The sequence below is a fragment of the Halomonas sp. KM007 genome (assembly GCF_050709225.1).
Classification (GTDB): domain Bacteria; phylum Pseudomonadota; class Gammaproteobacteria; order Pseudomonadales; family Halomonadaceae; genus Vreelandella; species Vreelandella hamiltonii.
This window is the reverse complement of record NZ_CP136131.1, coordinates 2,401,476-2,459,146: the sequence shown is the minus strand read 5'-3', so window position 1 is coordinate 2,459,146 and position 57,671 is coordinate 2,401,476. Positions and strand designations below refer to the sequence as shown.

Below are 57,671 nucleotides of genomic sequence, written 5' to 3'. Positions count from 1 at the left end.
TCCAGGGCGGCCACCAGGTCAATATGACACTGATCTCCCCCTTGCTGGTTCGGTAGCCAGTGCAGGTAGCGCATCGTCGACTGGAGGTTACGGTGGCCCAGTAGTCGCTGGAGCTGATGGACGGGCAGGCCTTGCTCCAGAACATGGGTGGCATAGGCATGGCGCAGACTATGGATGCCACCCACCCGCTCGACCCCGGCCAGACGCTTGGCCTGGGTAAAGGCCTTCTGTGGCGCACTGGCGTGCAGGGCTTGATCGGGAAACAGAGCGCTCGGGAACAGCCATGTGACTGGCCGATAGGCGCGCCAGTAATCGCGCAAGCGATCAAGCAGGGTCACGGGTAGTAACACCATACGATCCTTGCCGCCCTTGCCCTGCGTCACACGGAGTTGGTAACGCTGGCTGTCGATGTCACTAACTCGCAGGTGGCAGACCTCGGTCACACGCAATCCGCAGCCATAGCACAGTTCGAACATCATGCGATGCTTGGCGTTTTGGCAGGCGGCCAGGATCCGCCGAACCTCGTCGCGGGTCAGCAGTTCTGGAATCCGCTGCGGTTTTTTGGGGACGGTGAGCGGCACATCAAACGACGGCCACTGCAACACGTGCAAATACAGGAACCGCACGCCGTGCAGATAGACACGGCAACTGGCGGCAGACAAACCGCGCTCCTGAACCAGGTGATTGAAGAAGTGTTGCAGGTCGTCGGTACTCAACGTGTCTGGCGAACGGTGGAAATAACGTGCCAGATCAGTGACCACCATCAGGTAGGTATTGTGGGTACGTTGCGCAAAGCCACGCTGACGCATGGCCGCGATCATCTTCTGTCGCAGGGCAGTCATCGTCGTCACTCCTGTTGATTGACCCACGTGGGTCAATCAATAGTGTGGCCCGATGAGGCGAAAAACGTGATTCGTCAACAGCTACCGCGAAGCGGTTTAGTTCAACAGTGATTATACGCCCTGCCATGAAACCTCAATGAACGTGACATCACAATGACTGAGGTTTCATAGCCACCAAATTGAATCTACCTCATTGATTCTACAGCGTGCAAAGAGAATTTTGGCGATGTAGCCAAAATTCGCGGGCTTGCGCGTTTTGCTCGCCTCAATAACCCCCGGTGTCAGGATGAGTGTCGTACCCTCTGATACCCCCGGCTTATTCACGAGGCCGGCCTGAAAACGAAGATGGCGGATGGTATTCTCTTGAGAAATCAGAACGTTCCGTCAAGAACCTGAACCAAGAGAGCCATCCGCTATGGGTGAAAGCCTATCCACCTGGACGCCCTCCTGCAACGGCTCTGTCCGTGTCGAGCTCGACGGCCAGCGCACCACCAGCGACAGCGGCGCGCTGCTGCGTGAAGCCCTCGACAACAGCGGCGTGATCGAGGCGCTGGAAGACAACCTGGTCGACCTCCGCAATCCGCTACGCGTCCGCCACTCACTGGCCAGTCAGCTGCGTACCCTGGTGCTGCATGCCTTCTTCCTGGTCACCAACCTCGGCAAGTTCGACTGGCCGCCTGAGAAGGTCCTGGCACTCTATCGCAAGCGCGGCAGCGCCGAAGCGCACATGGGCGAGGTGAAGTCGGCGCTCGACGTGCACCTCTCGTCGACCGATCGTGGCGCCTCCACCGTTCAGGATGTGATGGCGCGCAACGAGGTGAGCCTGCTGCTGAGCCTCTACGCCTACCAGGTCCTGCATGGCCTGCGCTGCCTGCTGGAGCGGCAAACTCGGCAAGGCTGGAGCCTGAGCCGGATGCGCGAGCAGGTGCTGAAGGTAGCCGCCACGCTGAGGCTGCACGCTCGGCGAATCACCGTTCACCTCGGCGCCGCTGCCGACAAGTGGTGGCCGACACTGCTGAAGGGGCTGCCGAAGCTGGCCTCGCTGAGCTGACGCTCCTGCGAGACCACCACAGCATCAGAAAGCGAGCGACCGGAGCGGCGGTCGGCGATCACGGCTGCTTGGACGGCCGCAATTGATTCTAAATAGCTATAAGAAAGCGGGAAAAGGTCGGCATTCTGGCATTACTCACCGGCCACTCGCGCTGAAGAAGCCGATCCTGATAAGCGATGCCACCAGTCAGTACCTCCAGACCGCTCGATCAGCACCCTCGTGAATGAGGCGGGGTAAGATGTGCCTGCACGGCAGCTTGCATATACCGTTGCGAGGAGTGCCTCGGTGGTTACGGAACTGATCACGCGATTAATTTTGAATAGGCACTTAAGCACGAACTTCCCCGCACTTCCGCATGCTAGACTACCCATCGTTTGCACAGCGCCACCCTTGGAGGACAGCATGCCAGCTACTCATCGCCGTAAACTGCCCATCGGGATTCAGACCTTTTCCGATATTCGCGAAGGCGGCTACTACTATGTCGATAAAACACCGTTCATTGAGAAGCTGGCCAACCAAAATAAATACTACTTCCTCTCTCGCCCGCGCCGGTTTGGCAAAAGCCTATTGCTGGATACGTTAGGCTGCCTGTTTGAAGGCCGCCAAGCACTGTTTGAAGGCCTATATATTTACGATAAGTGGGACTGGCAGCAGCGTTACCCCGTGGTGCGTTTAAGCTTTGGGAGCGGGGTGATGCAAACACGTCAGGAATTGGACGTACGTATCCGCGACCAGTTGCGCACCGAACGTGAGCGGCTTGGACTAACGCTAACCTATGATACCGATATTGCCGGTGAGTTAGCGCACCTACTTCGTCAAGCTCACACGCACGCCGGTCAACGCGTTGTCGTGCTGATTGACGAATACGACAAACCGATTTTGGATAACCTGCTTAACCCTGCATTAGCCCGCGAACTGCGTGAAGGGCTTAAAAATCTCTATAGTGTGCTGAAAGATGCCGACCCCCATTTGCATTTCGTGCTGCTCACCGGCGTCTCCAAGTTCAGCAAGGTCAGCCTGTTTTCAGGGTTAAATAACCTCAACGACATTACGCTAGATACACCATATGCGGATATTTGCGGCTATACCGACCACGATATTGATACCGTATTTGCCCCCGAGCTTTCCGGGCTTGACCGCGACGAGATCCGCCGATGGTACAACGGCTACCGCTGGGGTGGGCAGGATGTGCCCAGCGTATACAACCCCTTTGACGTACTGCTATTACTACAAAAACGTATTTTCAGCCCCTACTGGTTTGAGAGCGCGACTCCTACGTTCCTGGTCGATGTACTGACGCAACGCGGAGTGTTTACACCCGCACTCAGCCAACTACAGACGGAAGCAGAGCTACTGGGGCGCTTCGATGTTGACCATATCGCCACAGAAGCGCTGCTATTCCAAACGGGTTACCTAACGGTACACGCCACCGAAGAACCCATGACAGGCTACCGCCTTTACACACTGGGTTACCCAAACCGCGAAGTAGAAATCAGCCTTAACCAAGCGCTTTTGCCACTACTAGGCCTTCAAGAACCACCCCGGGAACGACTAACGCTGTTCCGCCTGCTACAGGCTCATGATCTCGCGGGCCTAGGCATCCACCTCAAAGCACTCTATGCCGGTTTGCCCCACGACTGGTACCGAAACAATCCTATTGCCCAGTACGAAGGCCACTATGCCAGCGTGTTCTACAGCCATTTCGCTGCGCTAGGTGTAAAGGTGACGGTGGAAGACGCCAGCCACCACGGCAAAGTCGATATGAGCGTCGATTTTAACGGCCATATCTACCTGTTTGAATTCAAAGTGGTTGAACAGCTACCCGAAGGTAAAGCGCTAGAGCAGATTAAAGCCAAAGGCTACGCCGACAAACACCGCGCCAGCGGAAAGCCGATCCACTTGGTGGGCGTTGAGTTTTCAAGCGTTCAACGGCAGATAGTTGCGTTTGACGTGGAGACGCTTTAAGTTAGGTTTAGCCAGCAATGAAAGAGTGGTACAACATGTGTATTTAGACAGGAGTACGCATGGCTAATCACCCGCACGATACCGGCTACAAGGAGCTATTTAGCTACCCTGAGTTTGTTCAACAGTTGATGGAAGGGTTTGCACCTCCAGAAATCGCCCAACTGATGAATTTCTCGACGCTGCAAAATCACAGCGGCAACTACATCACGCCCCTGTTCGAGGAGAAATTCGAAGACGTGGTGTGGTCGGTGGAGATCACCTGGGAGGGTATCACCCAAGAAGTGTATCTCTACATCCTATTGGAGTTTCAGTCGTCGGTTGATCGCACGATGCCCATCCGGTTGATGCACTACGTGGCCTGCTTTTACGACCACCTGCTCAAGAATGGCACCACCACACCGAGCAAAGGGCTACCACCCATTCTGCCTATTGTGCTGTACAACGGCTCTGAGCGCTGGACGGCACGCCAGGATATCTACGACATGGTGTACCCGGAACCACCAGCTTTTCTTCAAGTCTATCAACCACACCTACGGTACTACCTTGTGGATGAAGGGCGCTATACTGATGAAGAGCTGGGATTACGCCCAACACCGCTGAGCGGCGTGTTCAGTATTGAAAAGGCATCTGCCGACAGGAAAGGGCTGCAGCAAGCCGTTGATCGCATTGTTGCCATCATACAAGCCTCCCCTGATAAAGAGCGGATCGATAACATTATCACCCGCTGGCTCAAACGATATCTTCAGCGGCTAGGAGCCAAGGCAAACCTGGACCAGCTCACAAGCCTGATGGAGGACAAAGACATGTTGGCTGAAAATCTTGAAAACTGGGCGCAGCAAGAGCGCCAAGCGGGCATTGAAAAAGGCACAAAGCTAGGCATCGAACAGGGCAAAAAGCTAGGCATCGAACAGGGCACAAAGCTAGGTATCGAAAAAACTGCGCGCAACCTACTGAAGCTTGGGGTGCTGAGTAACGAGCAGATTGCCGAGGCAACAGGGTTGGATCTAGAAGACATTGCCAAACTGCAAACAGAGCTAAAACATTAACGGTCTTAACGAATCAGGCCCGCTCCCAGGCTTGCGAAGATAAAGAGATGTTGGCTGAAAACATTAAAAACTGGATGCAGGAAGAGCGCCAAGCGGGTCGTCAAGAAGGCCTGCAAGAGGCGGAGCACCGTGCTCTGGAAAGTAAACGCAATGCTGCCCGCAAACTCATTGCACTCACCGAAATGAGCGACCAGCTCATCGCCGATATTGAAGAACTGCCTGTAGAAGAGGTTGAAAAGCTACGCACCGACATTAAGCACTAACTCATACTGCCAAAGCTCGCTTTCCAGGCAACACCCTAGATCCATGTGATGGGCGTCAAGCGTTCTACGATATCTTCAGCGGCTAGGAGCCAAGGCAAACCTGGACCAGCTCACAAGCTTGATGGAGGACAAAGACATGTTGGCAGAAAATCTTGAAAACTGGGCGCAGCAAGAACGGCAAGCGGGAATTGAAAAAGGCACAAAGCTAGGGAGCGTTAACAATTAGGCCAGCCATATGACGGCGGATACAAGGTTGAGTAGCGACTGGTAGTTTCTCGCCAGTCGCTCATAGCGTGTTGCCAGCCGCCTGAACTGCTTGATTTTCTGGAAGAACCTTTCTGCCAGGTTGCGATCCTTGTAACAGTGCCAATCTATCTCGGGGCATTCCAAGCGATTCTTTCTCGGCGGAATCACCGGCTCGGCGCCCACCGCTCGAATGATGTCCCTCAAAGCGGTGGAATCATACCCCTTGTCGCCAAGCACCGCCGCTGGAGAAAAGCCCGCCAGTAACGCTGGGGCGGCTCCGTACTCAGACGCTTGGCCCGGTGTGAGGATTAGCCGTACCGGGTTGCCGAGGGCATCGACCGCCGCGTGGATCTTGGTGCTCAATCCCCCACGCGATTTCCCCATGGCTTCGGTGCTCTGAGCCGTTTTTTTGCCGCCCCATGCTGATGAACTTTGACGATACTGCCATCTATCATCAGCTGCTCCATGTCGGGATCATCGGCTAATGTGTCGATAACCTGCTGCCAGACCCCCTTCTTAGACCACCGGTTATAGCGCATGTAGACAGTGTGCCAGCGACCGAAGGCGTCGGGCAGATCACGCCAGGGAGCGCCTGTCCGGGCGATCCACAGGACGGCTTCCACGAACAAGCGATTGTCCTTGGCCGTCACCCCGCGATCTGAAGCTTTGCCGGGGAGCATGTGCTCGATGCGCTCCCATTGGTCATCACGTAGCATTAGCCGAGGCATAGATCACCGAAAAATGCTGATATTCTAAATCAGCCCGATCTCCATCAGCAATTGTTAACGCACCCTAGGCATCGAAAAAACTGCGCGCAACCTACTGAAGCTTGGGGTGCTGAGTAACGATCAGATTGCCGAGGCAACCGGGTTGGCCCTAGAAGACATTGCCAAGCTGCACGCAGAGATACAGCGGTGACTGCTCCCCGCCCTAAGCGCTGGTGCGCCACGGGCGAGGCTTCCAACTTCTTAGGCAGCAACCGGCGCGTGGCCGGATTTACGCAAGCCTCCATTGGCAGGAGCCGACAGTCCTTCGGCTCGTAGCTTGATAATACCCTGCTGACGGATATTGATCGCGGCGTTGATGTCTCGGTCGATGCCTTGGGTACCGCAGTGGGGACAATCCCAAGTGCGAACCGTTAGCGGCATCTGTTCGACCGTGTGGCCGCAGCAGGAACAGGTTTTAGTGCTGGCGAACCACTGGTCGATTTTGACCAGATGCTTGCCTTGGGCTTCTGCCTTGTACGCCAGCTTTTGGATCAGGCTATACCAACTAGCATCGGCAATATGTTTGGCCAACTTGCGGTTTTTCAGCAGGTTTTTGACTTTCAAGGTCTCGACCACCACCGCTTGGTTTTCGTCAATGAGTTGTCGGGACAGGTTGTGCTGGAAATCAGCACGGGCATTGGCCAAGCGTTCGTGCGCCTTAGCCAGTTTGATGCGCGCTTTCGCACGGCCCTTGCTGCCTTTCTGGCAGCGGGAAAGGGCTTTCTGCTTGCGCCGCAAGTTGGCACGCGCCCGCTTCAAGAAGCGAGGATTGGCGACCTTGCGACCAGTGGAGTCAATAGCCAAATGCGTCAAGCCCATATCGACCCCCAGCACGGTGTCGACGGTTTGCAGCGGTGCGGGTGCCTCAACGCCGTCCTCGACCAGCACCGAAGCGTAGTATTTGCCGGTGGTGGTACGGGTTAAGGTGATGCTTTTCAGTGTGCCGGTTATGTCACGGTGAAGCCGTGCTTTAATCGGTTTCATCTTCGGCACTTTGATCCAGTTATCACCCGCGCTGACGCTCATGCAGTGGTAACTGGACTGCTTCCCGTGCTTGCGCTTGAAACGGGGATAGCGGGCTTTTAACTGGGGGTTAAAGAAGTTCTGAAAGGCGCGATCCAAGTTAATGCACGCTTGCTGCAGCGCAATCGAGTCAAAATCCTTGAGCCAGTGATACTTACGGGACTTCTTCGCCACCGCTAGCAGCGGCTTGAGATCTTTTTTGGCTTTCAGCTTCAAGCCGTGGCGTTTGTACTGCGTGCTGATGATATGCAATGCCTTGTTGTACACAAACCGCACCGCGCCGAACTGAGCGTTTAAAAACGCTGCCTGTTCAGGGGTCGGGTAGAGGCGTACTTTGGTGGCTTTCAACATCGCACAGTGCCGCTCAAAACTGTATTTTTATACATAATAAACAGTAAGGGGCGAAGATCAACCCCCCAGCAGCGCTAGCACGCTGCCCGCTTATATCCCCGCCCGATTGGGCGAGGGTTTACGCGGGGTTTTGGTGACTGCTCCCCGCCCTAAGCGCTGACGCGCCACGGGCGAGGCTTCCCACTTCTCAGGCAGCTGCCGACGATGTGCCGGACTTACGCAAGCCTCCATGGGCAGAGACGGACAGCCCTTCCGCCTTCAGCTCGATAATGCCTTGATGCTTGATGTTCAGCGCCGCGTTGATGTCCCGGTCGTGCTGTGTGTGGCAGGCGGGGCACTCCCACGACCGGACGTTCAACGGCATGGCGTCCATCTTGTGCTGGCAGACATGGCAGGTCTTGGAGCTGGCAAACCACGGGTCAATCTTGACCAGATGCTTGCCCTGCTCCCTGGCCTTGTAGTCCAGCTTGGTCATCAAGGCATGCCAGGACGCATCGCCGATGTGCTTGGCGAGGCAGGTGTTTTTCATCATGTTGCGGACCTTCAGCGTCTCGACGATCACCGCTTGATTATCGTCAACGATCTGTCGAGAGAGCTTGTGCTGGAAGTCGTTGCGGGCATTGGCGACCCGCTCATACGCCTTGGCGACGAGTAACCGTGCCTTGGCCGGCGGGCGCTGCCCTTCTTCGTGCGTGACAATGCCTGCTGTTTGCGCTTGAGGTTCTTCTGCGCCTGCTTGAGGAAGCGCGGATTGGCGACCTTGCGGCCATTTGAGTCGATAGCAAGATGGGATAGCCCCATGTCCAGTCCGACGACGCGAGAGGTATCAACGTCCATGGTCGGCACGGGGGTCGCCTGGTCGGTATCAAAGAGCAGCGAGGCGTAGTGCTTGCCGGTGACGGTACGGGTCAGGGTGATGCTTTTCAGCCTGCCCTCGACCTGGCGATGCATCCTGGCCTTGATCGGCCCCAGTTTGGGCACCTTGATCCAGTTGTCGCCGGCCTTGGCGCCGACGCAGTGGTAGCTGGATTGTTTGCCCCGCTTGCTCTTGAAGCGCGGATAGCCGGCCTTCTTCACGGGGTCGAAGAAGCGCTGGAAAGCATGGTCGAGGTTCAAGCACGCCTGCTGGAGGGCGATGGAATCGGCATCTTTCAGCCACCCATATTTGCGCGACTTCTTGGCCACCGGCAGCAGCTTTTTGATGTCGTGCTTGGCGCTCAGCGACTGGCCGTGACGCTTGTGGCGATGGGAAATGATGCGAAGGCCGGTGTTATAGACGAAGCGCACCGCGCCGAACTGGCGGTTCAGGAACTCCGCCTGCTCGGTCGTGGGGTAGAGTCGTAACTTCGTAGCCTTCAGCATGGCGCGCCATTGATGCATGGATATATGTACAGCTTATGCCGCCGGGCCCCATACCGCAAACCCAGCAGCGCTATCGCGCTGCCCGCTTGTATCCCCGCCCGAGTGGGCGAGGGTTTACGCGGATTTTTGCTAAACCCTCGCCTGCCCTTGAATTACCGCATTAAAGCCTGCTGGGGTAATCGGTTGGTGTTCGGCATCGACCACCGTGCCCCCTAAGCGCGCCAGCTTTTTAGAGAGCGATACCAACTTCGCTAGCTGGAGCTTGCTAGGCGTTAGCGTGCGGCTGTTTTTAACAATTTTAATGCTCACCCCTTTGACTGGCGGTTGGCTCGCTGGTGATTCGGTTAAGGGGGGAAGCTGACCAGCGCCTACGGCATTTTCGATGACGATCGGCGTGCGCGAGGAATCCTCTGTCACGGCAAAGGTTTTGCTGCGCTGTTCGTATACCGCACCCAGGGATGACAGCGTTACGCCCAAGCGATCATTCAGCGCAGGTGAGGGCGCTTCAAACAGCACTTGCACCTCCCAAGCGGCGCTCTGTTGATTGAGTAACACCGGTGCTGACTGGGGAGAGAGTGAACCATTGGAAACGACAGCTGCCCCCTGGGCAACAGGCACGCCCCCCGCCCTTCCACGTACCAGAAATAGATATAGTGCTACACACCCACAAGTAAAACTTAGCCAAAGCGCACCAATCGCCACCACCAATACCAGTGTTTGCGTATCCATCGCCTTCATCTCATTCTATTTGCAAAGCAAAGCAAAGCAAAGCTTTATTTTTATGCGTGAAACATTAGCCCAGGACAGAAAATTTGCAAGCTAATTATCTGTTACGCTATGTCACTCTTTGTTGAGCATCCCCATTGTATGCTCGCGCTGCTGCTTGATAGCGCTGTCTAAAATATCCAACAGCGCCTGATAATCTTCTGGCATGGAAGCATCCAGCCCGTGTTGCTCTACCCGTGCTATCGTTGCCTGGGTTTCACGAATCAGCGCTTCTAACGCGAGCGCTACTTGTTCATGCTCCTCGGGCTGCATACTCACTTAATGGCCTTGCTGCAGGCGTTGTACCCGCGCATACAGCTGCTTGGCGTTTTCAACCGCGGTGGCTTCATACGCATCCAGGGTGAGCAGCATATCTTTACGCGGGTCGTTCATTGCCGCTTCCAGCTCGTTACGGTAGCGTTTTAGCAGATGCTCCAGGTTCATACGAATCATGGTGAGTTCCAACTGGAACTCCGCCTTCAGCTTGGCGTAGCGCTCTTTTTTCTCAGGTGCTGCGCCGCTGGCTTCCACAACGGCGCTGATCGTCAGCTTGATCTGCTTTTCAACCGCCTTGAGCTTGGGGACGAGGTCGTTGATGACCTCACGGGCTGAGATGGTGGTGCTGGTTTGAGTCATTTACATGCCATGTCTTAATAAGTTTAAAATTTTTATCTTATTAAACCAAGCGCTATTTTACAATCAGCGCATTCTAAGGTGCTGGTTAACCTACAAGGATAAAGGGTAACGATGAAACATTAAATTAAGAACAAGCTTTGAAAAGTGAACGCATTGCCAAATCTTAATTAGCCATCATCTTGAGATACTCGCTTTCTTTAACAATAGCGGCGCCCCAAGGTTAGCCTGCGACCTATGCATCCTTATTTACTTTCAAATATTACCCGCTCATCTGGCGTACCACCTTCTTCGCCTAACCAATACCTTTCACCAGGAGGGGTAGGGCCGTTACCATTCTCAGGCAAAAGAAAGCTTTTCAATTTTTTTGCATTAGCTTTATCATCTGTTTCATTAAGGCGATCAATCAAGCTTTCGTGCGTTTTTTTAACCAAAAGCACACTTTCAATCAATGACAAAAAGGCATTCTGATATAGCTTTAGCGCTTTAGAATACTGATTAGCGCCATACCCTTCTTTAAGAGCAAGCGCGTCAAAGCTAGGCGCCGTTCCTTTGGCGATTTTAACTGCAGCGACTAAAGGATCAAGTACCGCACTTCTATACCCTTGGCGGGATATTTGCTTCTCTTTACCATACACATCACGCATCACATTTGGAAAATACAATCTGCCTTGGTCAACCAATATCGAAAGCCTTATAGCAAGGTCACTCGACACCTCAACAGCCTCTTTATACTCTAATCTATTAAAGTTGTCGTGAATCCTGGTCATTATATCAATGACTTGGCACGCCCATTGCTCAACATTGGCATTCCAATGACCACGTTCATTATCAACCGATAACCGGTACGCTTTCGATTGCCACCGATGACTCAAAAACCAACCACAGGCTGCTGACACAATAGCCACGGCTGCTGCAATAAACGCTTCTATCATTTTTCACCTCAGCATACTTACGACATACTATTGCATTCTTATAATTAGCCAATCTAATTTTCTAGCTTATCACCCACAAATTTTAAACTTATTTAACAATTTACACTTTCTTGCCCAATAAAGCGCCTTCTTGCCATGGTTCCATCCGTGCCCGAGACCCTCGTATCGATAATACACGAAAATATTAGATCAAGCACTTAACTCCTTCCATTGCATAGCGAGCATGGAATTAACTCTTAGCTTTCTTAAGCCTTACTAATGTCGAAAGAAAAACCAAAAGGCTGGTTCACTATCTTCCTGGCTTCGCTAGTTGCTTTTGCCACGTTGCATTCTAAGTCCCCCTCCTTAACATAAGTAAACTTCCAGTCAACGACAACCGAGCCATCACTAATGCGAACAACCTTGATTCTTATATCCATATGTAAAAATCCACCTAAAAATTAAAAAACGGGGCCTTTCGGCCCCGTTATATATCGATCAATCAGCTTAAAAGCTAACCCATTAACCCAGCAGAGACAGCACGTTCTGCGGAACTTGGTTAGCCTGAGCGAGAACGGAAGTACCGGCCTGCTGCAGGATCTGTGCGCGGGTCATGTTGGCCACTTCCTTTGCATAGTCAGCATCTTCGATGCGCGAACGAGCAGCAGCGAGGTTAGTCTCGTTGGTCTGCAAGTTGGTGATGGCTGACTCAAAGCGGTTCTGGATGGCACCCAGATCGGAACGCAGTGTATCCACATCACTCAGGGCTTGATCAATAGCTGCTAACGGAGATGTGGTTTTCTCTGCCAGAATTTCTGCAGTATCAGAATTGAAGTTCACGGTCAGTGTACCGTCATTGGTACCTGCACCTGCAGTACCATCACCAATTGTAAAGGTGGTTGAATCTACTGCAATATAAGCACTTTCTCCAGCTGCGTCAGTGCCAGTTACGTACCACTGACCTTTATCATCTTGAGAAAGGCCTGTTGCTGTGAAGGCCGTACCCGCACCGCCATCTGTTAGCGTCAAGTTTCCGGCGGGAACATCATCCCCATCTCCGTCAACGAAATCACCAGTTGCAAGAGCAGTAAGCCCAGCAGCTTCGACGCCATTAACATTGAAGGTATCCATGTTTAATGTCGCCGAAGTAATTTCCTTCAGATTAACTTCAATTGCTTCGCCGTCATTGGCACCGACCTGAATAGAAAGCGCTTGATCAGAGGCAAGCACTTTAACACCGTTGAAGCTGGTTTCTTTAGAAATACGATCGATTTCTGAGAGACGCTGACCAATTTCTGCCTGGATAGAGTCCAGGTCAGCTTGAGAATTGGTATCATTAGCAGCTTGGACGCTCAGTTCACGAATACGCTGCAGGTTGTCGTTGACCTGATTCAGCGCGCCTTCGGCAGTCTGAGCGACGGAGATGCCGTCGTTGGCGTTACGCTGTGCCTGAGACAGACCGGTGATCTGGGAGGACATGCGGTTGGCGATGGCCTGACCGGCCGCATCATCCTTGGCACTGTTGATGCGCAGGCCGGAGGAGAGACGCTCCATGGAGGTCTGCAGCGCGTTCTGGCTCTTGCTCAGATTGGACTGGCCAATCATGGAGGTGATGTTGGTATTGATCACTGACATGGTGTGATTCTCCTTGCGTTAACACTGGCCTTGAAGGCCCGCTTTTCGGCCACTGTGTGCGCCGTTGTATTAGTTAACGGCCTAAGGAGGAGAACCTTTAGGGGTGAGTAGTAAAAAATTATGTAATGTTTGGTAACTTAGTGATGACTTTTGGCAACTAGCTGACATCGGTCGCGAGCTAAAGCTGCTTCCCACACTGGCTCTTGCCTCAGAATCGAGTAGGAAGGGGAGTCGCCTCCCCTGTCCTCTCACACCACCGGGCATACGGTTCCGTACCACGGCGGTTCATGAACAACGTTTGAGCCATCTTACCGTATCGAGTATCGAGATCAGGCCCAGATCGTAAAACCACTTTCTCGGCAGGGCCTCATTCATGTGCGAGGCTCCGGCGTTCCACCAGGGCCCTCGCCCATTGCCCGCCGATTTCCAGGCACGATTCGCGTCCAGACCTAGGCCTCGGAGTTTCCGACGCCGGGTCGTCGGGCGCTTCCATTGCCGCCAGATCAGACCGCGCAAGCGCCGTCGTATCCATTGATCCAGCGCTTCCAAGGGGCGTTTCACATCAACAAGGTTGAAGTAATGGGCCCATCCTCGCAGGACTGGACTCAACCCTTCGATTGTCCGCTGGAGGTTACACCCTCTGCCACGCTGCAGGGTCTCACGGACACGCTGCATCATGCGCGTCAGGCTACTCTTGGCTAGCGTCAGCTTCGACTGCTTGTGCCGCGTAAGACTGTAGCCTAGATAGCCGCGTTTCCATGGCCGATCCACTGCACTTTTGCGGCGGTTGACCGTCAGCCGAAGTGAGTTCTCGAGATACTCACTCAAGCTGTCCATAACACGCTCGCCTGCCCGCCAGCTTTTGACATACACCTGCACGTCATCGGCGTAGCGGCAGAAGCGGTGGCCTCGACGTTCCAGCTCCTTGTCCATGTCGTCCAGCAAGATGTTCGCCAGCAGCGGGCTGAGGGGCCCGCCTTGGGGCGTCCCCTGCCGTCTCGGCGTAGGCAAGCCGTTCTGGAACATGCCCGCCTCCAGGTAGCGGCGGATCAGACGCAGCACGCGCTTGTCGTTAACGCGCCGCGCGACCCGTGCCATCAGTAGATCGTGGTTCACTCGGTCGAAGAAGGCTTCCAGGTCAAGGTCGACTACCCAGCGGTGGCCGGCGGTGACGTGGGCCTTCATGGCCGAGACGGCCTGCTTAGCGCTGCGCCTGGGGCGGTAGCCGTAACTTGACTCGGAGAAGCTCGGGTCGAAGATCGGCATGAGCACTTGTGACAGCGCTTGCTGGATCAGTCGATCGGTGACCGTAGGAATGCCGAGCTGCCGTACGCCGCCTTTAGGCTTGGGGATCGTGGCGGCCCGGACCGGGCTGGGGTGATACTCACCGGCCAACAGCCGCTCTCGCAGCGTTGGCCAGTACTGCTTTAGGTGGCCCGCTAACTGATGCACCGTCATGCCATCGACACCCGGTGCGCCTTTGTTGGCAACCATCTTACGGTAAGCCCGCTGCATGTTCTCCGGGTCAATGACCCGTTCCATGAGCGAGGCTGACTCCGCTTTCGTCCACGATAGCGACGCCGGGATCGTCTCGACGCTCACCGGCTGGGACGCGGGGTACTGCCCCTGCCCCTCTGGGTGAGTGACGGTGTTAGCGCCATGGTCTGTCTTCATGATCGATCCTCGAGACGTTATCGCCTACTCGCGGTTCTTCATGTTCGGCCCTTGGTGCCGCGGTGAACCGGCACTTACTATGGCCTCGGCTGACGTCTGATGATCCCTCCCGTCGCCTCTCGACGCCGGTAGCCCTGTGGCAGACCACCAGACCTCCCAGGGTAAGACGCGCGACCTTCCCGCTTATGCCTGTCGGATTTACCTCATGGCGTTCCGTGCAAGTATTGGGCTTTGGTGATTGCTGCCACCTTACCCCGCCATGACGCCTCGTATCCGCTTCCTGTTCGTCAGGCCAGCGTTTTGCCTCGGGCTGCCTTCAGATTCTCCCTCGCGGGAGACACCCTTGCCGTCGGCTAGCACTTCCCCTTACCGGGCGTGCAGGGGACTTTCACCCCCAAGTCATCCTGAGGCACCACCCCCAGGAACAGCGCCTATCAAGGCGCTACGCGCCATGCCTGGCGCACAGCAACAAAGCCCCCTTACGATGGGGGCTTCGGGCAATTGGTAGCGGCTACCTCTTGCGCCCTAGCTGTGCATCTAGCGCATCAAACTGCTGAGTCAGATAAGTACTCATGCTGTTCATCTGCGCAATCATCGCGTCTAACTGGCCGAACTGGGTGCGGTAGCGGCTGATGGTGCGCTCGATGGTCACTTCCATGCGTTCAAAGCGTTCGTCTAGGCTTTTCACGCGGTTTTCGGCACCGCTAATGGCCAGCTTTACTACTCCGTTATCGCCAAGCATTCGCTCTACGGTGCTGTCGAGCTGGGCTGCCAAGCCATTCCCTGCTTCACCACCTACGAAAAAGTCGCTGAGTGCTTGGGGGTTATTGGCGACTAGATCGCTGATTGTATCGTCATCCATTTCCAGCGTGCCGTCTCGTTGCAGGGTAATGCCTAACTGGTTCAGGGTGCCCAGCTCGCCACCTTCCACACCACCGGTCAACACGCTACGCAAGCGACTTTCAATGGTGCGCACGGTGCTGTCGCCAACCAGTTCGCCTGCGGTTTCGCTGTCGCCGGTAAAGCTGGTGAGCTTGGCAATGGTGCCTTTCAGGTCGTTGAACGCTTTCACGAAGCCGTTAATGGCTTCGCGCTGCTTGAGGGTGTCTCGTTCGACAGTAATGGTGCTGGTGGCGGTTTCGCCATCGGCAATGCTGAGTTCGGCCAGGTTCAGCGTGACCCCTTGAATGGCACCTTCTATTTGGTTGTTGGCACTGCTAATGGAAATGCCGTTGACCGTGAGCGCGGCATCCTCACCGGCTCGCTTGGTGGCGGCATCTTCAGCAAAGGGCCCTGCCACGGTTACTGCCGGGTCTTGGCTGGCATCGACAAAGCTAAAGCTGGCAATAGAGGCATCCGCCCCAGTGTTTTTAGAACTGAGCGCCAGCCGGTAGCCTTGGCCATCGTTGATGATGGTGGCGTTAACGCCTGCATCCTTGTGGGCGTTAATGGCGTTACGAATGGCTTCCAGGCTGCTGTTGGGGGCCATGGCAATATCAACCGAATCTGCGCCGCCAAAATTGAGCCGTATGGCCGTAGCCCCCTGCAGGTCTAGCGCGGCATTTTTTTCACCCGTGATGCGGTTGGATGCCAGGGTGCCAGAAGTGGCCAACTGCGACACCTCTACTCGGTAGCTGCCGGGCAGCGCGCTGGCGGTGGTGGTGGCTTTAATGGCATCGCCCCGCACGTTGGCGGAAAGACTTTGGTAGAGTTTGGGGTCGTTGATTTTAGCCAGCGCATCCTGAAATCCGTTCAGCGACGTTTGCAGCTGGCCGAAAGCCGAAATTTTGGCCTGCTGCTGCTCTTTTTGGCGGGTAATGGGCACGAGCTTGCCGCGTTCCGCAGCCTGTAGCTGATCCAGCAAGCCGGTGAGATCCAGGCCAGAGCCAACGCCTAGAGAGGTTATTGTCGCCATGCAGATGTTCCTCGGTGCAAAAGGCTAAACCCATGCGCGATGAACGCGCTTGTGTCGTCGCTCCTGAAGGGGGGGTTAAGCAGAGCGATCAAATGTAAAGTCATTATCGGCGCATCAGCGGAAAACTTGAATGGGGTGAGTGTTTTTTTAAGCTTTGCCTGCACGTAATAAAGTATGCCAGTCACAAAAACGCCTGCTGTTTCCAGCAGGCGTAAGGTAAGGCGGGAGAGCGCTTAGCGGCGGCCCAGTTGGGCGTCCAACGCATCAAACTGCTGGGTAAGGTAATCGCTGGTCTGGTTCATTTGGGCAATCATGCTATCCAATTGGCCAAACTGGGTACGATAGCGAGAAATGGTCTGCTCGATGGATTGCTCCATGCGCAGATAACGCTCTCCCAATGACTCGACGCGGTTTTCAGCGCCTGAAATCGCGCCTGCCACCGTGCCATTACTACCTAACAGCTGCTCAATGGTTTGGTTCACTTGACCGGCCATGCCCGCGTCGCTGGCGTCGCCTGCAAAGAAGGTGGAAAGCGCCTCCTGGTTGTTGGCAATGGCATCATCTAACTTGTCGCTATCGACGGCCAAAGTGCCATCGCGCTGAAGGGTAACGCCGATATCGCTCAGCATGGAGAACTCGCCTTCCATGCCACCGCTTAACACACTGCGTAAGCGCGATTCGACTGTGCGCATGGCGCTATCGCCGGTCAATTCGCCAGCAACGCCCGTTTCGGCATTAAAGCCGAGTTCACCAATGGTTCCTTTCAGGTCGTTGTAGGCGTCTACGAAGCTGGTGATTGCCTCTCGAACGGCGCGGGTGTCTTGTTCTACGGCCACGGTGCTGGTGCCTTCTTCTTGCAGGTTGAGCGTGACCCCTTGAATGGCGCCCTCTACTTGGTTGGTAGGACTAGTGATGGCGATGCCATTCACATTCAGCGCGGCGTCTGTGCCGCTTTGATGTGTGCCTGTACTGTCGCCATTAACATCTACGCCACCATCTGCTTCAAGTGCAACGCCCCCAGTAATTGAGAAGCTGCTAATGGATGCATCAGCGCCTGTTTCACTTGAACTCAGCGACAACCGATAGTCGGTGCCATCGTATACAATCGTAGCGTTAACACCCGAATCTTCCTTTGCGTTGATGGCATCCCGTATACCTTCGAGGGTGCTATCTGCCGCAATGGTGACATCCTGAGTGTTGCCATTACCAAAAGTAAAGGTAAGCGTTTCCTCTGCAGTGGTGAGTACGTCATCCACAGCTGTAACGCCTTTAGAAGCCAGAGTGCCGCGGGTTGCTAGCGTTTCAACCGTTACGCTGTAGCTGCCAGGCTGCGCTTCGCCATCAGCGGCGGCCGTAATGGCGCTGCCACCAACGTTGGTTGACAGGCTTTCGTACAGGGCGCTGTCGTTGAGCGCCGCCGCCGCCGTTTGAAACTGAGACATGGCGCTTTGCAGCTGGCCGTAGGCGGAAATTTTGGTCTGCTGGGTTTCCAGTTGCCGCTCGATGGGCTGCAGCTTGCCCCGCTCGGCTTCTTGCAGTTGGTCTAGCAAGCCGTTGAGATCAAGCCCTGAACCGATACCCAATGATGAAATGGAAGCCATACGCTAATGTCCTTTAGTTTATACGCCTCGCTATGTGCTCCGACGCCAATGAATCGTTTAACAGTGTGCTGTATTACTAATAACCTTCGGCCATTTAACCCCAGTCTTTAGGGTTCATCCAATTTTTCATTATTTTCTTGCTGATTTCTTGCTGAGCGCATTGTGTTGGCAAAGGCGAATTTCAGCGGCTCACAAGTGAAATCTACGGGCTTTACGTTGCAGACATGTGGCAACCACCCTGCGCGCCCCTCATGGTTCAACATAGACCTTGGTCTAACGCCCCTGCTCATTTATAATGCACCGCAGCACATCCCCTTTTCCGTGCGATTGCAGGAGTCATCCATGCCCGCAGAAGCGTTATCTCAGGCCTCCAGCGCTGCCTTTCATCTGCAACGCAGCCTGCGTCACTGCCTTTCCCGTGCTGCCGAGCTGCTTTACGAAAGCGGCCACGTCCTTGAAACCATCACCTTGTCGCAACGCGGATTGTCCCGCCATGAGCTGAACACGCTGCGCCAGCAGCAAACTGGCTGGGCCATGTGCCAGCAGGTGTTGGAAGAGAGCGGTGCCGCCACCTACAACAGTTATGGCCGCTGGGTGTTGACGGGCATGGGCCGCGAATTGATGTTCGATATGTTTGGCCAAGGCGCCGCCGACTGCGCGTGAAGCCAAGCGAATGACGCGCCTGGACAAACAAGCGGCTTGAGCCAACTGAAACCCATAAAAAAACGCCCGCTGGGGGAAGCGGGCGCTTGGCGTGCTAACGGGGATGGTGGCCCCAGGCGCTTCAACAAGCTCAAGAATGCCCGTCGCGTCGCCACCCGCTACGACAAGACCGCCGAAAGCTTCCTGGGCTTCATCGACATCACGTCGATCCGCCTCTGGCTCCGCCATTTGTCAACATGACCTAGGTCTGCGATCAGAACACGTTCTTCACTCTGGTTTATGTCTTCACGAGAGCGCCATTCGCGGATCTGGCTGCGGATTGCACCGATCTTCTGGGCATTGCCTTCCGTGAAATACATGCGGGACACAGAACAATGTTGTGGCTGTATTCACGCCAGATGAAGCCGCGCTGTGGCTTGAGCGAATTCAGCACATCGACGGCACTGGCATACCCCCCGAGCCCGGAAAACAGAACGTCGGCTTTGGAGACCAGCCTCGCGAATGACATGATGGCCGACGAACTCAGATGATCGTTTACATGTACTTTCCAACCGGCTCTGGAAGCAGCTTCCGCAACCGCACCAGTCCCCGAAAATGCATCAATGAACATCCCGCTATCCGGCGACCCGATCCGGTCGATGATGGTGTCGACGACACGGGCCTTTGATCCGATATAACGGAATGACATGTACGGACGTTCTCCCTGCTCTTGTTTTTCTATATTCTGGTTGGCATCACTACGAGGAGTTTGTGTCATGGTTTCGGGGGCGTCGCTCCACGCTGCTGCCGAATTTGCGCCAATCGACGTTAATGAGTGTCTAAGATGAACGAAGACTCTGTTGCTGCGTTGCTCCGTATGAATTCAAGATCGGGTCACGGTCAACATGGCACAACGACACCCTCATGAGCAACATCTTGTAGAGGGCAGTGCCGATTGGGCTGCTCGTTGTGGCGTGGGTGGTTGAAGGGGACAACGCTGCAGGCCGACGCACAGTCCATGGGCGAATGACGAGTGCCTTGTTCGCAGGCTGCCGTCATCACAGTGAGGCGACGCAGAGCAGCGATGAGCCGTAAGCGATGGGGTGGACGCCGTCGAAGGTCTGAAGGCGGTACGGTCCGCATCGCGGAAGTTGATGCGTGAGACGACCGTGCCGGCTGGCTGTAGCAAAAGTTCGAGTTCTGTTCCATTTCAGCGAACGCCACTGGTGTCGATGTGCCCAGCTGCGACGTAGAAAAAGTCTCGCAAATCCAGATATTTGCAACAAATTCACCAAATCCGCGCAGTCATGAGGTCCGGAGAATATCGGCCATGAGAGACCTCTACCGGACCTCCTGGCACCGACGCCGCTGAACAGCCCCATACGCATAACCCTCGAAAACAACGGAAAAATCTGGCCACAGCCGGATCGGGAGAACGCTTTCGCGGGGGAAAGTGGCGGAGGGGACGGGCCTGAAAGACAACCTTCTCCGCAAAAAACAGAACGGCATACTGCTTCGCTTGGGGTCAATCAAAGACCAACAGCTCGGCTATCTCAGAGCCTCAGAGCCGACATCTTCGCCGCGAAGTTGTTTTTGGACCATCCCATTCCTGATGTGTAGCGATTTACGCGTTTGCGCCGCGGCATGAGGCTCAGGGCGCGACCATGATGCTGATGGCTGCTGCAAACCACCACCCCGCCCAGACAGCAGCGGCCGTCAGCATCAGGCCGCCGGCAACAGACCAGCCGAACGCCGCCGCTCCTCCCCGCAAGGCCAGGACGATCCGTACCCCGGCATTCACGCTGATCGCTGCTGCCAGCGGCACGACCGCCTCGGATGCGGGCAGCTGTCCGGCCACAACCAGCGAGGCCAACGCAACCGCAGCGGATCCCGTGCTCACCAGCCCAGCGAGTGCCGCCGACACCAAGATGGCCTCGCTTCCGAAATACTCGTTCAGGACAGCGGAGACGACAATGACTGTTGCCACCATAGCCGCAAAGCTCACGGCGCCCCGGACGCTGAATATCCGACTGGGAAGTTCGAGCCCATCGGGCTCTGCTCCGCCGCCGCGCGATCCGATGCGTGCAAGCACGGTCCCGTAGAGCAATGCCACTAGCGAAGGGATGATCAGGATCGGGGCTGCAAGTGTGAACATCGAAGGGCTGAGAAACAGCAGTACGATACCGGTCTGCGCGAGCGACGAAACTGAGGAGAACGTAACACCCGCAGCGGCGGGATAGGCCTCGAGCGGCCGATCCTGCACCTTCTTCAACATAGCCACCACGGTGGCGGTGCTCGACACGAACCCGGAGAGGAAACCGCTTAATGGCAGACCCAGCCGTGAACCGAAGACCCGTGTGCAGATGTGGCCGACAGCGCCGATCGCCATGACAAGAATGACGATCACGAACAGTTTCTGTGGATTGATCGCCCCGCCCGGACCCAATGCTTCGTTGGGCAGGATCGGCAGGATCAGGAGCGCCGAGACGCCGAGGATGAGACCGTCGCGGATCTCGAAATCGTTTAGCACCGAGCGGCTGAAGTCGCGCAGCACCGTGCGCGCAGCCAAGAGCGCCGCAACCAGGACGCCCGATGCCGCCGCAAGGAACGTGTGCTCGATTGACAGCGCACCCAGCACGACCACGATCAACAGGGCAAGGCTGGTGGTCAGGCCCGCTTGGCGATCCGGTTGGGACAGGTGCGTCGCCATGCGAAGGCCGCCGATGACGGCGACGGCGACGGCGAGCATTGGCCATCCACCGGCAATCTGACTCAGCGCGCCGGTCAGTGAGGCGAGCGCAAAGGTGCGCACGCCTGCCGGGACAAGCCCCCCGGTCACGCCTGCATTCCGCTCGCGCTCGATCCCGATCAGAAGTCCGATGCCCAAGGCCTCGAGCAGCAATAATGCCTCTGATGTCTCCAAGTTTACTCCCCCATCCGTTGCCGTGTGCGACAAAACCACTATTCGTACGCTAAACGGTTTGGGCTGCCGCCGCGGCTATGAAGCCCACCTACAACCTTGCGCAGTGCCGGTTGGCAATCGGCTTCCCGCAATCAAACAGGAATATCTAGGCCGTGTGGACGAAATCACGCGAGTTGGGGTATAGGAAGTTCAACCGCCCTTTTTGGCGAGTCTGGCAGGTAGGAAGCGGCCGCGCAAGCGCCGCTTTGGGCACAGATCGGGCACAGATCGGGGGTTCATGCGTGGGTTTTCGACATCGCGGGGCCACGCAGCGGGTAAGCGGCCATCCTGGCGCGTCGTTTCTTGAAATGGCCTGACCCCCTACGCTGATCCCGTCATTCACCGACGGAGCATCAGTCCCCATGTCGAAGCGACGCCACTCCCGCCACCCCGCCTCGCAATGGCAGGCCTGGGTCGACGAACAGGCCCAAAGCGGGCTCTCCCAGCAAGCCTTCTGTCGGCAGGTAGGGCTTCCCGTCAGTTCCTTCAAGCTCTGGAAGCGGCGACTGGCCGGCGACGCACCAATGCCTTATCACAGGGCTGCCGAGCCGGCGCTCTTCGCACCCGTGTCAGTGCCAGAGGAAGATGCCATTAGTGACGAGCCACGCGGCTGGGAGATCGAGCTCGACCTGGGGGATGGTGTCTGTCTGCGCTTTCGCCGGGGGGCATGATGCGCCCGCCGATCACGCTCTGGCTGTGCACCCAGCCCACCGACATGCGTTGCTCGTATGATGGGCTGGCCGCCCTGGTTCGCCGACAGCTGGGTCAGAATCCGCTGAGCGGGCACGGTTTCATCTTCATCAACCGGCGGCGCACCCAGCTCAAGTGCCTGTACTTCCAGGCCGGCGGCTACTGCGTGTGGAGCAAGCGCCTGGAGCGCGGACGTTTCGCCACCCTGTCGTCGTCCACCGCCGGCCAGGCGATCACGCTCAGCCCTGCCGAGTTCGAAGCCCTGATCGAGGGACTCGATCTGGTGGTCACGAAACGCCGCAAACGCTGGCATCCCAAGGTGTCAGCGGCCTGATGGCATGGTAAAATAACGGCCTGATTCACCAGGAAATATCGCCTCGTGTCGTCGCCGTCTCTGGAGCAGAAATACCAGCAATCTCTGGCCGAAAACTCGGTCCTCAGGGAAGAGAATGCGTCGCTCCAACGCCAGCTCGACTGGTTCAAGCGGCAGCTGTTCGGTCGCAAGTCGGAGCGCCTGCTGGCGATCGACCCGGCCGTGCAACAGAGCCTGCTCGGCAGTATGCAGGATCTGCCGGCTCCGCCGCCGCCCGAGCCTGATGAAGACGCCTCACCCGCCAAGACGCCGTCACGCAAGACGCGTCGTGATGCCGTCAACGACACCGGGCTGCGCTTCGATGCCTCGGTGCCGGTCAAGGTGATTGAGGTGGCACCGGACCTGCCCGAGGGCATGAGCCTGGACGACGTCGAGGTGATCGCCACGCGCAGCACCTTCCGCCTGGCGCAGCGCCGGGCCAGCTTCGAGGTGCTGGAGTATCGTTGCCCGGTGTTCAAGGTCAGCAAGGCGGCGCCGCCCCAGGCAACGTCAGCGCCGGCCACGCTGTTCGACGGCTCACTGGCCGACGTCAGCTTCATCGCCGGCCTGCTGGTCGACAAGTTCTGCTACCACCTGCCGCTCTATCGCCAGCATCAGCGCCTGCAGCAGGCCGGCATCCAGCTCAGTCGCACCACACTGACTCAGCAGGTGGCGCGAGCTGCGGCGTTGCTGTCGCCGATCCACCTGGCCCAGCTGGAGCACGTGCTGCAAAGCCAGGTGCTGGCCATGGACGAGACGCCGATCAAGGCGGGCCGCAAGACCAAGGGCAAGATGCAGGAGGCATGGTTCTGGCCGCTGTACGGTGACCACGACGAGATCAGCTTCACCTTTTCCCCGTCACGCGCCAAGGCCCACATCGACACGGTGCTGGGTGACCACTTCGAAGGCGTGCTGCTGACCGACGGCAACGCCTCTTATGCCCGCTATGCCGAGAAGCGCCCGGGGGTGACCCACGCCGAATGCTGGGCCCACGCACGGAGGCACTTCGAGAAGGCGCAGGGCAGTGATGACGCGGTTGAGGAAGGCCTGCTGCGGATCGCCGGGCTCTACAAGGCCGAGACCTGGATCCGTGAGAAGGGCCGCGAAGGACCGGAGAAACTCAAGGCGCGCACCGACTACAGCGAACCGCGGGTGCGAGCCTTCTGGCAATGGTGCGATCACCAGCTTCATCGGGACGATCTGGAGCCCCGCCACCCGCTGCGCAAGGCCGTCGAGTACGCGCTGAAGCGGCAGCGCAGTCTGGAGGTGTTCCTGTCCGATCCCGACGTGCCGATCGACACCAACCACCTGGAGCGTGGCCTGCGCTGCATTCCCATGGGAAGGCGCAACTGGTTGTTCTGCTGGAGCGAGGTCGGCGCCGAGCACGTCGGCATCGTGCAGAGCCTGCTGACCACCTGCCGGCTGCAGGGCGTCGACCCCTACACCTATCTGGTCGATGTCCTCCAGCGCGTGGCGCTTCATCCCGCCTCACGGGTCGACGAGCTGACACCGCGTCGCTGGAAGACCCTGTTCGCCGACGCGCCGCTGCGCTCCGACATCGAGCGCTGAATCGACACCCGCCGGCGCATCGGGCAAGGTGGCGCCTTTCCCGATGCACGAGATCCGGTTCCCCATGCGTATCGACGACATGAGCCTCGACCAGCTCCTGGCGCTCAACGACCTCATCTGCCGCCGTATCGACGACCTCCAGGCCCGACAGGAGATGGCGGTGTTGAGCCGCCTGACCCTGGGGCAGGCCGTCTCTTTTGAGAGTCGCGAGGGTCAGGTGTTCGGTCGCGTCATCAAGATCAACCGCAAGACGGTCGTCGTGCAGTCGGAAGATCACCGGCAGTGGAAGGTCGCGGTGGCCCTGATCCAGCCACTACGCGACGTATAAGGCAAGCGGAAACCGGCACGCCTTGGAATGACCGGTTACTGCTTAACGTAAGCCCAGCAGCGAAAGGATGAACAACACCACGACAACCAGACCCACGATATAGATAATGCTACGCATAACGGCACTCCTTGCTTTAGCGTTTCATGAAAATCAAAGGGTTGCTTCTCCCTTAACAGGCCCTTCTAGCGTAGCAGGCTTTTTTGATGTTTGCGTAATTTCGTGAACAGCCTGCCCAGCGATGCCGACCCACGGGTCAACGATGCGCTTAGCCGCCCGTTCGTCGACACCCCCAGCGGGCGCATGCTCTACTCTACGGGTACGAGCCATCTGCTCTCGGCGGCCCTCCCCCGGTGGCCAGTTCCAGCAGCAGTTGAATGGGCTGGTGGCGGGCCTGTTGGAGGAAGGCGAGGCCGCCGAACCGTAATCGGCTACGTTGGAGAGTTGCCCAATTTGCTGCGAATGAAATCACTGTGGCTGACGTGCAGGAGATCAGCCAGGCGGCGAATGCGGTGCTCTTCCAGCGGGTCCAGCGAGCCATCGGCCCAGGCCACCTGCCACATCATGGCCACTACCTCCAGGCGCTGCTCATAGTCGTAGTGCTGTTTGATCAAGCTGATGAACTGGTAGTGGTCCACGGCGTCGTCCACTTCTGCCTCGGCCAGGCGCATCAGTTCGGCCACTGCCTGCTCATCGAGGCGATAGCGCGTCATCAGCATGCGCTGCATGGCGGCGCGCTCGGCCTCGCTCTGTTCATAGTCGGCCCGCATCACTTCGCACAATAGCGCAGCACAGGCGAGTTCCAGGGTCAGGGCCTGGTCGTCGCGCTGCTCCGGGGCCGACAGCGTCCGCTGAAAGAAGCTTTGAATCGCGCCCAGCACGGCAATTACTCCTTGCGTTTGGCCAACTGCTCTTTGAGCTGTTTGGGCACCTGCTTGATGATAAGACGGTCCTGCGCGGCATCGTACTCGATGCTGGAACCCAGCAGGTGCGAGTCGAAGCTGATCGACACCCCACCCGCTCGGCCGGTAAACCGGCGGAACTGGTTGATGGTGCGCTTGTCCGGCGGAATCTCCGGAGAGAGGCCGTAATCGGCGTTGCGGATATGGTCGTAAAACGCCTGTGGCTGCTTCTCGTCCACCAGCTCGGAAAGCGCTTCCAGCGTCATGGGTTCGCCACGGCGCAGCTGCTCGTTGGCGTAATCCACCAGGGTGTCGGTTTTTTCACGGCTGGCGTCGTCGTCCAGGTCCTCTTTTTCGACGTAGTCGCTGAAGGCCTTGAGCAGGGTGCGGGTTTCCGCTGGGGCATCGATGCCCTCTTCCATGCCCAGCAGCGCCACCAGCCCATCGGAGAGCTTTTTGGCACCACGCTCCTTGAGGAACGAGACGTACTGCGTCGTGGCATCCGCCCGTTGCCACTGGGTGAGGTTCACCCGGGCCGCCAGCGTCAGCTGGCTGGCGTTCAACTGAGCGGCTGGCACGGCCTGATGAGCCTCATTGAAGCCGATCCCTTCCCGCTGATGAATCAGGCCGAAGAACAGGGTATCCGTATCCCCCTGACGAAGGTGCGCCGTCACCAGATAACCACTGACCGACAGCTGCTCCTGCAGCGTTTTCGCAAGGCGCTCGGCCAGGGCGTTGGCCAGTTCGGCAAAACCTTGTTCGCTGCCCGAAGAGTCGGCCGCCAGGTAGGCGCTCAGCCAGGCCACCAGCGGCCCGGCCTGCTCCCCCTGCTCGGCAAACCGCCCCCACCCCTTGGCCTTGGTGTTGTAGGTATCGTTGAGGGTGTTGACCAGGCTGGCCATGACGGGGTTGTCGGCCTCGGCGGGTGCCGGGGGTGGCGTCACGGTCAGGCGCTCGCCATCCAATGAGGGCTCCAGGCGGTGCACGGCACTTTGCAGTAGCGGCATAAGCAGGCGTTACCTTTGCAGAAAAACGTGAAACGTCAGGGCTTCAGCCGGTATCCGGTGCGGAAAATCCAGGCAATGGTGGCCAGGCTGACGGCTAAAAAGAACAGGATCATCGCAATACTGGCGCCCACACTGACATCACTGATGCCATAAAAGCTCCAGCGAAATCCGCTCACCAGGTACACCACGGGGTTGGCCAGGGTCACGGTTTGCCAGAACGGAGGCAGCATATCGATGGAGTAGAAGCTGCCGCCCAGAAACGTCAGCGGCGTAATCACCAGCAGCGGCACCAGCTGCAGTTTATCGAACCCGTCGGCCCAGATACCGATGATGAACCCCAGCAGGCTGAACGTGACGGCGGTGAGCACCAGGAAGGTGAGCATCCAGAAGGGATGGGCAATCTCCAGCGGCACGAACAAGCCCGAGGTGGCCAGGATGATCAGCCCCAGCAGTATCGATTTGGAGGCCGCCGCCCCCACGTAGCCGATGACGATTTCCAGATACGACACCGGGGCCGACAATATCTCGTAAATACTGCCGGAGAATTTGGGAAAGAAGATGCCGAAGGAGGCGTTGGAGACGCTCTGGGTGAGCAGCATCAGCATAATCAAACCAGGGACGATAAACGCGCCGTAGCTCACCCCGCCAATTTCGGTAATCCGCGACCCAATCGCCGCGCCAAACACCACAAAGTAGAGCGAGGTAGAGATCACCGGTGAGACAACGCTCTGTAGCAGCGTGCGGCGAGTGCGGGCCATTTCCGCCATGTAAATCGCACGAACGGGATAGAGGTTCATGAGCGCTCCTTCACCAGGTCCACGAAGATATCTTCCAGCGAGCTCTGCCGGGTGTGTAGATCTTTAAAGCTGATGCCCGCCTGCTCTAGCTGCGTTAACAGGGTAGAGATCCCTCGCCCCTCCTCTTCCTGACGGCCATCGTAGGTGTACACCAGCTCATAGCCATCGGCGGCCAAGCTGAGCGCTTCCTGCGCCAGTGCGGGCGGCAATTCCGCCAGCGGGCTGTGTAGCTGCAGGGTGAGCTGCTTGCTGCCCAGCTTTTTCATGAGCGCGGCTTTCTCTTCCACCAGCACGATCTCGCCGCGATTGATGACCCCGATGCGGTCGGCCATCTCTTCGGCTTCTTCGATGTAGTGGGTGGTGAGAATGATCGTCACACCATCGTCCCGCAGCCCGCGTACCACGTTCCACATATCCCGCCGCAGCTCGACATCGACGCCTGCGGTGGGCTCATCCAGAAAGAGAATACGCGGCTCGTGAGACAGCGCCTTGGCAATCAACACGCGGCGCTTCATGCCCCCCGAGAGGGTCATCAGCCGATTATGGCGCTTGTCCCAGAGGGCGAGTGACTTGAGCACTTTTTCGATATGGGCGGGGTTGGGGGATTTACCAAACAGGCCACGGCTGAAGCTCACCGTGTTCCACACCGTTTCAAACGCTTCATTGGTGAGTTCTTGCGGCACAAGGCCAATTCGCTCGCGGGCTTGGCGGTAATCGCGCACGCTGTCGAAGCCATCGACGATGACACGACCTTCGCTGGGATTGACCAGCCCGCATACCACGCTGATCAAGGTGGTCTTGCCGGCGCCGTTGGGGCCCAACAAGGCAAAGATTTCACCGCGCGCGATGGTCAGATCGACACGGCTAAGCGCTTGAAAGCCTCCTGAGTAGGTTTTGTTCAGGCCTTCGATGGCAATGATTGGGTCGTTCAAGGCGTGTTCCTCACACCGCGGCGGGAACGCCGCGGTGCTTTACGGGCGCTGGGCGCCCTTAGCTGCGGCTGGTGATTTCGAGCAGGTGATAGCCAAACTGAGTTTGAACCGGCCCATGCACGGTATTCAACTCACCGCTGAAGACGACTTTGTCGAACTCCGGCACCATCTGGCCGGGGCCAAAGCTGCCCAGCTCGCCGCCCTGACGGCCAGAAGGGCAGCTGGAGTGCTGCTTGGCCACGTCGGCAAAGTCACGGCCGTTTTCGATCTCTTGTTTCAGTGCGTTGCACTGCTCTTCACTGCTTACCAGAATATGACGTGCGCTAGCGCGGGCCATGGTCAACTCCTTAATATTCAACCTGATAACGGTTCAACCCAAAACGGCGGGTCAGTTTATCACGCCGCTGTCGTGTAATGCTTCACCTACGCGGGTCAACGCCTGCTCGTGGGCACTCAGCGCCAGCGGGCCACGGCTACAGGCGACGATGACCCAGTGTTGCGGGGGGGCGCCATCGCGGGTGGCGATGCCCGCATCGCAGCTTCGGCGGTGCTGGGTGCCGGTCTTGTGGGCAAAGGTCACCTCGCGGCCCATGCCACGCTTGAGCCGCTGTTCGCCAGAGCGGGTGCGCTGCATGACCTCCCGCAGGGTTTGCCGTTGCTCGCGGTCGAGGTTGTCCATGCCTCCGTGGTGCAGGCTGGCCAGCAGGTCGCCGTAGGCACGCAGTGTGCCGACGTTTTCACCACTGGCTTCGTAGGCATCGAAGGCGCTGTCGTAGTCTGGCTGCGCGAAACTGCTGGGCGATACCCCGAGCGTCCGGGCCAGCGCCGCGGGGCGCTGGCCAAGCCCATGCTGGCGAAGCGCCATGAAATCGAGCCCGCCCAGCTGGCGGGCCTGCGGGTGCAGCTGGCCGTACACGCCCTGGCGCACACCCACCAGCAGGCTGATGGGCCCCAATTGCTCGGGGTGCCCGCCGCTGGCCGCGACCATGGCCCGAGCACGGGCGTTGACGTCGGCAAGCCCCACGCGGTTGATCAGCATGTCCGTGGCCGTGTTATCGCTGACCGTCACCATCTGCTCCAGCAGGTAGCGGATGGAAATGGGCGTGCCAGGGTCGTGCCAGTTGACCGGCCCGGCGCCATCCACGAAGTCGCTGCGCGCGAGCGTGATCCGCTCATCCAGCGACAGCGTGCCCGCCTGACGCTGCGCCAATACTTCCGCGGCCACCGGGACTTTCACCAACGACGCAAGATACCAGGGGCCATCGGCACGCCATGAGTACGCTTCGCCGCTCGTCAGCTGTTGCACGTAGACGCCCAGCTCGCCACCGAATGCCTCTTCGATGGCTGCGATCCGGGCATCCAGGCTGCCCTGCCAAGGGCTCTGCTTGTCGACTTCGTAGTACCAGTTCGTCTCATAACCATGCGCCTGCCCGTGAGCCTCTGCCAGCACGACCGGCCCCATCGGCAGCAGCACGCCCAGCACCCTACTCAACCACCAGCGTTTGAAACGTCTCAAACCTTGCCTCCCCATCTACGGCTTGCCGTTGCACTGCCTATCCTCGTACAGGCTATTTATGTCGGACCACCCAGCGGGTCAGCCCTATCCACAAGGCGGCCCCCAGAATCAACAGCCCGCCCACGCCAAGCACCTGTGGATAAGAGAGGACATTTTCGGCCCCCAGCAAAAAGCGCAGCACCAGAAAAATCATCACGATGTGAAATATGAAGGCCTTGAGGGCATCGCTGCCCACCACGGTCAGTGGCAGCAGCACCTTGGCTGCCATGGCGCCGCCTGCCAATGCCAGGCCCAGTAGCACCAGCGCCCCTCCCACGCTGAACAGCATGAACTTCAGCCCTGGCGGGTGCTTGCCCGCATTGTTGGCAATCGCCAGCATGGCGGCATCGACATCTCCAGCGCTGATGGCCAGGCCGTAGAAACCGGCCACCATCAGCGCCCCTACCACGACCAATCCGCCGACCAAACGGCGGCGCAGCGCCGTGTCGAAGTAGCAGCGCAGCAGGGCCTCCCCCATCAACAACCCCGCCAGCACCAGCGGTGCCCGGCTCAGTTGGCCCCAGGTGTAGTGGTCTTCATGATCCACCAGCAGCGCCTTGAGAATATCGTTTCCGCCGAAGCTCAGCCCTTGAAGCCAGGCCGAGAGCGCGGTCAGCCCCACAATGGCTCCGAGCCGCGCCCACAGAGGCGTTCGTGCCCACAGGGGGAGCAACAGCGGCACCCATAACAGGGCAATGGCATAAAATCCGAGGATTTCGACCCAGATGGCAAAGCGGCCATACAGCAGAGTATCGACGATGTCGGCGGGGGAGTAGTAAGGCAGCATCTCGACGATGGTCAGGGCCTTGTACCAGAACCACACTTCCAAGGCGCGCACCCAAAGCTTGAGGCGCCTTTTGGGCCAATCCTCGCTTTGGGTATGGGCCAAAAAGGCCACCGCCAGGGCAATACCGAACACCAGAATGAACAGCGACGATGAAAACTTGGTGATGAAGTGAACGGGGACCATGCCCCAGTCCGGTACGTTGCGTATGCCGACCAAACCACTCACCGCATGGCTGACGATCATCAGCCCGATGGCGATACCTCGTGCCAGGTCGATGGCTTCGATACGCCCTTCGGCGCGAGGCAGCTGGGGAAGCTCTTTCCAATTCAACACGTTGGGCACGTCCTTGTGTTCGTGGTCAGGGTCAGGGTCATAGCGAAGGGGTTTTGTGAAGATGCGTCTCTTACCATAGCGCATTCATGCGCATTTCCCTTCCACGCTTCGCCTCTATGACACGATAACCCAAACGCAACAGCGCCCCGCAATTGGCGGGGCGCTGCGTGGCTCATCCTTGAGCCGAAGTAGAAGTTACTCCCTTAAGCGGCTGTGGGATTACCAAACAGCGCGTAAAGCATCGCCCAGTCGGGCGGTGATACAAGCGCGCACCGCGTAGCGGTGCCAGATTGACTTCGCCTCATTGCCCTGATATTTATACAGCATGGCAAAGCGCGCCTACAAAGAACGGTTCTACCCCACTTCCGAACAGGCTGAGCTGCTGGCGCAGTCGTTCGGGTGTGCCCGTTTTGTCTGGAATAATACCCTGGCCTATCGCACCGAGGCGTATCAGCAGCGCGGTGAATCGGTCTCGCACTCATCGGCGGAAAAGCGACTGGTGGGCTTAAAGGCGGAGTTTCCGTGGTTGCGGGATGTTTCCAGCGTGATCCTGCAGCAAACGCTCCGCGACCAGAAAGCCGCCTTCGACAACTTCTTCAACCCAAAGCTCAAGGCGCGCTACCCACGTTTCAAGCGCAAGGATTGCCGGCAGTCGATCCGGCTGACCAAGGCCGCGTTCCGCTATCGGGATGGTGAGATCACTATCGCAAAAGCGAAGACGCGGTTACCCATCCGATGGAGCCGGTCACTACCCTCTGCACCCTCTACCATCACGATTTCACGCGATCGTGCTGGACGCTACTTCATCAGTTGTCTGTGTGATTTCGTGCCAAAAGCGCTTCCGGTCACGCGCAAAACGGTCGGCATTGACCTCGGCTTGAGCGATTTGTTCATTACCAGTGACGGCGCAAAATCGGGCAATCCGCGTCACCTGAAACGCTACGAGGCGAAGCTGGCCTGCTTGCAGCGCCGGTTGGCGAAAAAACAGACAGGTTCAAACAACCGCAACAAACACCGTTGGAAAGTGGCACGGCTACATGCCAAGATCGCCGACTGTCGCCGTGACGCTACCCACAAAGCGACCCGCGCACTCATTAACGAAAACCAAGTCCTGTGCGTCGAGTCACTTAATATCATTGGTATGATCAAGAATAGACGGCTTTCTAAATCCATTAGCGATGCCGGGTGGGGTGAGTTCGTCCGGCAACTGGAATACAAGGCCGCCTGGGCGGGGCGCCAACTGGTGAAAGTGAGCCAGTGGTTCCCCAGCAGCAAGCGGTGTCATGGCTGTGGCTACAAGGTTGAGAAACTGCCGCTGTCGCAACGTCACTGGCACTGCGAAAGCTGCGGCTACCCCATTGACCGCGACATCAACGCGGCCAGGAATATACAAACCGCCGGGCTGGCGGGGTTAGCCTGTGGAGCGATCGGAGCGGGGGCAGCGGCCTAGCTGCTGTCTAGTGAAGGCGTGTGGAAGCAGGAAGGTTCTGGGGGTGATCTCAGAACCCTCGCCCAAAGCGCGAAGCGCGGCGGGCGGGGAGTGTCAGCAGCCAGAATCGTCTTCCTCTTCAGTCTCCCACTGATCCTGCTCTTCTTCTTCCTCTTCATAAGTGAATTCTTGCTCTTCCTCTTCGTACTCGGTGGTCACACCGTCGTTGGTGGCACCTTGCTCTTGATCAGCATCGAAAGAGTTGAATGAGCCTTGATCATCCTGCGTGGTTTCTTCCTGCGGCGCAGTGGGGTGCTCTTCATGCTCCTCCATTGCGAATGCCAGCGGGCTGGCTACCAGGCCAAATGATACACCCAGAATACCGAACGAGCACCGAGCCACCGGGCCACCGGGCCCATGACTGCACCATTTTCACTCAACAAGCGATGACTCATGCACCAATTTGGCGCCCTCCGGCGCCGCCTCGGTGTACTCGATCACCCCGTACCAGCCCAGGCCGGCATAGGTCTCGTAACCCGGGGTTCTGGCAAAGGCCACCAGGCGCGCCTTCTCCTGGCCATAGCCCCGCTCGCGGCCCTCGGTGGCCAACGGGTAGCGCTCGCTGAGAGCGGCCTGGCCCCGGGAGTCGGCGAGGATGCGCGCCTCGGCGTCGAGCAGCATCACCCGGCTGCGCGCCCGCTCCTCCTCGCTAAGCCCCACCCCCTGCACCACCGCCTCAGCCTGGGGCGCCCAGTCGAAGAAGATCCCCAGGGTGCCCAGCACCTCGCCGTCGTGGCGGCCCCCGCGGCGAATGGCGGTGGCATAGGTGGCCACGGGGGCATCGTCCAGCGCCGGCTCCCGGGCGATATCGGCGACGCTGTAGTCGTCGCCGTTGGTGGTGGCGAGGGCCTGGCGGAACCAGGCCTGGCCGGCGACGTCATGGCCCACGACTCCCGGGTAGCGGTCCGGGCGGCCGTTGGCGATCACCCGGCCCTGGCGGTCGGTGATCCACAAATCCAGGTAGACGGTATAGGAGCGCAGGATGGTGGCCAGGCGCGCGCTGGCATGGGCCCGGCGGTCCGCCATCGGCGTCTCCACGGCGTCCACCACGGCACTGTCGGTGGCCCACCAGCGCACGTCGCAGGAGCGCTCGAAGAGGTTGCGGTCGATGATCTCCACCGCATTCAACGCCAGGTCGGTGAAGCGCTGGCCGCGCAGCTCGGTGAGCATCTCGGTGCCCGCCTCCTCAAGGCGCCGGGCCTGGGCCTCCACCTCGCCGCGGAAGCCTCGGGCGATGCCGCTGATGCTGCCGGAGACCCGCCCCATCTCCTCGGCCACCACCCCGAAGGCGGCCCCCGCCGCTCCGGCTCGGGCCGCCTCGATACGGGCATTGAGGGCGAGAATCTCGGTCTCGCGCATGATCGACTCGATGGCGCCGACCTTGTCGCGGGTGGTCTCGGCGATGGCGTAGGCGAGTTCGAGGATACGGTTATCTTGCATGGCGGGCGTCCTTCTGCTGGGATGCGGGGACGAGGCCGGTACGGCGCTCATCCTAAATGAAGCAAGAAGCGGGCCAGACGAACGAAACCGCCGCCCCGGGTTCCAAGGGGGCAGTCACCGATAGGAGTTGTCATGAGCGATCCCCATGATCCGCGCCACAACCCGGCCTGGCAGGCCGCCCGCCAGTGGCAGGCCCGCGCTCGCCAGGCGCGCCCCCAGGGCCTGCTGGGCAGCCTGAAGATGCTGCTGGCCTGGCTGCTGTTCGGCGCCATGATGATCGTCGCCATGGTGCTGGGGCTCTTCTTTCTGCTGCTCGGCTGGGCGCTGATGCCGCTGCTGCGTTACCGGCTGAAGAAGCGCATGGAGAAGATGCGCGCCGACCAGGCCGAGGACATCGGCAGCGGTTTCCACTACCGGGAGACCCGCTACCGCGAGACCCGCGGCGCCGACGGCAGCTACCGCGAGCAGCAGGTGCTGGAAGGGGACTATGTGGTGAAGGGTGACGAGGCCAGGGGCGATGACCCGGCCCAGCGCGAGCCCCGCGATCACCCCGTCGGCGCGCAGCGAGACGTAGGAGTGGTGGCGAAAGCTCTCGCGCTGGTGGACGTTGGAGAGGTGCACCTCGATCACCCTCCCCTCGAAGGCGTTGAGGGCATCGAGGATCGCCACCGAGGTATGGGTGTAGGCCGCCGGATTGATGATCCTGGAGTGCTGAACTTAGCGAGCTTCAGCGACGCCAGGTTCAAGAGCACCTGGTCTGGCACGCAGCAGCCGGTGACTATCGGCCGCGCAATGTGAGGGATCCACGCCGCTGGCACCTTGCATGCGACCACGCCATCAATGTTCAGCTGATGCAGCTGGGCGCAGAGTTGAGCACGTTCCTGGAGCTATATGCCAACAAGACACTGGAAGACGGCCGCCGCGCCGTGGTCCGCAACGGCTACCTGCCGGAGCGCACCGTGCAAACCGGTATCGGCGACGTCGAGATCAAGGTGCCCCGCGTCCGTGACCGCAGTGGCGACGGGGTGACCTTCAGCAGCGCGCTGTTGCCGCCCTACCTGAAGCGGGCCCGCAGCATCGAGGAGCTGATCCCCTGGCTCTACCTGAAGGGAGTCTCTACCGGCGACTACCAGGAGGCCCTGTCGGCCCTGCTGGGTGACCAGGCCAAGGGACTCTCGGCCAACACCGTGTCGCGTCTCAAGAAGCAGTGGGAGGACGAGCATACCGACTGGCAGAAGCGCGACCTGGCAGACCAGCGTTACGTCTACTGGTGGGCGGACGGCGTGTACAGCAACGTGCGCATGGATGACCGTCTGTGTCTGCTGGTGATCATCGGCGTCACTGAGCAGGGCCGCAAGGAGTTGGTCGTCGTCGAGGATGGGCAGCGTGAGTCAGAGGCCAGCTGGAAAGAGCTGCTCACGGGGCTACGCGAGCGCGGGCTGACGACGGCCCCCAAGCTAGCGGTTGGCGACGGCGCCATGGGCTTCTGGGCGGCGTTGAGCAAGGTCTATCCAGAGACCGAGCACCAGCGCTGCTGGGTCCACAAGACTGCCAACGTATTGAATAAACTGCCGAAATCCGTGCAGCCCAAGGTCAAGGCCGACCTCCATGAGATCTGGATGGCCGAGACCCGCGATGAGGCGCACAAGGCTTTCGATCGCACGGTGAAACGCTTCGAGGCCAAGTACCCCAGAGCCATGGAGTGCCTGGCCAAGGATCGGGAGGAGCTGCTGGCGTTCTATGACTACCCGGCAGAACACTGGGTGCATATCCGCACCACCAACCCGATCGAGTCGACCTTCGCCACGGTCCGCCTGCGGAGCAAGCGCAGCCGGAACTGCGGCTCCAGAGCGACGACCCTGGCGATGGTCTTCAAGCTGCTTCAGAGCGCCCAGAAGCGCTGGAAGCGGATCAAGGGGTTCAACAAGCTGGAGCTGGTCGTGAACAACGTCCAGTTCAAGGACGGCGAACCCTTGACCGATCAGTCAGACAGGACTGCCGCCTGACCGGCCATACACAGAATTTGACAATAACTCATCATCGACGAGTTGCCACTGCGCTTGATAGCGGTCTGCAATCAAAAAGCGTGCTGCGGTACTGATATTTCGATCCGCTAAGCACTGCTCTGTCACTACCCGATTCGCCGCCTGCGCGATCAACCACAAGCGTAGCGCACGCCTTAACACGTATTCAGATGATTGCTCCGCCCCAGGCAGCGGGTAAGTAATTAACGTTATAAGAAACGTTTGCTCTTTAAGACTGCCTTTATATGTTTGTTTCGTTTTTGTAGCGTCTCCTGCATGAAGAAATGCAGGATACTGACGGTTGATCAAGGGATCTTGACGAATGGCTTTCGCCAGATCATCTAGCGAGGCAAGGGTGGGATTTTGCCGCCATCGAGTCAGAATGTCTTTTGATTCAGGATGGTGAAATTCATTAACCAGGTTGCCAATCGCGACGATGTGTTGATCCAGTCCCAACGTCCAGAAAGCAAGCTCCAGTGCGTCACTGAGATCTTGCTGGGCAGCCCATTGGCATATATCGCGGTAGGGGGGACCAAAGCGCGCTATTTGATTATCTGGGCTTGTTTCATCGTTTTTGACTACGGATCTGCACTCTACCATCGCGACTTATTCTTTATTACTTAAAATTTTACTATATAAGAAAAAGCAATCTAACATATAGCGATAGACGCTAAACTTAGCTGAAAGTTTTTTCTTGAAGTTTCAAAGCAAAAGAAAGCAAGCGTAACATAATAAAATTAAAAACAATCTCACCTATGACGGGGTAGACATTGTGGTTCCATATCACCATATCAGCCGTGCACAATTACTGGGATATCTGTACGTTCAGGATGATCACATCGCCTATAAAAGTTATCTTCTATTAACAAACAGAGGGCTTTTTCAGCAATTCATCCGGGAACAGGTACATGGGCATCAAACTTCATAAACAAGATCCGTGCAGAGAGCTAAACGGTACCCTCCAGCATCCCGAAAACTGAGCTGGCATTTAGGTATGGTATCGCTACCGCAACCATCCGACGTTGGAGTTATCGTGACTACGTCTACGAACGACTGATCACATGGCACAACCTGATGGCTAAGCTCACTCCTAAGCAGGAGGAGGCTCGGGTCGCCGCTCGAAAGTTCTTCGCCTTGGTTTCGATAACCTTCTCGTCGTGTCGCGAGAATTCCAGAACCCACGGTTGTCCCGCTACGGACTGCACCGGATGCTTAGCGATGTGAGGTGCCGACAACGGTAAGCCCTTCACCGTTCGCTTCACGTGAACGTATGAGCACAAACCCAGCGGCCGCCACCCGTTCGACTAAGTACAAAGACCCTGGCATTAAGCACCTTTTGATTAAGCAGGGAAGTCCGCAAACGAACTCTATAGTGGAGAGCTTCAACTGCCTTATCAACGACGTGCTGGCGTCTCGGCGCTATATACCTTCCGGAGCAGACACTCAAACGTTACTGTTGGTTGTACAATCATCATACTCCACAGAAGGCGCTGCACCATCTATCGCCCATCTCAGCGATGAAGAATGGCAGGCCAAGCGGCAAGAGTTATTTGCAAAACGAATGGTTAATCACAAGCAACCCAACATATACGAGCTTACAAGAAAAATATCGTCAAAAGCTGGCATTTTGATGCATTTATTCATCAACGCTCCAACAAGGCAGCCCAAGCATTTTGAAGACTCGCTTACAACAACATGCCTACTTATTTTATCGCTATGCGATAAATAATAACTCTTGCCGATAAATAAAAAGTCACCTAGGCTCTGAAGTGACGTTACCGAAAAGCTTTTTGACAAGGCGTAAATAATAACCCTCAACATTCTCAATGGTGACCCAATGAAACCTACATCCGATAGCCAACCTCTTCTTCACTTTAAAAAAGCGATGCTGTTACCGGCAGTACTGGGCGCAGCCTTATCGCTTGGTACCACGGCAAACGCACAGGAAGTGCTAAAAGCAGGCGGAACGCCAAGCGGGATTCCGTTTACGTTCCTAGATGTGCAAACCAATGAGATCACCGGCGCGATGGTCGATCTGGTCAATGCACTGGGCGAAGATATGGGCTATGAGGTCACTATTCAGGAATCGCAGTTCAACGCCTTGATACCCTCGCTGACAGCTGGGCATATCGACATCATTTCCGCCGCGATGCTGAAGACCGAAGAGCGCGCAAAACAGGTCGCGTTCAGCGATGATGTCTACCCCTATGGCGAAGGGGTCGTTACCCGTCAGGACTACGATGGCGAGATCAACACACTGGAAGACCTTTCAGGCGAAGTGATTGGCGCCCAGGTAGGCACCACCTACGTCGAACAGCTCAACAACATGGGCATTTTTCCAGAAATCCGCAATTACGACTCCCTGGCAGACATGATGCGTGACATCTCGTTAGGCCGCATTGTGGCGGGTGTCGGTGATGCCCCCATCATGAGCTACCACCTTAGCCAAGACCGCTTTCCAGAACTCCAGCTAGCAGAGGACTACGAGCAGCAAATGGTTGGCCATATCGGCTTTGCAGTTGACCAGGAAAACACCGAACTGCTGGAACAAGTGAATACCTCGCTTGCTCACCTGAAAGAGAATGGCACTCTCGATGACATCTTCGAAGAGTGGGGCTTGTAAACCATCCCCAGGTAACCCACCGGCAGCATTAACGAAACAGCCTGCTAATGATCACCCCAGCACCGCTTCACTGCCCCTTCGGGGGTAGTTGAAGAAGTGCATGCAAAATAAAGGCTTCCCATGGAGTTTTCGGACATCACCGCCTTTCTACCCATTCTATTAAAAGGTGCTCTGATTACGGTGCAGATCACCATTGGCGCCCTACTGCTAAGCACCCTGCTCGGCCTGCTCCTAGCCCTGATGAAGCTCTCACCCGTGCGGGCGCTGTCGCTCACCGCAGGCACCTTCATCAATGTGGTGCGCGGCCTACCGATTATCGTTCAACTGTTTTATATCTACTTCGTACTCCCCGAACTCGGCATACAACTTAGCGCCTTCCAGGCAAGTATTATCGGGCTCGGCGTCGCCTATAGCGCCTACCAAGCGGAAAATTTCCGCGCCGGTATCGAAGCGATTGAAGCGGGCCAGATTGAAGCCGCCAGATCCATAGGCATGAAAAGCAAGCTCATCATGCGCCGCGTCGTACTGCCCCAGGCGATACGCATTGCGCTGCCACCCTATGGCAACACGGCCGTCATGATTCTAAAAGACTCATCGCTAGCCTCCACCATCACCGTGGCCGAAATGACCCGGGCCGGGCAGCTCATTGCCGCCTCCACCTTTCAGAACACAACAGTCTACACCCTGGTGGCCCTGCTCTACCTCTGCCTGAGCCTACCGCTGATTTTTGGGGTTAACCGCCTAGAGCGCTATTTCGGAAAGTCGGCGAAAGGGGGCAATTCATGATCAACATCAACGCTATTCACAAATCCTTCGGCGACGTAGAAGTGCTCAAAGGGGTCAGCCTAACGGTCGCCAAGGGAGAAGTAGTGTGTCTGATTGGCCCCTCGGGCTCTGGCAAATCGACCGTGCTTCGCTGTATCAACGGCCTGGAGTCCTATGACCAGGGCAGCATTACGATCAACGACCGTCAGGTTGATGTGGCCAGCAAGGATATAAACGACCTGCGTACCCAAGTCGGCATGGTCTTCCAGCGCTTCAACCTGTTCCCCCACCGCACGGTGGTCGAAAACGTGATGGAAGGCCCGATCTTCGTCAAAAACGAACCCCGTGAAACCGCCCACGCCAACGCCATCGAGCTGCTGGAGAAAGTCGGGCTGGGCGACAAAGTCGACGCCTACCCACAGCAGCTATCCGGCGGCCAACAGCAGCGTGTCGCCATTGCCCGCGCCCTGGCCATGCAACCGGAAGCCATTCTGTTCGATGAACCCACCTCCGCCCTCGACCCCGAACTGGTGGGCGATGTGTTAACTGTCATGCGCGACCTGGCCAATGAAGGCATGACCATGGTGGTCGTCACCCATGAAATGGGCTTTGCCAAGGAAGTCGCCGACCGCGTCTGTTTTTTGTATGGCGGGCAGATTGTCGAATCCGGCGATGCCCACACGCTGCTTACCCAGCCTACCCACGAGCGCACCCAGGATTTTCTGCGCCGCGTGCTAAACCATTAACGGAGACCAAGGATGGCAAACTCATCTCATATGCCCCCCTCCCTGTGGGCTGACACAGCCCCCGCGGGCAGAGACTACCCAGCGCTGCAGGGCGCCCAGCGCAGCGATGTGGTGATCATCGGCGGCGGGTTTACCGGCCTTTCCGCCGCCCTGGCCCTCGCCAAGCGCGGCATCAGCACGGTTTTACTGGAAGCTGAAAGCATCGGCTGGGGCGCGTCGGGCCGTAACGGCGGCCAAGTCATCCCCGGCCTCAAATACGACCCGGATGAACTCATCACACGCTATGGCGAAGAGCGCGGAGAACGCATGATCGCGCTCTCAGCCCGCAATGCCGATGTAGTGTTTGACCTAATAAAGCAGCACAACATTGACTGCGACGCCCAGCAGCGCGGCTGGATTCAACCCGCCGTTACCCACGCCAGCCTGAAAGCGATTGAATCCCGCGCCCGCCAATGGCAATCCCGCGGCGTAGAGATCACCTGGTTAGATCAGCAGCAGTGCGCGGAGCGTCTCGGCACCTCAGAGTATCTTGGCGGCTGGATAGACCCCAGGGCCGGCGGGCTGAATCCACTCGCCTACGCCCGCGGGCTGGCACAGGCAGCGCACGGAAGTGGAGCAACGCTGCATGAACACACCCGCGTCACCTCGCTGACCCGCGCCGAAGGGCGCTGGCGTGTTACAGCAGAAGGCGGTACGGAAATTCAGGCGGAACGGGTACTACTCTGCACCAACGGCTACAGCGACGCCCTGCAGCCCAAGCTCGCCAACAGCCTGATCGCCGCCAATAGCTATCAGATCGCCACCCGCCCCCTCACGGCAGAGGAAGGCAGCCATATATTACCCGGTGGGGAAGTGGCGTCAGATGCCCGCAAGCTGCTGCTCTATTTTCGTCGCGACCGGGACGGCCGCCTTCTGATGGGCGGTCGAGGCTCCTTCAACGACCCGCGCAAGCCCAGCGACTTTCGCCACCTCGAAAACGCCATTATCAAACTCTACCCCCAGCTAAAGGACGTAGAGATCGCCTTTCGCTGGGCAGGCCGTATCGCCATCACTAAGGACTCGCTTCCCCACCTACACGAACCCCAGCCAGGGCTCACCGTGGCGCTGGGCTATAACGGCCGTGGCGTGGCCATGGGTAGCCATCTGGGTAAATTACTGGGAGAGCACCTCGGTGAACATTCCCTGGAGGAAGCGCTACCTTTTCCCCTGAGCCCCATCAAGCCGATTCCCCTGCACAGCCTACAAAGGCTGTATGTTGAAACGGTGGTCAATTATTATCGGGCCAGAGACTGGCTGGAGCGCTAAACCACCCAGACGCTTCCACACCAACACACAAGATGTTGATACGCTCCCCTTGCGGCCTCGTCCCCAAGGGGAACACGTAAGGAATTCTAAAAAAGCATGAAGCACGCCAACGCCAACGCCAACGAACCACGCTCGCCGCAGTTCAATCAATCGCTTGCGAAAGCGTTTGACCTGCTTGAGCTGTTTGATGCTCAGCACAGCGAGCTCAGCCTCTCGGAAATCGCCAAGTTTTCAGGGTTAAGCATGGGCTCGGTACAGCGCATCACCCACACCCTCGAACAGCTCGGCTATCTGGTCAAAGCGCCCGCCAGCCGCAAATATCGGCTCGGCATCCGCCTGATGACCCTCTCCGCCAACTATCTAGAAGCCGACTTACTGGTCGATTGCGCCAACCCCTACCTCTCTGAATTGAGCAACAGCTGCCTGGAAACCGTGTCGCTGACCGAACCCTGCGGCCTCGATATGATCTACATGGCCCGTTTTACCAGCCGCCACTACATTCCCATTCATATGCCGGTGGGCAGCAGCGTACCGATGTACTGCTCCGCCTCCGGTAGAGCGTATTTATCGGCGCTGGACGACACCCGGGTTCACGACTACTTAACCGCCTGCGAGCTAAAGGCCCATACGCCCAATACGATTACTAATATCGACACCCTCAGCGAGCTGATCCGCGAATGCCGTTCACGCGGGGTCGCCTGGAACGACGCCGAATACTTTCTCGGCGATATCAACATTGCCGCACCGATCCGAAATGCCGCCGGTTTACCGGTGGCCGCCGTACACATCACCACGCCCAGCAGCCGCTGGGACCTTGACCGCGCCCTGGAACAGCTCGCGCCTTTATTAATGGAGTGCGCCCGCGCCATTACCAAAGCCGCCCGCATGCGTAGCTAAGGAAACTCTGAGTACATCGCTACCATCAACAACTGCATAGGTTTCATTACCATCATAGATATAATCACCTTCTCAGCAGCCGGATACCATACCGAGAAGCGCAAGACTCGCCGCGAACTCTTTCTAGAGCGGGTGGGTAAGATGACTTCCTGGCCATAGCCGGAAAAGAAGATAGGCCTTTAGTCCCCCAAATAGCATAGCGACTACTAATGTGGCCGCTACTCATCATCGCCGGTGGCAACGTACAATAACTGCTCGATCTGAGCCGGTGATTCGAACCGATGCTGCAGATATATTCTTCCTTTAACGGGCACAAGTTTCCGGTTAATACCCCATCAGGCGCGGCAGTGTCAGCGAAAGCGCAGGAAAATAAGTTGTCAGTATCACGACAGGCAAATACGCAAACAGCAGGAATACACAGGTTGGAGAAAGCATCTGTATCAATGGCACCTTGCCTACCAAAGAACCTAGATAAAGCAACGGCGCGGTAGGCGGTGTAATCAGCCCCATACCCAAATTGGTGGTGATGATTGCAGCGAAGTGGACAGGATCAATCTCAAGATTATGCATGATGGGCATCAACATAGGCGTGGCCAACAGGATAGCGCTCGCATCGTCCATTAGCATGCCAACAACAATAAGAAACAGATTGACCATTAACAGCAGTATGAGCGGGTTATCGCTAACATGCGTAAAGCCTTCAAGCATCAGCTGCGGCACATTCTGCATCGTCAGCATGCGCGATAGCATAGAGGCAAAAAACACCAGCACCAAAAGTACCCCGGTCATCTGCCCAGCCTTCCAAAGGGTCGTGTATAGATCCTTCCAGTCCATATCGCGATAGATCAGTACGCTCAAAGGCATGGCGTAAATGACCGCCACAGCGGCTGCCTCCGTCGGCGTAGTCACCCCTCCATAGATACAACCAAGAATAATCAGCGGCATGAACAAACCGAGGCTGGCTCGGCGACCGCGCCGGGCAACCTCTTGCCCCCATTCGCGCGCAGGCAGCGCTGGCATCTGCTGCAACGGCATATGGCGAGTGAGCACCCAATTCCAAAAACAGAAAAGCACGATGAGCAAGAAGGCCGGTATGATCGGCGCAAGAAACGCTGCCGTAATAGAAGTGCCAGATACCCAGCCATAAAGAATAATTGACGCACTGGGCGGTAATAGCAGCGCCAACACTGATGAACAGGACACCAAGCTTGTCGCATAGCCACGGTCATAACCGTTCTCAACCATCCGCGGGATCATCGTAGTACCAATCGCTGCGACCGCAGAGGAAGCCATACCCGATATCGCACCAAAAACGGCCGTCGCCAGTACAACGACTATGCCTAAGCCTCCGCTAAACCTACCCACTATGGATTCAGCTAAATCAATAAGCCGATTGGCAATGCCGCCTTGACTCATGATCGCCCCGGCGATGATATAGAGCGGAATTGCCAATAACACCACCGAAGAAACTTGGCTAAAGCCAGCGCTTACCAGGAAAGTAGCGCTCCCAAAATCTCCAACAGTAAACAAAAACAGCACCGCGGCCGCAAAGCACAGCGGAACCGGCAAGCCAATCACCAGTAATACGCACAGGATTACGGCATCGATAAGAATGAACTCAAGCATGGGGGCCTCGGCTCCTCGCCCAGAGGACGAGGGTCTCAATCAGCTCAAAGAAAAAATATAACGTCATCAAGGCCAGGCCGACGGGGATCGCCATTTGCGCATACCCCACAGGAACATTAATTTCGGTAGACATCATGTTGAATTGCAGCGACCACTTAGCCAGGTCATAAGCCCACACTGTCATCCAACCCGATATCACCACCGACAATGTGCCGACCAAAAGCTTAATCACACGCTGGGCAAGCTCGCCCTGCCAAATCAATGACACTAACGAAGCGGACATATGGCCACGCTGCTCGGCGCCGACAGCGGCGCCGAGGAAATACAGCCACACGGCTATGTAGCAAGCGATCTCTTCGATCCCAAAGATTGCCGTCGAGAATACATAGCGTGAAACCACCTGAACAAAGATCAGCAGCGTGATAGCCAGCCCCGACATCACCACCAGAAAGCGCTGCAACGCAACCTTCGCATACCATAAGCGGCACAGAAAACGAGAGACTTTCAACATGGGTTACCTCGCTAGGGCTTTGTCGGATCAGTCTAGTGCTAGGCCTGCGCGCAGCTCGCTCATTATGTCGTCACCCAGCTCATCGCCAATTTCTGGCCATACCTGCTCGCGGGTAAAGGTCGCTAGCTGCTGTAGCTGCTCAGTGGATAGGCGCACAACATTAACGCCCTCTGCTTCAAGCGCCTCAAGCTGTCGCTCATCGGCGGCCTCCACCTCATCAAAGCGTTGAGAAGATATCTCTTGTGCTACATCTACCAATAACTGTTGGTCATCTTCCGGCAGCGAGGTTAGGCGCTGTTTGTTCATCACAAACCAGCCCAGTTCTAAGTGATCGTTGTACTGAACCCAAGTATTCGTGATGTCTTTGAAGTTGCTGTAGGCCATTTCAGGAGAACCACCAATCTGACCATCTACTACGCCCGTTTGCATACCGGTGTACAGCTCAGCCCACGGAATAGTAGCCACTTGGTAGCCCAATTCCTCCATCAAGGTGCGGTGAGTGGTGCCGCCAGGCCAAACGCGAATTCGCAACTGCTTATCTTCACCAGGGGTAGCCGGATTATTCACCCCTTTCGTAAAGCCCGCTCCGCCCATACCATCGGCAAACACACCCAGCAAGCGTAGCTCCTGCTCTTCAATCAACCCATCCACGATGTTGAATGCAAAGCCATCTCGCTCGTAGGCCGATTTAGCTTCCGCATAGGTGGGAGCAATGTAAGGAAACCAAGAGATAGCTAAACGTCGATCAAAATTGGTTGAAAGTGGCTGTAGGCCAATATCAATGGCACCTTGCATTAGTTGGGCATGAGTTTCTGTCCAGTCACCGAGCTGGCTGGAGGGATAAACAGAAATACTGATACGCCCATCGCTACGCGTCTCTACCTCATCGGCGAATGTCTGAGCTGCTTGGCCAGCGTCTGAATCTGCGCGATACATATGGGTTAAACGCAGCGAAACATCCCCGGCAAATGCGTAAACTGAACTCATCCCCACAGCCGCAAGCGTCGTAATAGCGAAGAATTTACGTAGAGGTTGCATAACCTTCTCCTGATCCATATTTGTTTAGTTAATATTTTGCTTAGTTGTATGGCGACACAAGCCATACAAGCATGACAAATTTAGAATTACAACCCCCTCAATATTGGTTTTTTTATTCAAAAAGCGTATTATCAAACAATACAAGCAGTACAACCCATCTAAAGGCACTTCAATGTTAGATACTCTGCTTACGCAAGTAGAGAAGGAGCTTGGCTCCCTCAATCACTCTGAACCGCTCTACATCCAGCTAGCCCACGCGCTTTCTGAAGCCATACGCTCGGGCCAGCTCGGACTAGGTGAAAAACTTCCACCGCACCGTGAGCTGGCTAAGCGTTTAAACGTCAACGTTTCCACTATCACCCGAGCCATGGCGATTCTGCAGGATGATAAGCTGATCGAGACACGGCCCGGACGCGGCACACGCGTCTCCGCCTACCGCTCAGAGGAAGCCCAATTCCAATCAGCACCACTTCACGAAACAGGCATCATCGACCTCAGCGTTAACCGTCCGGCTACTGATGCCTACAACCATGTGCTCGCAGCACTATTGCCCGAGTTGCCGCTGGATCCCCGCTTTGACTCCATGAAGGATTACCACCCTTCCGAAGGGCCGACCTGGGCTCGAGAAGCTGCCGCCTCCTGGCTATGCCAGCAAGGGCTAACGGCGAGCGCCTCTCGGGTCATCATGTGCGATGGCGCTCAGCACGGCCTAGCGCTAGCGCTTCGTGCCATCGCCGAACCTGGTGAAACAGTGCTGGCTGATGACATTACCTACCAAGGAATTGCTGCCCTGTGCCGCACGCTGGATTTAAACCTTGTAGGTGTACATACCGACGAACGTGGCATGGTGCCGCAAGCGCTTCAAGACGCCTGCAGCGACCTCGCGCCTCGCGCTGTCTTCATAGTTAGCTCCATACAAAATCCAACGGCCGTTACCCTTGACCAAAAACGACGCAACGATCTGTTAGAAGTGATAAAAGCAGCGGGCGTACTGCTAATAGAAGATGATGTCTACCGGCCACTGCTGGACACACCCACGACACCCCTGGCCAACAGCCTGCCTGAACAAACGCTTTATATAACCTCGCTATCTAAATGCGTGGCGCCCGGCCTGCGGATAGGCTTTATGCTCGCTCCATCAGACCTCGTTTCCGACCTAAGCGCTAGCCTACGCGTAGACTGCTGGAGTACAGCGCCACTTTCTGCCCTGGTGGCAACACGGCTGATGGAAAGCGGCAAAGTGCGCGATTTAATCGTTGTTCAGCGTGAAGAGTTACGCGCACGACAGGCAATACTACGCCAAACAATGGGCGGTCTAGATGTACACAGTGGCCCCACAGCGCCACACGCCTGGCTGAAACTGCCCGACGGTTGGCAAAATCACAACTTCAGCAATGCTTGCCTACAACAAGGGGTAGCGGTGCTTCCTGGCTCAGCATTTAGCCTCGCCCCCCAGCATGCCCCCAACGCGGTGCGCATCAACCTCTCTGCTGCTTCAACCCGTGCACAGCTCACTCATGGGCTGACGGTCATCGCTGAGCTGTCTAGAAACGGCCCGGCCCCTCAACCAAGGCTTTCTTATGACCCCCACACACAATGAGATTGTCGTCATCGGCGGTGGTGCCGTAGGTGTTGCCTGCGCCCTATGGCTACGCCGTGATGGACACCAAGTCGTCCTGCTAGAACCTGAGGATATTGCAGGCCAATGCTCTTATGGCAACGCAAGCACACTGGCGGAGTACGGTTGCACCCCCATTGCTAATGCCTCAGTTTGGTCGCAGTTGCCCAACCTGCTGTTCTCCCAGGACTCCCCCTTCGTGGTGCGCTGGTCGCGCTTACCAGAACTGATGCCCTGGCTGTTGCGCTTTATGGCCCAATGCAACAAACGCCGCGCAACGATAAATGCGCAGCGCCTTGCACGCCTATTAGGGCAAACGTTCAGCGGTTACGCCCCCCTGCTTGAAGCAGCCCCCCAGGCACGTGAGCTAATTCGCAACGAAGGCTGCCTATACGCCTATACCACAGAAAAAGGGCTAAAAAGCGCGCAAGCGGACATTGCCTTGCGCCGTTCGCTCGGTATAGACCAAGAGATACTCGACGCAGCCAGCGTTGAAGCACTAGAACCCGCCATGGCGGGGCAGAGCGTAGGAGGCGTACTCTTCCCACGTTCATGCCACCTACGCGATACGCAAGGCTTTATTCAAGCGCTCGCCCAGCCACTACTCTCGGAAGGCAGCATTCTGAAAGGCCGCGCGCGCGGCTTACGCTCCGCCCACGACGGCGTTCATATTGATTGCGAGGATGGTCAGACGCTCATTGCTGATCGCGTCGTGTTGGCCGCGGGTGCCTGGTCGGCAAAACTAACCGCCACGCTCGGCGAACGTATACCGCTGGATACGGAGCGAGGCTATCACGTTGAGTTTGAATTAGGCCGCGAAGTGCTCACGCGCCCCACCTGCCCTGTCGAAAGCGCCTTTTATATGACTCCCCTGGCCAACGGCCGCCTTCGCGCCGCAGGCACCGTGGAACTTGCCTCGCTACGCGACCCCATCAACCCAGCGCGCATCCGCTTTATAGAAGAACGGATACGCAAGCTGATGAATATTGACGCCCCGGTTAGCCACCAATGGATGGGGATGCGCCCCACCTTACCCGACTGCGTGCCGGTGATTGGCCCCAGCCGCTACGACTCGCGGGTTATTCACGCTTTCGGGCACCAACACCTCGGCATTACATTGGCCGGTACCACCGGCGAGCTTGTGGCAGCGTGCGTACGCGGCCAAGCCCCCGATTGGCTTAACGACTACAGCGCCGCTCGTTTCCACTAACCCCCTTTACAACCAGGAGCCACCAGGAGTATCTATGAGCCTTCAACGCCACCACACCTCCCCCCGTATGAGCCAAATTGTAGTGCATGGCAATACCCTCTACCTGGCAGGCCAAGTGGGGGAATGCGGCGCTAGCGTCGCTGAACAAACCCGCCAAGCCCTGGCCGAAGTAGAGAGCCTGCTAAACGAAGCGGGCTCTTCGCCTGAACATATTCTGCAGACCATCATCTGGCTAGCCGACATGGAAGATTTTGAAGCAATGAATGCCGTATGGGATGCCTGGGTACCCGCAGGGCACGCCCCAGCGCGCGCTTGCGGTGAATCCCGTCTGGCCGACCCAGGTTATCTGGTCGAATTCACGATCACTGCAGCAATCATAGATCCACGCTGAGCACCTAAACGCATCGACACATAGTGATGTACACATGGTGGCGTATCAACGCCGCCACCGTCTTGCGCAGTGTGTCGTTAACTATCAAGCAGTTCGTTGCTGTATCGTGCACAGCCAGTGACTATCTATGGCGCAGTATAGTTTGTCGGAATGAGAGTGCCCATACCAAGCGAATCAAAGAACTCGAAGTCGAAAATGCACGCTTGAAAAAGCTAGAGAGGGAGATCACACGCGAGGCACTGAGATAAAATTGGAGAGCACTCCGAGTCGTTTTTATGAGTGCCTGCGCGTTGCGCTATCACCCCGTACCTGACCGCGATGAGGCATTGAGGGAGAGCAGTCAATCATAAGCGCGTAGAACACCTCTACACTGCTCGCCGCTCGGCTACAGGTCAAACGACGCCAGGGTCTACCTCTGACCGGAAGCCGCTTGGTCGTCCCTGTGCCGCCCATCAGGTCTGATCCATGAATTTTGTATTTGAGCGTACATGAGACGGGTAAGTGATAAAGAACCTAACGGTGGTCGACGACGCTACCCACGAAGCTGTGGCGATTGTGTCTGAGCGTGCCAGCCATTGGGGGCTGTCGTTAACACAGATCTTAGTTACCATTGCGATACAGCATGGCCTACCTCACGACATTCTCGCGGATAATGGGAAGGAGTTTTGTGGGCGAATCATGCTGATGTGGGCTCATCTGCATGGTACGCCATGTTTTTAATTGAACCTGAAAAACCCAATCAAAACACGTATACCGAGTCATTCAATGATCGCTTTCGCAATGAGCGCTCGAACGAGCACTCATTCACCAGTTTACGTCATCGAAGCGTGGCGAGGCGAGTACAACGAAGAAAGACCGAAGAAGGGACTGAGAGAGTTAACCCCCAGTCTATGGCGATAATATACGGTAAAGCCACCTCTGATTCCAAGCCCAGCTGTTACTGAAAATGGAGTGACGTCGGGGCGCTGATTGGGTCAATTAAGCCGTCGTTTAAGCGTGTCAGAAGGGCGTTCACAAAACAGCCGTTTGTAATCCAAAGCAAACTGGCTAAGATGATAAAACCCTTGGTTTGCCGCCGCATCGGCAATAGAAATATCACTATATGTTAACAAATTACGTCGCACGCGATTCAGTCGTGCGGCCCTCAGAAATTGCACAGGGCTGATTCCCAGAATACTCTCGAAACTGTACTGTAAGGTGCGTCGGCTGACACAGGCGATGTCGCATAATGCGGCAATGGTCACCGGGCTATCGCCCGAGGCCTTCAGGTAATCCCAGACGCGATCAACCACAGCACGGCGGTGAAGATAGCTGGGGGCTTTTGCCGAATTGAGCGTTCCACTGTCCAGCAGGCTAAGAAGCTCCTGTAACAGCATGTCCTTGTGGATGTCAGTATCCATGGCATCACTGGAGGCTGTCAGAATCTGCCTGACCAGTAGCGACAGCGTATCGACCTGCTGTGTGTTGCTTTTCAGACAGGGTGTCGCAGAATCAGCAAGGTGCTCAACGCTGATGCCTTCACGCTCGGCCAATGCAAACAACTCATCACGACGAATCAGAATGCTGAGGATATGACAGTCGGCGGGTGTCATCAGCTCAAACGAACGGTGACCAAGCCGCCAAAGCACATCGTCCTGCTCAACCCCCTGGCCATTGATGCGAAACTGCTCTCGCTGGGAGGGTATCCCTATCCAGAAAGCATCTGGCCAGGTAATGCATTGCTGATAGAGCGTCTGATTGGTGTATTCATTGATGATCTGAATACCATCAAAATGGCACTCATCCACACGTCCTTCGAAACGCCCTGAACTGCACTGATTGTACTCCTGAGCCCAGTTGGTCAGATTAAATGCCTGTTCGTTGACTTCATACGAAACCGAGACACGCCATTGCGGCGCAACCTGTTTCTCTTGTGGTTCGTTTGGGTGCATTTTTTCCTCTTTATTGTTGTTTTGCACCAGTATGGGCGTTGTTTTTTTAGCCTGTAAAGCCTTATACACGGTCGCTCCCCCCTCTTTGCGTACTTTTGCCAAAATTCGATAACCCGCATCGAAACAAGCTCTCTACCCTCAAGGAGCTAGCAATTTCCGTTCCCTTTTCACTGCCAAAGCGCTATCTGCCAATCACAGTGCAAAGGAATCGGCAAACGCACAACAGCAATTCGCGTCGTTGACCTGGAGAATGCTCATGGCAAACGCAATCGATAAGGATTACCTGGCCAAGCGCCAGTTAAAAAAAGGCACCGCTGGCTGGGTTCTGCTTGCAGGCTTAGGGGTGTCCTATGTCATTTCCGGCAACTTTGCCGGCTGGAACTTCGGGCTGGCGGAAGCTGGCTGGGGCGGCTTTGTGATTGCCGCCGCCTTGATGGCCACCATGTACTTTGCCTTGGTGCTCTCGCTGGCTGAAATGTCAGCTGCCATTCCCGCAGCAGGCGGTGGTTACAGTTTTGCCCGGCAAACCATGGGGCAGGTAGGTGGCTATCTGACGGGACTGGCGGTACTGATCGAATATGCCTTAGCGCCAGCGGCCATCGTGATCTTTATCGGTGCCGCGGTTGAAGAGCTGCTGGGAATTAACGGCCCCTGGGTCTATGCGCTTTTCTACGCCATCTTTATCGGCATCCACCTTGCCGGTGTTGGCGAAGCGCTGAAGGCCATGATGGTCATTAGCGGCCTGGCCGTGATCGCGATTCTGGCCACCGCCGTGGCGCTGATCGGCGATTTCAGCACCACTAACCTGTTCACGATTGCCGCTTCTGATGAGGCGGGTGGTAGCACCTGGCTACCCTTCGGCTGGTATGGTGTGTGGGCAGCTCTGCCTTTTGCCATGTGGCTGTTTCTGGCCGTTGAAGGTGTACCACTCGCCGCTGAAGAAGCCCGTGACCCAGCCCGTGATATGCCCAAGGGCATTATTGCAGCGATGATTTTCCTGTTATTCACTGCCGCATTGGTGGTGTTCCTGCTGGCTGGCGCGGCTGGCGCTGATGTCATTGCTACCAGCGGCGTTCCGCTCGTCGATGCGCTGAAAACTACCGGAAACAGTGGCCTGGCCACGGCCATCAACGTGCTGGGTCTCGCGGGGCTGATTGCGTCTTTCTTCTCGGTCATTTACGGCTACAGCCGTTTGGTATTTGCCCTGTCACGGGCAGGTTACCTGCCTAAAGTGCTGTCACTTACCAGCAAGCGTAAAGCACCCACCTGGGCGTTAGTTGCCCCTGGGGTTTTCGGTTTTCTGGTCTCACTGACTGGCGAAGGCGATCTGATTCTGGGCATGGCCGTGGTGGGCGCCACCATTTCCTATGCGCTCATGGCACTCAGCCATATTCTGCTACGCCTGCGTCGCCCGGAGCTGGAACGCCCCTATAAAACTCCGGGGGGCATTGTCACATCCTCTATTGCGCTGGTGCTTTCCCTCGTCGCCATGACCGGCGTCTATGCCTTCGATCCTCGCGCCTTTAACTACACCATTGTGCTGTTTGTCATTGGGGCGGTGTACTTCTTTGCCTATGCCAAGCGCCACCTGGTCGCCCAGTCAGCGGATGAAGAGCTGGCATTGATCCTGGATGCCGAGCATGCCGTTGAGGAGATGGAGGCGCTTCAGGAGACCTCCGATATCCCCCTGCAACCCAAAGCCTCGCGGACCTGAACATTGTCACGACACGTTCGCCCCTCAGCGCTGCCCGATGATGGCGCTGAGGGTCCCAGATCGCAGGAGAGAATGTCAGATGTACACACAAACTCTGGTTGATGACCTCAAAGCTGGGCTTTGCCAATCACTTGATTATTGGCAAATGTCCGCCGATACCCGAATTGAACTGCTGACAACGTCAGAAAATGCCACTTTCGTTTCCCACGACCCGCTAACAGATCACAAACGCATCATCCGCGTTCATCGCCCCGATTATCACGACCGACAGGAGATTGAATCCGAGTTGGCATGGATTCACGACCTGCGCGCCTCAGGCCGCGTGAATACGCCTTCGCCGATTACCACTGTCACTGGCAGCCCGGTGATCAAGATGGCCATTGATGGCCGTGATTTTCATGCGGTCGCGTTTGAGCATGTTAGCGGCTGTGAGCCAAATGTCGGAGAAGCACTGCCTGACTGGTTTGAAAAACTCGGCGCGGTGACGGCCTCTCTGCATGAGCACAGCCGAACCTGGCAGCGCCCCGACTGGTTTGCACGCAAGCGCTGGCACCTTGACACCATGATTGCCCCCGACGGGCTATGGGGCGATTGGCGCCAGGCACCCGGCATTACCTCCAGAGATGAAGCCATCATTCATCAGGCGATTGAACATATCCACCTCGCCATTGATGCCTATGGCCATCAGGAAGACCGCTATGGTCTGGTGCATGCCGATTTGCGCCTGGCCAATCTATTGGTCAATGACGACCAGCTGGCCGTCATTGACTTCGACGACAGTGGTTTCTGCTGGTACGCCTACGATTTCGCTGCAGCGATCAGCTTTCATGAACTCGACCCGATGATTCCCCAGCTGCGCGACGCCTGGATTCGTGGCTACCGGACCATCGCCCGGTTCGATGAGGAAGATATCGCCGCACTGGATACCTTCATCATGATCCGTCGCATCATGCTCAGCGCCTGGCTGGCAACGCACGCCGAAACACCGACAGCTCAGGCGCTGGCACCGGGTTACATTCAGGGTACCGCTGAACTGGCCCGCCAGTATCTGCACACCAGACCCTGAATAACTGGGCCTTGATAACCGGGCCTGAACGACAGAAGCAGCTTTCTCCGTTGACTCAAAAGGATATTACCGTGAACGATATTCGCGGCATTCTCGACCAGAACGCTTTTCGTTTTGAGCAGCTGGATCACGCGGATCCAGCGCTTAGGGCAATGGTTCGCAAGCGCCTTGAAACCGTCGGCCCAACGTCCATGCTGTTTTACGAAGAGCCCTTGCACATCGTCAAAGGCGAAGGCGTCTGGCTTGACGACAACCAAGGGCGTCGCTACCTGGACATGTACAATAACGTGCCGTCAGTTGGGCATTGCCACCCCCACATTGTGCAGGCGGTGGCCAGACAGATGGGGACACTGAATACCCATACCCGCTACCTTCACGAAGGTATTCACCATTACGCCGACCGCCTTCTGGCAACCCTCCCCGCCCCACTGGAGCGGCTGGTGATGGCCTGTACCGGCAGTGAGAGTAATGATATGGCTCTGCGCCTGGCACGCCAGTGGACAGGCAAGCACGGCATTATCGTCAGCGAAGCCGCGTATCACGGCAATACCACTGCGGTCACCGACGTTTCCCCATCATCTTACAAAACCGGCACTCCCCCGGATCACGTACACGTTATCGCGCTTTCCGACATGCTGACCGCCGCCGACCCGGCACAGTGGTTCCAGGAACAGGTGCAGGCAGGCGTTAAACAACTGGAGGCGCGCGGCCATGGCTGTGCCGCATTACTGGTCGATTCGATTTTTTCCAGTGATGGCATCTATGCCGACCCCGCCGGTTTCATGGCACCTGCGGTGACATGGCTTCAGGCCAATGGAAGTTTGCTGATTGCCGACGAAGTACAGCCCGGCTTTGGTCGCACGGGTGCTGGCATGTGGGGCTTTAGCCGTCATCAGGTCACACCGGATATCGTGACCATGGGCAAGCCAATGGGCAATGGTTTTCCGATGGCGGGTCTGGTGACACGGGATGAGTTATTGGCCGCACTCAATGCGGATATTGGCTACTTCAATACCTTTGGTGGCTCTACTGTCGCTGTCGCGGCAGGCATGGCAGTACTTGATGTGCTGGAGGATGAGCAGCTGATCGCCAATGCCAAACACCAGGGCGAGTATCTCAAGGCACAGCTGAATGACCTCAAGACGCACTATGACGTCATCAGTGATGTCCGTGGTGCAGGGCTGTTTATCGGGCTGGACCTGTGTGCCCCCCACCACAACGGCCAACCGGATGCCTCTCGTACCACTCGGGTGATTAACACACTCAAACATAATGGCGTGCTGATTGGCGCAGCGGGCAAATCGGGCAGTACGTTAAAACTTCGCCCCCCGCTGTGCATTCAACGTCAGGAAATTGACCTCTTTATTGAGACGCTGGAACACGCGATCAAGGCCACTTCAGGGTAACCCTATGCGCTACACCACTGATATCGGGCAAACACGCTACACCTTCACTGACCTGAAAACGCTGCTGGCCAAGGCCACTCCGTTACGCTCAGGCGATTGCCTGGCCGGTGTCGCCGCCGTTAACGCCACCGAGCGGATTGCCGCCCAGCGCTGCCTGGCCGACGTGCCGCTCAAGCAATTCCTCAACGAGGCGGTCATTCCTTATGAAGAGGATGAAGTCACCCGGCTGATCATGGATAGCCACGATGCCAGCGCGTTTGCACCGGTCGCGCACCTGACAGTGGGAGACTTTCGCAACTGGCTACTGTCAGCGCAGGCCAATAGCGTATCGCTAAGCGCCCTGGCAGCCGGGCTGACACCGGAAATGGTCGCTGCCGTTGCCAAGATCATGCGCATCCAGGACCTGATTCTGGTTGCCCAGAAAACCGAAGTGGTGACCCGCTTCCGCAATACCATTGGGCTGCGCGGCAGGATGTCAACGCGACTGCAGCCCAACCACCCAACGGATGATCCGGCCGGCGTGGCCGCCAGCCTGCTGGATGGTTTGATGTATGCCAACGGCGATGCGGTGATTGGCATCAATCCGGCAACCGATAATACCCACGCCGTCACCCGCCTGATGCACCTGCTGGATGACGTCATTCAGCGCTATGAAATCCCCACCCAGTCCTGCGTGCTGACCCATGTCACCACCCACCTTGAAGCCATCAAACGCGGCGCACCGGTGGATCTGGTCTTCCAGTCGATTGCCGGCACCCAGGCCGCTAACGACAGCTTTGGCGTTAACCTGTCGATTCTGGATGAAGCCCACCGCGCCGCGCTGGAACTGGGCCGTGGCACGGTGGGCAGCAACGTCATGTATTTTGAAACCGGCCAGGGCAGCGCGCTTTCGGCCAATGCCCATCATGGGGTGGACCAGCAAACCTGTGAAACCCGCGCCTACGCCGTTGCAAGGCGGTTTGACCCGCTACTGGTTAACACCGTGGTCGGCTTTATCGGCCCCGAATACCTTTATGATGGCAAGCAGATCATCCGGGCAGGCCTTGAAGACCACTTCTGCGGCAAACTATTGGGCGTCCCCATGGGCTGCGATATCTGCTACACCAACCATGCCGAAGCCGACCAGGACGACATGGATATGCTGCTGACCCAACTCGGCGTTGCTGGCATCAACTTCATCATGGGGATTCCAGGTTCCGACGACATCATGCTTAACTACCAGACCACGTCTTTTCATGATGCGCTCTACCTGCGAGAGGTACTCAACAAGCCGCCGGCACCGGAATTTGCCGACTGGCTTAAACGCATGGGTATTTTTGATGCCGACCACCGGCTGGACGTTGGCTCAGGTTTACCGACGTCCTTTGCCCACCTTGATCACAAATTGTGAGGTTGCCATGACGGTGGATAAAAACAACGTGAACCCACACAGCCCTGATAAAAACAGCGCTGATAAAAACCCACTGGTCACCGCCAATACCTGGGCCAGCCTGCGCCGCCATACCGATGCCCGTATTGGTCTGGGGCGTACCGGTATCAGCCTACCGACCGAGGCGCATCTGGATTTCCAAGAGGCTCACGCGCGCGCCCGGGATGCCGTGCACATTCCCTTGGACACCCAGGCCCTATTGCGTGAACTGGACGACAGCGGGCTCGCCACTCTTCACCTCCAGAGCCAGGCACACGATCGCATTACCTACCTGCAGCGCCCAGACAAGGGGCGCCGCCTGAATGGCGACTCTGCCGCCTGTTTGAAACAGCAACGGGACGCCCACCCAGCCGCCGAGGCGGCGATCGTGATTGCCGATGGGCTTTCTTCCACCGCCGTGCAGCGTCACGCCGCGAAACTGGCGGCCTTGATTGACCAGGGGCTGGCTAGTCAGGGCCTGACCCGTCACCCCGTTTGTCTGGTGGAGCAAGGGCGCGTCGCCGTTGGCGATGAAGTCGGCGAACTGCTGGAAAGCCGCCTGGTTATCCTGCTGGTGGGAGAACGCCCCGGACTCAGTTCACCGGACAGCCTGGGCATTTATTACACCTACCAACCCCAGGTAGGGCTGACCGACGCAGCACGCAACTGTATATCGAATGTCCGTCCCGCCGGCATCCCGCCTGCCGATGCCTGTGAACGGCTTATGTGGTTAGTCAGGGAGTCACTCAAGCGCCAGCTTTCCGGTGTCGCGCTCAAGGATGAATCCGGCGACGCAGACGCCATTGATACGGATTCACCGGGTAATTTTCTAATTCAATAGCAGTGACTGGGCACGTATAGATGCGCCCACACTGCATGGCAACCAAGAAACAGGTCGCGCCTACAATACAGACTCATATATGAGAGATCGACTTACACGGCTGCAATTCTGCGTGAGCGGCTCTATGACTATCAAGATGATTCAGGCAGATGGTTATCGGCATCGTCAACCTACTCGTTGATGCTCCGAATGGGCTGTTGGAGAAGCTCACCTAGGCTTTCGCCATCCTGAGAATCAGGCGTTAAGTCGACCCATCTGGGCTTTTACCCACAATCTAGATTCGGGGCTGCCCGCTGTATCGCTCCATGGGGAAATGATCTTACCCAGCAACAGTGGACACTCGTTTAAGCGATCATTCGGACTTCAAACGCCTCTGGGCTGATCATCCCTATAGCACTGTGCCGTCGTTGCTTGTTGTAGTCCAGTTCGATGTATTCAAACACCTGGCGTCTCATCATATCTCGCGTTTTAAAGTTCTCGCCGTGGATCGCTTCCACCTTGAGGCTGTGAAAGAAGCTTTCGGCACAGGCGTTATCATAACAGTTGCCTTTCGCGCTCATACTGCACTTGAGTTCATGTCGCGTCAGTAGCGACTGATACAGCGTCGAACAGTACTGACCACCTCGATCTGAATGGACGATCACGCCTGTTGGCATTTTACGTTTCCATAGCGCCATTTGTAGTGCATCACAGACAAGATCTGCCGTCATACGCTC

At 57.1% G+C, this 57,671-nt stretch carries 51 protein-coding genes and 7 pseudogenes (2 of these 58 cut by a window edge); 28 read left to right on the top strand and 30 right to left on the bottom strand.

Translation table 11 applies throughout. The features are described 5' to 3' along the window. Window positions 1-842: the 5' portion of a tyrosine-type recombinase/integrase gene (locus RVM27_RS11590; RefSeq protein ID WP_498956646.1), read on the bottom strand. 16 nt of this gene lie to the left of the window's left edge; 842 of the gene's 858 nt are visible here — the first part of the coding sequence; the start codon lies at window positions 840-842; its stop codon lies off the left edge, out of view. A gap of 622 nt (window positions 843-1,464) precedes the next feature. Between RVM27_RS11590 and RVM27_RS11585 the strand changes: the two are divergent. The 4 genes and pseudogenes from RVM27_RS11585 to RVM27_RS11570 all read left to right on the top strand — a co-directional run. After that, window positions 1,465-1,893 (top strand): annotated as a pseudogene (locus tag RVM27_RS11585) (transposase); the annotation flags it as partial. Window positions 1,894-2,295: 402 nt separating this feature from the next. Further along, window positions 2,296-3,858, top strand: coding sequence for an ATP-binding protein (locus RVM27_RS11580; protein WP_498941752.1), 1,563 nt, complete (start codon window positions 2,296-2,298; stop codon window positions 3,856-3,858). A 59-nt stretch (window positions 3,859-3,917) separates the two neighbouring features. After that, window positions 3,918-4,904 (top strand): RpnC/YadD family protein, encoded by a 987-nt coding sequence (locus RVM27_RS11575; protein ID WP_498939030.1) that lies wholly within the window; start codon window positions 3,918-3,920, stop codon window positions 4,902-4,904. Window positions 4,905-4,951: 47 nt separating this feature from the next. Beyond that, the gene (locus tag RVM27_RS11570; protein ID WP_498939032.1) at window positions 4,952-5,167 is read left to right on the top strand and encodes an RpnC/YadD family protein; all 216 of its coding nucleotides are present in this window, start codon (window positions 4,952-4,954) and stop codon (window positions 5,165-5,167) included. A 222-nt stretch (window positions 5,168-5,389) separates the two neighbouring features. Here the strand turns inward: RVM27_RS11570 and RVM27_RS11565 are convergent. The 11 genes and pseudogenes from RVM27_RS11565 to fliD (RVM27_RS11515) form a co-directional block, all read right to left on the bottom strand. Beyond that, window positions 5,390-6,093: pseudogene (locus tag RVM27_RS11565) on the bottom strand (IS5 family transposase). Between the two features lie 288 nt (window positions 6,094-6,381). Continuing rightward, complete coding sequence (locus RVM27_RS11560; protein WP_498956645.1) at window positions 6,382-7,554, bottom strand: RNA-guided endonuclease InsQ/TnpB family protein; 1,173 nt, start codon at window positions 7,552-7,554, stop codon at window positions 6,382-6,384. 187 nt (window positions 7,555-7,741) lie between these two features. Continuing rightward, window positions 7,742-8,916 (bottom strand): annotated as a pseudogene (locus RVM27_RS11555) (RNA-guided endonuclease InsQ/TnpB family protein). Between the two features lie 129 nt (window positions 8,917-9,045). Beyond that, on the bottom strand, window positions 9,046-9,432 hold the full coding sequence (locus RVM27_RS11550) for a hypothetical protein (RefSeq protein WP_498956644.1): 387 nt from the start codon (window positions 9,430-9,432) through the stop codon (window positions 9,046-9,048). A gap of 324 nt (window positions 9,433-9,756) precedes the next feature. Continuing rightward, window positions 9,757-9,954, bottom strand: a complete 198-nt coding sequence (locus tag RVM27_RS11545) for a hypothetical protein (protein ID WP_498957772.1) — start codon at window positions 9,952-9,954, stop codon at window positions 9,757-9,759. Between the two features lie 6 nt (window positions 9,955-9,960). Next, complete coding sequence (locus RVM27_RS11540; RefSeq protein WP_498956643.1) at window positions 9,961-10,317, bottom strand: hypothetical protein; 357 nt, start codon at window positions 10,315-10,317, stop codon at window positions 9,961-9,963. A gap of 242 nt (window positions 10,318-10,559) precedes the next feature. Continuing rightward, a complete protein-coding gene (locus RVM27_RS11535) occupies window positions 10,560-11,249 on the bottom strand; it encodes a hypothetical protein (protein ID WP_498956642.1) in 690 nt (229 codons plus the stop codon). A 501-nt stretch (window positions 11,250-11,750) separates the two neighbouring features. Continuing rightward, window positions 11,751-12,863 (bottom strand): flagellin family protein, encoded by a 1,113-nt coding sequence (locus tag RVM27_RS11530; protein ID WP_498939045.1) that lies wholly within the window; start codon window positions 12,861-12,863, stop codon window positions 11,751-11,753. A 285-nt stretch (window positions 12,864-13,148) separates the two neighbouring features. After that, window positions 13,149-14,537: a group II intron reverse transcriptase/maturase gene (gene ltrA, locus RVM27_RS11525; RefSeq protein WP_498956641.1), complete on the bottom strand. Its 1,389-nt coding sequence runs from the start codon at window positions 14,535-14,537 to the stop codon at window positions 13,149-13,151. Window positions 14,538-15,048: 511 nt separating this feature from the next. Continuing rightward, window positions 15,049-16,452: a flagellar filament capping protein FliD gene (gene fliD, locus RVM27_RS11520; protein ID WP_498956640.1), complete on the bottom strand. Its 1,404-nt coding sequence runs from the start codon at window positions 16,450-16,452 to the stop codon at window positions 15,049-15,051. Between the two features lie 233 nt (window positions 16,453-16,685). Then, window positions 16,686-18,053, bottom strand: coding sequence for a flagellar filament capping protein FliD (gene fliD / locus RVM27_RS11515; RefSeq protein ID WP_498956638.1), 1,368 nt, complete (start codon window positions 18,051-18,053; stop codon window positions 16,686-16,688). A 342-nt stretch (window positions 18,054-18,395) separates the two neighbouring features. On the opposite strand from fliD (RVM27_RS11515), the gene RVM27_RS11510 reads away from it, so the two are divergent. Then, complete coding sequence (locus tag RVM27_RS11510) at window positions 18,396-18,716, top strand: hypothetical protein (RefSeq protein WP_016915093.1); 321 nt, start codon at window positions 18,396-18,398, stop codon at window positions 18,714-18,716. A gap of 114 nt (window positions 18,717-18,830) precedes the next feature. Then, window positions 18,831-18,956, top strand: a pseudogene (locus RVM27_RS11505) (IS5/IS1182 family transposase); the annotation flags it as partial. A 37-nt stretch (window positions 18,957-18,993) separates the two neighbouring features. Here RVM27_RS11505 and RVM27_RS11500 read toward each other — a convergent pair. Together RVM27_RS11500 and RVM27_RS11495 are read right to left on the bottom strand one after the other, a co-directional pair. Further along, window positions 18,994-19,404 carry a DNA adenine methylase gene (locus RVM27_RS11500; RefSeq protein WP_169958919.1) on the bottom strand — a complete coding sequence of 137 codons (411 nt, stop codon included), beginning with the start codon at window positions 19,402-19,404 and terminating at the stop codon, window positions 18,994-18,996. Window positions 19,405-20,346: 942 nt separating this feature from the next. Beyond that, on the bottom strand, window positions 20,347-21,618 hold the full coding sequence (locus RVM27_RS11495) for an MgtC/SapB family protein (RefSeq protein WP_143069541.1): 1,272 nt from the start codon (window positions 21,616-21,618) through the stop codon (window positions 20,347-20,349). Between the two features lie 401 nt (window positions 21,619-22,019). Between RVM27_RS11495 and tnpA the strand changes: the two genes are divergently transcribed. From tnpA to RVM27_RS11470, 5 genes are all read left to right on the top strand, one after another. Next, window positions 22,020-22,328 (top strand): IS66 family insertion sequence element accessory protein TnpA, encoded by a 309-nt coding sequence (tnpA, locus tag RVM27_RS11490; protein ID WP_110068988.1) that lies wholly within the window; start codon window positions 22,020-22,022, stop codon window positions 22,326-22,328. After that, entirely contained in the window at window positions 22,328-22,681 is a 354-nt protein-coding gene (gene tnpB / locus RVM27_RS11485; RefSeq protein ID WP_169956277.1) for an IS66 family insertion sequence element accessory protein TnpB, read from the top strand. Before tnpA ends, tnpB begins: the two co-directional genes overlap by 1 nt. 45 nt (window positions 22,682-22,726) lie before the next feature. Next, the gene (gene tnpC / locus RVM27_RS11480) at window positions 22,727-24,268 is read left to right on the top strand and encodes an IS66 family transposase (RefSeq protein ID WP_211620849.1); all 1,542 of its coding nucleotides are present in this window, start codon (window positions 22,727-22,729) and stop codon (window positions 24,266-24,268) included. A gap of 64 nt (window positions 24,269-24,332) precedes the next feature. Continuing rightward, a complete protein-coding gene (locus tag RVM27_RS11475) occupies window positions 24,333-24,596 on the top strand; it encodes a transposase (protein WP_169959612.1) in 264 nt (87 codons plus the stop codon). A gap of 259 nt (window positions 24,597-24,855) precedes the next feature. After that, window positions 24,856-25,020: a hypothetical protein gene (locus tag RVM27_RS11470; RefSeq protein ID WP_189464235.1), complete on the top strand. Its 165-nt coding sequence runs from the start codon at window positions 24,856-24,858 to the stop codon at window positions 25,018-25,020. A 4-nt stretch (window positions 25,021-25,024) separates the two neighbouring features. Here the strand turns inward: RVM27_RS11470 and RVM27_RS11465 are convergent, their stop codons facing one another. The 7 genes from RVM27_RS11465 to RVM27_RS11435 form a co-directional block, all read right to left on the bottom strand. Further along, window positions 25,025-25,474: a tellurite resistance TerB family protein gene (locus tag RVM27_RS11465; RefSeq protein WP_498956637.1), complete on the bottom strand. Its 450-nt coding sequence runs from the start codon at window positions 25,472-25,474 to the stop codon at window positions 25,025-25,027. Window positions 25,475-25,479: 5 nt separating this feature from the next. Further along, entirely contained in the window at window positions 25,480-26,502 is a 1,023-nt protein-coding gene (locus RVM27_RS11460) for a nucleoid-associated protein (protein ID WP_498956636.1), read from the bottom strand. A 35-nt stretch (window positions 26,503-26,537) separates the two neighbouring features. Further along, window positions 26,538-27,299: an ABC-2 transporter permease gene (locus RVM27_RS11455; protein WP_498956635.1), complete on the bottom strand. Its 762-nt coding sequence runs from the start codon at window positions 27,297-27,299 to the stop codon at window positions 26,538-26,540. Further along, on the bottom strand, window positions 27,296-28,231 hold the full coding sequence (locus RVM27_RS11450; RefSeq protein ID WP_498956634.1) for an ABC transporter ATP-binding protein: 936 nt from the start codon (window positions 28,229-28,231) through the stop codon (window positions 27,296-27,298). The genes RVM27_RS11455 and RVM27_RS11450 overlap by 4 nt, the downstream gene beginning before the upstream one ends. Before the next feature lie 58 nt (window positions 28,232-28,289). After that, on the bottom strand, window positions 28,290-28,568 hold the full coding sequence (locus RVM27_RS11445; protein WP_498939055.1) for a peptidylprolyl isomerase: 279 nt from the start codon (window positions 28,566-28,568) through the stop codon (window positions 28,290-28,292). Between the two features lie 51 nt (window positions 28,569-28,619). After that, the gene (locus RVM27_RS11440) at window positions 28,620-29,693 is read right to left on the bottom strand and encodes a serine hydrolase (protein ID WP_498957771.1); all 1,074 of its coding nucleotides are present in this window, start codon (window positions 29,691-29,693) and stop codon (window positions 28,620-28,622) included. 106 nt (window positions 29,694-29,799) lie between these two features. Then, window positions 29,800-30,990, bottom strand: coding sequence for an acetyltransferase domain-containing protein (locus tag RVM27_RS11435; RefSeq protein ID WP_498956633.1), 1,191 nt, complete (start codon window positions 30,988-30,990; stop codon window positions 29,800-29,802). A gap of 241 nt (window positions 30,991-31,231) precedes the next feature. On the opposite strand from RVM27_RS11435, the gene RVM27_RS11430 reads away from it, so the two are divergent. Further along, on the top strand, window positions 31,232-32,356 hold the full coding sequence (locus RVM27_RS11430) for an RNA-guided endonuclease InsQ/TnpB family protein (protein WP_498956632.1): 1,125 nt from the start codon (window positions 31,232-31,234) through the stop codon (window positions 32,354-32,356). Window positions 32,357-32,449: 93 nt separating this feature from the next. On the opposite strand, the gene RVM27_RS11425 is transcribed toward RVM27_RS11430, so the two are convergent. The 3 genes and pseudogenes from RVM27_RS11425 to RVM27_RS11415 form a co-directional block, all read right to left on the bottom strand. Beyond that, the gene (locus RVM27_RS11425) at window positions 32,450-32,668 is read right to left on the bottom strand and encodes a hypothetical protein (protein ID WP_498956631.1); all 219 of its coding nucleotides are present in this window, start codon (window positions 32,666-32,668) and stop codon (window positions 32,450-32,452) included. A 99-nt stretch (window positions 32,669-32,767) separates the two neighbouring features. After that, window positions 32,768-33,835: a cache domain-containing protein gene (locus tag RVM27_RS11420; RefSeq protein ID WP_498956630.1), complete on the bottom strand. Its 1,068-nt coding sequence runs from the start codon at window positions 33,833-33,835 to the stop codon at window positions 32,768-32,770. Between the two features lie 534 nt (window positions 33,836-34,369). Next, window positions 34,370-34,537 (bottom strand): annotated as a pseudogene (locus RVM27_RS11415) (type II 3-dehydroquinate dehydratase); the annotation flags it as partial. 92 nt (window positions 34,538-34,629) lie between these two features. On the opposite strand from RVM27_RS11415, the gene RVM27_RS11410 reads away from it, so the two are divergent. Then, window positions 34,630-35,841 carry an IS256 family transposase gene (locus RVM27_RS11410; RefSeq protein ID WP_498956629.1) on the top strand — a complete coding sequence of 404 codons (1,212 nt, stop codon included), beginning with the start codon at window positions 34,630-34,632 and terminating at the stop codon, window positions 35,839-35,841. On the opposite strand, the gene RVM27_RS11405 is transcribed toward RVM27_RS11410, so the two are convergent. Then, window positions 35,821-36,459: a hypothetical protein gene (locus RVM27_RS11405; RefSeq protein WP_498956628.1), complete on the bottom strand. Its 639-nt coding sequence runs from the start codon at window positions 36,457-36,459 to the stop codon at window positions 35,821-35,823. The two genes, RVM27_RS11410 and RVM27_RS11405, sit on opposite strands and share 21 nt — an antisense overlap. A gap of 308 nt (window positions 36,460-36,767) precedes the next feature. On the opposite strand from RVM27_RS11405, the pseudogene RVM27_RS11400 reads away from it, so the two are divergent. The 6 genes and pseudogenes from RVM27_RS11400 to RVM27_RS11375 all read left to right on the top strand — a co-directional run. After that, window positions 36,768-37,447 (top strand): annotated as a pseudogene (locus tag RVM27_RS11400) (integrase core domain-containing protein); the annotation flags it as partial. Between the two features lie 249 nt (window positions 37,448-37,696). Then, complete coding sequence (locus RVM27_RS11395) at window positions 37,697-38,482, top strand: ABC transporter substrate-binding protein (RefSeq protein ID WP_498956627.1); 786 nt, start codon at window positions 37,697-37,699, stop codon at window positions 38,480-38,482. A gap of 120 nt (window positions 38,483-38,602) precedes the next feature. Continuing rightward, a complete protein-coding gene (locus RVM27_RS11390; protein WP_180091449.1) occupies window positions 38,603-39,268 on the top strand; it encodes an amino acid ABC transporter permease in 666 nt (221 codons plus the stop codon). Continuing rightward, a complete protein-coding gene (locus tag RVM27_RS11385; RefSeq protein ID WP_498956626.1) occupies window positions 39,265-39,993 on the top strand; it encodes an amino acid ABC transporter ATP-binding protein in 729 nt (242 codons plus the stop codon). Before RVM27_RS11390 ends, RVM27_RS11385 begins: the two co-directional genes overlap by 4 nt. Window positions 39,994-40,005: 12 nt before the next feature. After that, the gene (locus RVM27_RS11380; protein ID WP_498956625.1) at window positions 40,006-41,298 is read left to right on the top strand and encodes an NAD(P)/FAD-dependent oxidoreductase; all 1,293 of its coding nucleotides are present in this window, start codon (window positions 40,006-40,008) and stop codon (window positions 41,296-41,298) included. Window positions 41,299-41,394: 96 nt separating this feature from the next. After that, on the top strand, window positions 41,395-42,195 hold the full coding sequence (locus RVM27_RS11375) for an IclR family transcriptional regulator (RefSeq protein ID WP_498956624.1): 801 nt from the start codon (window positions 41,395-41,397) through the stop codon (window positions 42,193-42,195). 324 nt (window positions 42,196-42,519) lie between these two features. Here the strand turns inward: RVM27_RS11375 and RVM27_RS11370 are convergent, their stop codons facing one another. Genes RVM27_RS11370 through dctP form a run of 3 tightly spaced genes read right to left on the bottom strand, consistent with a single transcriptional unit; the run spans window position 42,520 to window position 45,370 of the window. Further along, entirely contained in the window at window positions 42,520-43,821 is a 1,302-nt protein-coding gene (locus RVM27_RS11370) for a TRAP transporter large permease (protein ID WP_498956623.1), read from the bottom strand. Then, window positions 43,814-44,332 (bottom strand): TRAP transporter small permease, encoded by a 519-nt coding sequence (locus RVM27_RS11365; protein ID WP_498956622.1) that lies wholly within the window; start codon window positions 44,330-44,332, stop codon window positions 43,814-43,816. The genes RVM27_RS11370 and RVM27_RS11365 overlap by 8 nt, the downstream gene beginning before the upstream one ends. Window positions 44,333-44,359: 27 nt before the next feature. Continuing rightward, window positions 44,360-45,370, bottom strand: a complete 1,011-nt coding sequence (dctP, locus tag RVM27_RS11360) for a type 2 periplasmic-binding domain-containing protein (RefSeq protein WP_498956621.1) — start codon at window positions 45,368-45,370, stop codon at window positions 44,360-44,362. 103 nt (window positions 45,371-45,473) lie between these two features. Between dctP and RVM27_RS11355 the strand changes: the two genes are divergently transcribed. The 4 genes and pseudogenes from RVM27_RS11355 to RVM27_RS11340 form a co-directional block, all read left to right on the top strand. Beyond that, window positions 45,474-46,970 (top strand): aminotransferase-like domain-containing protein, encoded by a 1,497-nt coding sequence (locus RVM27_RS11355; protein ID WP_498956620.1) that lies wholly within the window; start codon window positions 45,474-45,476, stop codon window positions 46,968-46,970. Continuing rightward, window positions 46,951-48,198 carry an NAD(P)/FAD-dependent oxidoreductase gene (locus RVM27_RS11350; RefSeq protein WP_498956619.1) on the top strand — a complete coding sequence of 416 codons (1,248 nt, stop codon included), beginning with the start codon at window positions 46,951-46,953 and terminating at the stop codon, window positions 48,196-48,198. The genes RVM27_RS11355 and RVM27_RS11350 overlap by 20 nt, the downstream gene beginning before the upstream one ends. 34 nt (window positions 48,199-48,232) lie before the next feature. Beyond that, window positions 48,233-48,589 carry a RidA family protein gene (locus tag RVM27_RS11345; protein ID WP_498956618.1) on the top strand — a complete coding sequence of 119 codons (357 nt, stop codon included), beginning with the start codon at window positions 48,233-48,235 and terminating at the stop codon, window positions 48,587-48,589. A gap of 710 nt (window positions 48,590-49,299) precedes the next feature. Then, window positions 49,300-49,414: pseudogene (locus RVM27_RS11340) on the top strand (integrase core domain-containing protein); the annotation flags it as partial. Between the two features lie 149 nt (window positions 49,415-49,563). On the opposite strand, the gene RVM27_RS11335 reads toward RVM27_RS11340, so the two are convergent. Beyond that, on the bottom strand, window positions 49,564-50,589 hold the full coding sequence (locus RVM27_RS11335) for an AraC family transcriptional regulator (RefSeq protein WP_498956617.1): 1,026 nt from the start codon (window positions 50,587-50,589) through the stop codon (window positions 49,564-49,566). A 187-nt stretch (window positions 50,590-50,776) separates the two neighbouring features. Between RVM27_RS11335 and eat the strand changes: the two genes are divergently transcribed. The 5 genes from eat (at window position 50,777) to eutC (ending at window position 56,955) form a co-directional block, all read left to right on the top strand. Next, the gene (eat, locus tag RVM27_RS11330) at window positions 50,777-52,234 is read left to right on the top strand and encodes a permease (RefSeq protein ID WP_498956616.1); all 1,458 of its coding nucleotides are present in this window, start codon (window positions 50,777-50,779) and stop codon (window positions 52,232-52,234) included. Between the two features lie 79 nt (window positions 52,235-52,313). Further along, window positions 52,314-53,300, top strand: a complete 987-nt coding sequence (locus tag RVM27_RS11325; RefSeq protein ID WP_498956614.1) for a phosphotransferase enzyme family protein — start codon at window positions 52,314-52,316, stop codon at window positions 53,298-53,300. 71 nt (window positions 53,301-53,371) lie between these two features. After that, a complete protein-coding gene (locus tag RVM27_RS11320; RefSeq protein ID WP_498956613.1) occupies window positions 53,372-54,706 on the top strand; it encodes an aspartate aminotransferase family protein in 1,335 nt (444 codons plus the stop codon). A 4-nt stretch (window positions 54,707-54,710) separates the two neighbouring features. Then, the gene (locus RVM27_RS11315) at window positions 54,711-56,096 is read left to right on the top strand and encodes an ethanolamine ammonia-lyase subunit EutB (protein WP_498956612.1); all 1,386 of its coding nucleotides are present in this window, start codon (window positions 54,711-54,713) and stop codon (window positions 56,094-56,096) included. 7 nt (window positions 56,097-56,103) lie between these two features. Beyond that, entirely contained in the window at window positions 56,104-56,955 is an 852-nt protein-coding gene (gene eutC / locus RVM27_RS11310; RefSeq protein WP_498956611.1) for an ethanolamine ammonia-lyase subunit EutC, read from the top strand. Window positions 56,956-57,299: 344 nt separating this feature from the next. Here the strand turns inward: eutC and RVM27_RS11305 are convergent. Then, window positions 57,300-57,671, bottom strand: a protein-coding gene (locus tag RVM27_RS11305; RefSeq protein ID WP_139296708.1) for an IS3 family transposase; it runs 794 nt beyond the window's last position. Within the gene, window positions 57,300-57,671 belong to an annotated coding region that runs on past the window's edge; the region does not span the whole gene.

Coding starts and splice junctions, on each gene's coding strand:
- RVM27_RS11580 (WP_498941752.1), top strand. CDS start 2,296: ATGCCAGCTACTCATCGCCGTAAACTGCCCATCGGGATTCAGACCTTT.
- RVM27_RS11575 (WP_498939030.1), top strand. CDS start 3,918: ATGGCTAATCACCCGCACGATACCGGCTACAAGGAGCTATTTAGCTAC.
- RVM27_RS11570 (WP_498939032.1), top strand. CDS start 4,952: ATGTTGGCTGAAAACATTAAAAACTGGATGCAGGAAGAGCGCCAAGCG.
- RVM27_RS11560 (WP_498956645.1), bottom strand. CDS start 7,554: ATGTTGAAAGCCACCAAAGTACGCCTCTACCCGACCCCTGAACAGGCA.
- RVM27_RS11545 (WP_498957772.1), bottom strand. CDS start 9,954: ATGCAGCCCGAGGAGCATGAACAAGTAGCGCTCGCGTTAGAAGCGCTG.
- RVM27_RS11540 (WP_498956643.1), bottom strand. CDS start 10,317: ATGACTCAAACCAGCACCACCATCTCAGCCCGTGAGGTCATCAACGAC.
- RVM27_RS11535 (WP_498956642.1), bottom strand. CDS start 11,249: ATGATAGAAGCGTTTATTGCAGCAGCCGTGGCTATTGTGTCAGCAGCC.
- RVM27_RS11530 (WP_498939045.1), bottom strand. CDS start 12,863: ATGTCAGTGATCAATACCAACATCACCTCCATGATTGGCCAGTCCAAT.
- ltrA (WP_498956641.1), bottom strand. CDS start 14,537: ATGAAGACAGACCATGGCGCTAACACCGTCACTCACCCAGAGGGGCAG.
- fliD (WP_498956640.1), bottom strand. CDS start 16,452: ATGGCGACAATAACCTCTCTAGGCGTTGGCTCTGGCCTGGATCTCACC.
- fliD (WP_498956638.1), bottom strand. CDS start 18,053: ATGGCTTCCATTTCATCATTGGGTATCGGTTCAGGGCTTGATCTCAAC.
- RVM27_RS11510 (WP_016915093.1), top strand. CDS start 18,396: ATGCCCGCAGAAGCGTTATCTCAGGCCTCCAGCGCTGCCTTTCATCTG.
- RVM27_RS11500 (WP_169958919.1), bottom strand. CDS start 19,404: ATGTCATTCCGTTATATCGGATCAAAGGCCCGTGTCGTCGACACCATC.
- tnpA (WP_110068988.1), top strand. CDS start 22,020: ATGTCGAAGCGACGCCACTCCCGCCACCCCGCCTCGCAATGGCAGGCC.
- tnpB (WP_169956277.1), top strand. CDS start 22,328: ATGCGCCCGCCGATCACGCTCTGGCTGTGCACCCAGCCCACCGACATG.
- RVM27_RS11475 (WP_169959612.1), top strand. CDS start 24,333: ATGCGTATCGACGACATGAGCCTCGACCAGCTCCTGGCGCTCAACGAC.
- RVM27_RS11470 (WP_189464235.1), top strand. CDS start 24,856: ATGCGCTTAGCCGCCCGTTCGTCGACACCCCCAGCGGGCGCATGCTCT.
- RVM27_RS11460 (WP_498956636.1), bottom strand. CDS start 26,502: ATGCCGCTACTGCAAAGTGCCGTGCACCGCCTGGAGCCCTCATTGGAT.
- RVM27_RS11455 (WP_498956635.1), bottom strand. CDS start 27,299: ATGAACCTCTATCCCGTTCGTGCGATTTACATGGCGGAAATGGCCCGC.
- RVM27_RS11445 (WP_498939055.1), bottom strand. CDS start 28,568: ATGGCCCGCGCTAGCGCACGTCATATTCTGGTAAGCAGTGAAGAGCAG.
- RVM27_RS11440 (WP_498957771.1), bottom strand. CDS start 29,693: ATGGGGCCGGTCGTGCTGGCAGAGGCTCACGGGCAGGCGCATGGTTAT.
- RVM27_RS11435 (WP_498956633.1), bottom strand. CDS start 30,990: ATGCGCTATGGTAAGAGACGCATCTTCACAAAACCCCTTCGCTATGAC.
- RVM27_RS11430 (WP_498956632.1), top strand. CDS start 31,232: ATGGCAAAGCGCGCCTACAAAGAACGGTTCTACCCCACTTCCGAACAG.
- RVM27_RS11425 (WP_498956631.1), bottom strand. CDS start 32,668: ATGGAGGAGCATGAAGAGCACCCCACTGCGCCGCAGGAAGAAACCACG.
- RVM27_RS11420 (WP_498956630.1), bottom strand. CDS start 33,835: ATGCAAGATAACCGTATCCTCGAACTCGCCTACGCCATCGCCGAGACC.
- RVM27_RS11405 (WP_498956628.1), bottom strand. CDS start 36,459: ATGGTAGAGTGCAGATCCGTAGTCAAAAACGATGAAACAAGCCCAGAT.
- RVM27_RS11395 (WP_498956627.1), top strand. CDS start 37,697: ATGAAACCTACATCCGATAGCCAACCTCTTCTTCACTTTAAAAAAGCG.
- RVM27_RS11390 (WP_180091449.1), top strand. CDS start 38,603: ATGGAGTTTTCGGACATCACCGCCTTTCTACCCATTCTATTAAAAGGT.
- RVM27_RS11385 (WP_498956626.1), top strand. CDS start 39,265: ATGATCAACATCAACGCTATTCACAAATCCTTCGGCGACGTAGAAGTG.
- RVM27_RS11380 (WP_498956625.1), top strand. CDS start 40,006: ATGGCAAACTCATCTCATATGCCCCCCTCCCTGTGGGCTGACACAGCC.
- RVM27_RS11375 (WP_498956624.1), top strand. CDS start 41,395: ATGAAGCACGCCAACGCCAACGCCAACGAACCACGCTCGCCGCAGTTC.
- RVM27_RS11370 (WP_498956623.1), bottom strand. CDS start 43,821: ATGCTTGAGTTCATTCTTATCGATGCCGTAATCCTGTGCGTATTACTG.
- RVM27_RS11365 (WP_498956622.1), bottom strand. CDS start 44,332: ATGTTGAAAGTCTCTCGTTTTCTGTGCCGCTTATGGTATGCGAAGGTT.
- dctP (WP_498956621.1), bottom strand. CDS start 45,370: ATGCAACCTCTACGTAAATTCTTCGCTATTACGACGCTTGCGGCTGTG.
- RVM27_RS11350 (WP_498956619.1), top strand. CDS start 46,951: ATGACCCCCACACACAATGAGATTGTCGTCATCGGCGGTGGTGCCGTA.
- RVM27_RS11345 (WP_498956618.1), top strand. CDS start 48,233: ATGAGCCTTCAACGCCACCACACCTCCCCCCGTATGAGCCAAATTGTA.
- eat (WP_498956616.1), top strand. CDS start 50,777: ATGGCAAACGCAATCGATAAGGATTACCTGGCCAAGCGCCAGTTAAAA.
- RVM27_RS11325 (WP_498956614.1), top strand. CDS start 52,314: ATGTACACACAAACTCTGGTTGATGACCTCAAAGCTGGGCTTTGCCAA.
- RVM27_RS11315 (WP_498956612.1), top strand. CDS start 54,711: ATGCGCTACACCACTGATATCGGGCAAACACGCTACACCTTCACTGAC.
- eutC (WP_498956611.1), top strand. CDS start 56,104: ATGACGGTGGATAAAAACAACGTGAACCCACACAGCCCTGATAAAAAC.